Origin of the sequence: Segatella copri (assembly GCF_026015295.1) — a bacterium.
Lineage (GTDB): Bacteria > Bacteroidota > Bacteroidia > Bacteroidales > Bacteroidaceae > Prevotella > Prevotella copri_C.
Genome location: NZ_JAPDUW010000001.1, coordinates 3,052,844 through 3,110,514 on the forward strand (window position 1 = coordinate 3,052,844; position 57,671 = coordinate 3,110,514).

Below are 57,671 nucleotides of genomic sequence, written 5' to 3' on the forward strand. Positions count from 1 at the left end.
TCCGAAAGATTCGTGAGGTTCAGATGCGGACGAGCGATGAGGTCGATGAGCTTGCAGCCAGCGCGAAGTGGAGTAGTGCCGAGCGCCTCCAGTTTTGGATTTATCTCATCCTTCTTGATAGGATAGTTGGCGCAGAATTCAATGATTCTTCCGATGGCTTCTTTTTTCTCTATCCACCAGTCGTAACGGTCGCGCTTGGCAATTCCGAGTTCGTATGCTTTTTCGGTGAGTCGGGCATCGGCATCGTCCTGACGGAGCAGAATGCGGTATTCGGCTCTGGAGGTAAACATACGGTATGGTTCGTCAACTCCCTTTGTGGTGAGATCATCGATGAGTACGCCGATATAACTCTCATCGCGGTTCATCTCGAATGTTTTGTCGCCAACACAATGCAAGGCTGCGTTGATTCCGGCCACGGTTCCCTGTCCTCCTGCTTCCTCATAACCGGTGGTTCCGTTCACCTGTCCGGCAAAGAAGAGACCTTTGATGATTTTCGACTCCAGTGAATGTTTGAGTTGGGTAGGGTCGAAGTAATCGTATTCGATGGCGTATCCCGGTCTGTAAATCTTGGCATCTCTCAAAGCAGGAATCTCGTGAAGTGCATTCAGCTGGATATCCATCGGCATGCTCGAAGAAAAACCGTTCAGATACATCTCGTTCGTATCTTCGCCTTCCGGTTCCAGGAAGAGCGGATGCTGATCCTTGTCGGGGAAGGTGACGAGCTTTGTTTCTATACTCGGACAGTAACGTGGACCGGTACTCTGAATCTGACCATTATATAAAGGTGAGTCAGCGAGACCGCTTTTTAAAGTTTCGTGTACCTTCTTGTTGGTGTAGCAAGTCCAGCAAGGCAATTGTTTCAGAACCCGATGTTCTCCCATGTAAGAGAACTGGTGGAAATCGCTGTCGCCCGGCTGTTCTTCCATATCTTCGAAATGAACACTTCTCTTGTCTATTCTGACCGGAGTTCCGGTTTTCATTCTGGCTGTAGTGATACCCCATCGGGTGATGCTCTCCGTAAAGTTGTGTACGGCAGGTTCGGCGCATCTTCCGCCTTCTACCATCTTTCTTCCTATATGCATCAGTCCGTTGAGGAATGTTCCAGCGGTGATGATGATGCTCTTGGCATAGAATTCGGCTCCCCAGATGGTTTTTACGCCGATGGCTTCTCCGTTAGCTACGAGCAGTTCGTCAGCCTGGTCTTGCCAGATGTCGAGGTTGTCGGTATGGTCGAGGATGGTTCTCCATTCCCAGATAAACTTTCCTCTGTCGCATTGGGCACGGGGGCTCCATACGGCAGGACCCTTTCCGATGTTGAGCATTCGGAACTGGATGGCGGTTTTATCCGTTACGATACCCATCTGTCCGCCCAAAGCATCGATTTCGCGCACAATCTGTCCCTTGGCAATACCTCCGATGGCGGGGTTGCAACTCATCTGACCAATCTTGTTCATATCCATCGTTATCAAACAGGTTTTGGCACCCATGTTTGCAGAGGCTGCAGCAGCCTCGCATCCGGCATGTCCTCCACCGATAACGAGCACGTCATAATTGAATTTCATACTTCGTTTAATCTATATTTTTTCTAATTTTCGGCAAAAGTAAGAAATAAAATCGAAATTTTAGCAAAAATACTTTGATAAATCATTAAAATATAGTAATTTTGCAGCAGACTTGCGAAAATATACCTAGAAATGAGGATTGCAGAATGCCAAAAAATAGGTATTGCAGGGACGAAAAGTGTGGAATATAAATTAGTTTCAAACAGTTAAATAATTAAATTTCAATCATTTATGTGGTTAATCAATTCATCTATTGGTAGAAAGGTAGTGATGTCAGTAACTGGTATCGCTCTTATTCTATTCTTGACATTCCACGGTTGCATGAATGTTGTTGCGCTTTTCTCTGGAGAAGCTTACAACACAATCTGCGAGTTGTTGGGTGCTAACTGGTACGCCGTAGTTGCAACTTTGGGTTTGGCAGCTTTGGCAGTTTGTCACATCGTTTACGCTTTCATCCTGACGGCACAGAACCGTCGTGCTCGCGGTAACCAGCGTTACGAGGTAACAGCAAAGCCAGAGAAAGTAGAGTGGGCTAGCCAGAACATGTTGGTGCTCGGTATCATCATCGTTCTCGGTTTGTTGCTTCACCTCTTTAATTTCTGGTACAACATGATGTTTGCAGAGCTTTTGGGTACAAGCTTCGGCCACAGCCCAGCAGACGGCTTCGCATTCATTCAGGACACCTTCGCTAACCCAGTGTTCGTAGTTCTCTACATCATCTGGTTGGTAGCTCTTTGGTTCCACCTCACTCACGGTTTCTGGAGTGCTATTCAGACTCTCGGTTGGAGCGGTAAGACTTGGTTCTGCCGTTGGAAGATGATCGGTATGATTTATTCTACCATCCTGCTTCTCCTCTTCATCGTAGTTGTATTGGCATTCGCTTTCGGTTGCGCTCCATCTTTGTGCTGCGCATAATTCGTGTAATCATTTAAGTATTAAAAAAGATTATGGCAAAAACATTAAATTCTAGAATACCTGAAGGACCAGTTGCTGAGAAGTGGACCAACTATAAGGCTCACCAGCGTTTGGTTAACCCAAAGAATAAGTTAAAGCTCGACGTTATCGTTGTAGGTACAGGTTTGGCAGGTGCTTCTGCTGCTGCTTCTCTCGGCGAGATGGGCTTCAATATCTTGAACTTCTGCATCCAGGACTCTCCACGTCGTGCTCACTCTATCGCAGCACAGGGTGGTATCAATGCAGCTAAGAATTATCAGAATGATGGTGACTCTGTTTACCGTCTGTTCTACGATACTGTAAAGGGTGGTGACTACCGTGCTCGTGAGGCTAACGTTTACCGTTTGGCTGAGGTGAGCAACGACATCATCGACCAGTGTGTAGCTCAGGGCGTTCCTTTCGCTCGTGAGTACGGTGGTATGCTGGCTAACCGTTCTTTCGGTGGTGCTCAGGTATCTCGTACATTCTATGCTAAGGGTCAGACAGGTCAGCAGCTCCTCCTCGGTGCTTACTCTTCTTTGAGCCGCATGGTTGAGGCAGGTAAGGTTAAGCTCTTCACCCGTTACGAGATGGAGGATATTGTGATCGTTGACGGTCACGCTCGTGGTATCATCGCTAAGAATTTGATTACAGGTAAGTTGGAGCGTTTCTCTGCCAACGCCGTAGTTATCGCTACCGGTGGTTATGGTAACGCTTACTTCCTTTCTACAAACGCTATGGGTTGTAACTGTACAGCAGCTATCCAGTGCTACCGCAAGGGTGCTGACTTCGCTAACCCATCTTACGTTCAGATTCACCCTACATGTATCCCTGTTCACGGTACAAACCAGAGTAAGTTGACTTTGATGTCAGAGTCACTCCGTAACGATGGTCGTATCTGGGTTCCTAAGAAGATTGAGGATGCTAAGGCATTGCAGGCTGGTACAAAGAAGGGTTCTGATATTCCTGAGGAAGACCGCGACTACTACTTGGAGCGCCGTTACCCAGCATTCGGTAACCTGGTTCCTCGTGACGTGGCTTCTCGTGCAGCTAAGGAGCGTTGCGACAAGGGCTTCGGTGTCAACAACACTGGTCTTGCCGTATTCCTCGACTTCTCTGAGTCTATCAACCGTCTCGGTATCGACGTTATCCTGCAGCGTTATGGCAACCTCTTCGATATGTATGAGGAGATTACTGACGTTAACCCAGGTGAGTTGGCTAACGAGATTAACGGCGTGAAGTACTACAACCCAATGATGATCTTCCCTGCTATCCACTATACAATGGGTGGTATCTGGGTTGACTACGAGTTGATGACCACTATCCCTGGTCTCTTCGCTATTGGTGAGTGTAACTTCTCTGACCACGGTGCTAACCGTCTTGGTGCATCTGCTTTGATGCAGGGTTTGGCTGACGGTTACTTCGTATTGCCATACACTATCCAGAACTACTTGGCCGACCAGGCATTGTGGCCAAAGCTCTCTACCGATCTCCCAGAGTTCGCAGAGGCAGAGGCAGGTGTTCAGAAGGAAATCGACCGCCTGATGGGTATCCAGGGCAAGCGCTCTGTAGATTCTATCCACAAGGAGTTGGGTCACATCCTTTGGGAGCACGTAGGTATGGGTCGTACCAAGGAAGGTCTTGAGGAAGGCTTGAAGAAGATGAAGGCTCTCCGCGAGGAATTCAACAAGAACCTCTTCATCCCTGGCAAGAAGGAAGGCTTGAACGTAGAGTTGGATAAGGCTATCCACTTGCGTGACTTCATCTTGATGGGCGAGTTGATCGCTTACGATGCATTGCACCGCAACGAGAGCTGTGGTGGTCACTTCCGTGAGGAGTACCAGACAGAGGAAGGCGAGGCTAAGCGTGATGATGAGCACTTCTTCTACGTAGGTTGCTGGGAGTATCAGGGCAATGATACAACTGCTCCAGTGCTCAACAAGGAACCTCTCGAGTATGAGGCAATTAAGGTACAGACAAGAAATTACAAGAATTAAAAAGCGAACAAGACAATGGCAAGAAATATAAGTTTCACAGTTAAGTATTGGAAGCAGGACGGTCCTACAGCACAGGGTCACTTCGATACACATGAGATGAAGAACATCCCAGATGATACTTCATTCCTCGAGATGCTCGACATCTTGAACGAGGAGCTCATCGAGTCAGGTCAGGAGCCTTTCGTCTTCGACCACGACTGCCGCGAGGGTATCTGCGGTATGTGCTCTCTCTATATTAATGGTACACCTCACGGTAAGACTGAGCGTGGTGCTACAACATGTCAGCTCTACATGCGTCGTTTCAACGATGGTGACGTAATCACCGTTGAGCCTTGGCGTTCTGCTGGTTTCCCTATCATCAAGGACTGTATGGTAGACCGTTCAGCATTCGACAAGATTATCCAGGCAGGTGGTTACACCAGCATCCGTACTGGTCAGGCTCAGGATGCCAACGCTATCCTGATTCCTAAGGAGAATGCAGACGAGGCAATGGATTGCGCTACATGTATCGGTTGCGGTGCTTGTGTTGCTGCATGTAAGAATGGTTCTGCTATGCTCTTCGTCAGCTCAAAGGTTAGCCAGCTGGCACTTCTCCCACAGGGTCGTGTAGAGGCTGCTGCCCGTGCTAAGAAGATGATTGCACGCATGGATGAGCTCGGATTCGGTAACTGTACAAACACTCGTGCTTGCGAGGCTGTTTGTCCTAAGAACGAGTCTATCGCTAACATCGCCCGCTTGAACCGTGAGTTCTTGAAGGCTAAGTTGGCTGACTAATCCATCGTTTCTTTTGAGACACCGGAAAATTCTCTCTGCATCTTTACGGATGCGAGAGAATTTTCCCAACAACTCTTCACTCTTCACCTTTTGGGTGTAAGTAGCTGAAGGATAGGAAGTTGGGTGGGTGAAGAGTGCTTTTTTACTCTTCACCCGCCCTTCACCTTTTTAGGCTGTTGACAGCTAAGCGGCTCTGCGTTTATACCTTTCCCAAAATCGTAAAAGGTGAAGAGTGGTGAAGAGTGGGTGAAGAGTGGGTGAAGAGTGCCGAAAATCTCTTCACCTATGTAATATATTGTGTTTCAGCTCTTTATGTTGGAAAGGTGAAGAGTGAAGAGCTGATTGCGATATTCCTGCCAACCGTGTTTCTCTTGAAATAAGAGAAAGGATGTTTGGCAAACTGTTATACAGGAACAGCCGACTAGCCTCTGTTGCGCTAGTCGGCTGTTTGCCTTCTGCCAGTATGCTGTTTTTCTTCTGCCAGCCTTCTGTTTTTCCTAGTCAGTTGTTCTATCTCCGATAGTTATGTACTGAGCTTTCGCAAGTTTTGCCCCATACGCCCTGTAAGGGCAGAAGCTCCTAGCCCAGGGCATCGCCCTGGGTATAATGGCAATCAGCAAGGCGCCCTGTAAGGGCAAAAGCTTTGTATATTGCCCGGTATTTTAAAGCTTTTGCCCTTTACCTTTCCGCTACGCTCCGGTGACCGTTGGTTCAGGGCGTGGGAGTTTACATGCGAAATTTGAGTAAATTATCAGATATTCTGAGAAATATTTTGTAATCTCATCAGAATATCGTAAATTTGCGGTTATTAAGAATAAGTAATGTAATGACGAATCACTCAACAGAAATAATGAACCAAGCAACGCTCGATTTTATCCGCCAGCATCAGGACGATGATGTTCGCCAGTTGGCTTTCCTCGGCAGCAAGTATCCCGAGGTAGATATGCCTTTCGCTCTCGACCAGATTCGTGGGCGAAAGATGGCTCGTGTGAAACTGCCCCGTTGGGCAAGCATCGATGGCATTATCTATCCCCCTCATATTTCGATGGAGCAATGTTCGTCAGAACAAACGGCACTTTATAAGGCTGAACTCGCTGCCCGACTGCTCGGTTTGTCTCCTTCATCATCCGAAAACGGAGAAGAAAAGGAGAAGGAGAGCGAAAACGCCTCAAATCTTCATCTTTCTGAAATTTGCGAATTTGCGGGCAAAGGGGCAGTTGATTCAGAATTCGCCAAAAATGAAGCCACTTGCAAAAAGCAACAGATATTAACAGAATCAAAAGAGAATGTTAATGAAATAAAAGAAGAACCTCATAAAGGAGATTTTTCTGAAGAAACCGGGTTTGTTGACCTGACCGGCGGCTTCGGAGTAGACTTCTCTTACATCGCTTCCCGATTGGGCGTGAAGTCGATGTATGTGGAGCGTCAGGCTCATCTCTGTGAAGCAGCGAAGGAAAACTTTGGGCGGTTGGGCTTGAAGAATGCCATAGTGAAGAATGGAGACGGAATAGAGGTTCTGCATTCTTTTGCTTCAAAGAAGGATGATGCTGCATCAGATTCTTTAGGCTTCATTTATGACCAACCCCTGTCATTACTTAAGACCAAGCTTGGTCTTAAGCTGATCTTCATAGATCCTGCCCGTAGAGACGATGCGGGCAACAAGGTAGTATCCTTGAAAGATTGCACGCCCGATGTAACCCTTTTGCAGGAAGAAATGCTTTCGAAGGCAGATTACGTCATCATCAAACTCTCTCCGATGCTCGATTGGCACCGTGCGGTAAGCGAATTAAACTGCGTACAAGAGGTTCATATTATCTCCGTGAATAATGAGTGCAAGGAACTCCTTTTAGTGCTCTCTGCTCGAAATATGGGCGAAAAGGTGGGCAGCAATTCCTTCCCTGTCCGGAATGATGGTTCTGTTTTGCCATCAGCAGAAGATTCTGGGCACATAGAAGATGCTGCGGACGCAGGGAATCTCCGCATTTATTGCATCAACGATGCGCAATCCTTCATCTGCGATGAGTTGGATATGGAGTCTTCTTCGGTGAAGATAGCGCTATCCACCCTTGAAGAGATGCAGTATCTTTACGAGCCGAATGCCTCTCTGATGAAAGCCGGCTGTTTCAGCGTCTTATCTGAGCGATATGGAGCCAGGATGCTTTCCAAGAACAGTCATCTTTTCGTGAGCCGTGAGCCTATCGCCGTCTTCCCCGGCAGAAGTTTCCGCATCATCGCCGTATCCTCCTTTAATAAAAAGGAGTTGAAGCGTCATCTGTCAGGAATCACCAAGGCGAACATCGCTACCCGCAACTTCCCCCTCTCCGTGGCAGAATTGCGCAAGCGATTGAAGTTGAAAGATGGTGGTGAAACCTATATTTTCGCCACTACATTGAGCGACGAAAGCCATGTGTTGATGATAACGGAGAAAGCATAGGATAAGGAGATTTCCAAGCTCTTTCTTGATGTTTTAAATAGGTGTATGGGCGCAATAAAGCTTCTTAATGCGCTCAAACATCAGTTTTTATCCTAACTATGAAAAATAATCAACTAAATATACGTGAGTAATCATTTTTTTCATTACCTTTGCAACCGATACCATACTCGCTCACGCCGTGTCGAGGCATTTGGAGCCGCTTTAAGCGACTTTCTTGTGCTAAGATGGGAGAAAAGGTAAGTGGGATAAAGGTGTCACGACATAATATAAAGGCGTTTACTTGACGCTTTGTTCTTGACGAATCGGAACTTCGCAAACTTCGTACACAGTCTTGAGCATTGCAACGGTAGATGCCCTCGGGATGTGATATATTTCGCATCCCTTTACTGGTATGGCTTATTGCTTCTTGCGATGAGTCTTATATCCGTATAGGGAGAAGTGTATACATATCGGCGTGGGCTTCGACGTTGCTCGTTCAACTGTGTGGGCAATGCGAAGGCCTCGATTCGTGGGACGGGTAACAGGTAGAATCCCACGTTTTTTTATTTTGCCGTCTGCTAAAAGTATATTAATCGCCAGTTGGGGATTCTTGGCTAATACAATTGACAATATGAGTATCTGCAAACCTTTGCGAGAGTCTTGTTATAAGCTAGTAATTGCTATACTGATAATGGTATTACTAGCATTGATTTGCTTTTGCCTGATGTATGAAGGGAAAAATAGCTGGTTGTCTGGCTATGGAGATATTCTTAGCGGAGTCGCTGCTGCATTCAGTGGTATCCTGCTATATGCAACATTGGTTTCTCAAAATCGTTCTTTCAAACAAGAACGTTTTGAAATCACATTCTATAACCTTTTGAATCAAAGGACTAAAGCCCTGGAAAGCGTTTGGTTTAAATGCGAGGACTTGGAGGGTGTGCTTTTTAAGCAGAAAGTATATCAAGGTGAACTTGCTTTTGCTATGGCTTGGCGAGATATTGGTTATATGATTAAATCGTTATCTAAATCCAAATTCATCGGTATAATGGATGACCAATATATGTTTGGAAAATTGGAAAGCTACTTAGCTGCTTTTGATGTGACAGAACAGACTGAAGAAGCTGTTGAAAATTGTTATTGCAAACGTGTTAATTATAGATATGGTCTTAGTCTTAAAAACTACGAAGAGATGAAAGTAAATGTTACAGAAAAGGTTAGGTACAAGAGTTGCTATGAACTATTGGTGGTGCATAAAACTTTTGTGGCTGAGCGTTATTTTCGTTTTCTTGATGTGATTCTTTCCTTGCTTGAAGAAGTGAAGGAAGAGAAATATTGTAAAATTCTATTGGCGCAAATGTCAAAAGAAGAACTTCAAATCCTTAATTGTCAAGCGTTAGTAGATGAAGTATTCCATAAACGTTTAGTTGATGCAGGGATAGACAAACTGCTAGAAAATGAATTTGAAATTATAAACAAATAATAATAATTTAAACCTAAGGGTATGAAACAATTTAATTTCTCAAGACTTTTCTTAGTCTTATGGATGTTGCTTTGCAACGTCTTTGTTTTCGCTGATGACTTGATTACAGAGCAAGTTGTGGTTAATGTGGAAGAGCCGGGTACTTTGCCTGATAAGATTTCTGATGCGGATAAAGACCGTATTACTGATTTGAAAATAATAGGTGAATTGAATGGAACCGATGTTCGTTTTGTTCGTGAGATGGCAGGGGCTGATTTTTATAATAAAAAAACAGCAGGAAATTTGTGTCGATTAGACATGACAGAGGCAACCTTTGGCGAAGGAGGAGAGGCGTACTGTCGTTCAGAATATGGTTCTTCTGTATCATTAGGCTCGTGGCCTTCTAGTTTGCAATGTGATTATTTCCTTTCTCATTGTGGCAAGATAGAATATGTAAAATTGGGTGACGGTATAACAAAGATTGGTAATCATGCATTTGAAAAATGCTCTAACTTAACAGATGTAGAATTGTCTTCAAAGGTTGAAGCGATTGGAAGCGAGGCGTTTTATTATTGTTCATCACTGCAAAAGATAGTGATTCCAAAGAGTGTGAAAACAATAGAATTTAGAACCTTTATGGGCTGTGAAAATCTTAAAAAAGTAGAACTTCCTGATGAATTAAATGAAATTTCTAGTCAGGCTTTTAATTATTGCTCGAAATTGGATTATATAAAGTTTCCAACAAAATTGGCAAGTATAAGTGAAGATGCATTTAAAAATTGTAATGCTCTTTCTAATATTGATATACCTAGTTTGGAATCATGGATGAACATTTCTCAAGATACTCACTGGTGTACAGCAGTACATCTTCTTCTTAATGGTGAAGAAATAACAAATTTAGTAATACCTAATTCAGTGAAAGTTATAAAAGATAATGCTTTTTATAATTGTGGGTACATTAAAACAATAACATTCCCCAAAACGGTTGAAATAATTAATAATTGGGCTTTTTACGGTTGTGCATCACTAATATCTGTAGAATTCAACGATGAGATTAATGAACTTGGTTGGGGAGCTTTCTACAATTGTACATCGTTGGAAAATGTGAAATTTCCTGCAAGATTGAAGACTATAGGGAGTTTTGCTTTTGATAATTGTTCTTCTCTAAAAAAGGCAGTTTTACCAAATGAAATAGAGAAATTAGACCAGGGTGCTTTTGCAAACTGTTCTTCTCTTTATTATGTATCAATTCCTGAGAGTGTTAATGCTATAGGCAGAGGAGTGTTTTCTGGTTGTGAAAATTTGAAGGCGTTATCATGTTTTTGGGCAAAGCCAATAGCAATAAGCCTTGCTGTCTTTGAAGAATTTGATTTTAATAATTGTACATTGTATGTTCCAAATGGTTCATATGACGCCTATAGGACAGCTGATGTATGGAAAGATTTTGGTGCTATAAAAACTATTGATAGTGAAGGCCCACAAGAACCAAAAGACCCAGAACCTTGTTCTGCTCCAACCATTGCCTATACTTCTGGCAACCTTTCTTTCGAAAGCTCAACACCAGGCGCAGAATACCACTATACCATCAAGGATGCTGATGTGGCAACCGATAAGTATAATACCGACGGGAAAGTACTGCTGAATGGTAAGTTGGACATTTCGGTCTATGCGACAGCAGATGGCTATAAGGCATCGGATAAGGCGACGGCAACCCTCTATTGGCTCAATGCCGAGGGCGGCGACGATACCAATAACATCAATCTTGTGAAAACAAGAGGGGTAATGGTAACGACGGATAGCGACATTACCATTTCTGGCCTGAATGATGGAGAGGTGGTAACCTTCTATTCTGTAAACGGCGTGAATCTCGGAAACGCCAAGGCGGTGCAAGGTGTCCTTCATTTCGCTAAGCCGAATGAAAGCATCGTCATAGCTAAGATAAGGGGTAATGACTTGAAGATAGCTATCAAGTAATATTTGTGTTTGGAAGTCGCAAATTGCGACTTCCAAACTTCTTCAAGGTCGCAAATTGCGACTTTGAAACCATCCTATTGTATCGTTTGAGGTTCCAATTTGACACCTCAAACAAAAACATTCTAGAAAATCCTTGCTTGTATCCAATAATAGTTGTATCTTTACCAAAATATTCAAGACCAAAGGAAATGGCAAAGGAAAAGGAATTGGAACAGGTGGAAGGATAGCAATTGTCTGTAGAAAATAAAGTGGAGTCTCTGATACGAGTTATCAGAGGACAACAAGTGATGCTTGACCGTGACTTGGCTGAGCTGTATGGAGTAGAAACAAGAAGGTTGAATGAGCTGTAAAACGTAATATAGAACGTTTCCCTGAAGACTTTATGTTTCAATTGACCCCAAATGAATTTGATAACTTGAAGTCGCAATTTGCGACTTCAAGTTGGGGCGGTGTAAGAAAACTGCCTTATGCTTTCACAGAGCAAGGAGTTGCCATGCTTAGTGGAGTTTTGAAGTCATCGACTGCTGTTGAAGCAAACATCCGCATTATGCGAGCATTCGTATCTATGCGCCATTTTATGGTGAACAATGTGGCGTTTTATCTCTTTAATGAAAAAGTTCCAAGTGGGAGAAAGGCCACTTGGAACTTGACGTATTATTTTCTTTTTTCCTTGAAGAACTTCTCGAAGAAGTCCATTTGCTTTTGATTTTGAACAGGACCCAAATGCAGTCCTTCCTTCATAATCATCACCGTTGGTTTACCTTCCTGGTAGGTAGTCCAGAAAGGAAGGCTATTCCCGTTTGGATTGCCTGTCTTGGTAAAGTTGATCCAGTAGCGTGACATGATTTGCTCCATGTGCTGCTCCGTCTCGGTCATCTTTCCTGGGCCAAACTTATAGCCATAGATGAATGGCATCTCTGCCACATGGCTGGCTCCTCCCTTGCGGCTTTTCACGATGGTGTTCTCTGAGTCTTGGTCAAAGTAATACATATACACCTTGCCCTTGCCGGTCTTGCTCTGCAGGTTAGCCCAGGCATACGTTCCCCATGCAAAGGAGCCATCACGGAAAATGTCGGATTGGGCGAAGTAGGTTTCTTCCTCTGTCTTGGCAGGATAGAGACTGAGAACCTGGTCTGCCCAGCTTCCATATATCTCATGGATTCTTTTCTCATAGTCACTTACACTGACAGGGCGGCTAAACATACTTCCTTCGTCGCTGTTGGTTCCTATGATGACATTTACATCATTGTAGTTTCCCTTTTCATAGAGCTTATACTGGTCATCGGTGATGGAGTAGCCGTCAACGTTTGGCCAGAAGGACTCAAAGTCGGTATTCTTCACGATGTCCATAGCAGGAACTTTTCTTAGCTGCTTCAAGTTCTTAGCCTTGAGTCTCTTTTGAAGGAGAAGTCCACCTGCTTCTGCCGCTTTGGTGGTGAGCATGGCAGTGTTACCATTTCTGCTTTCACCCACAGGCCAGAAGGAGCTACCACTTTCGCTGATGGCTCCTCGGAAGAGTCCCTTGGCAAGGGGAGAGGCGCATAGTATACTTACCGAGATACCACCGGCAGATTCTCCTGCAATGGTAATCTTGTCAGGGTCTCCGCCGAAGGCAGCGATATTGTCGTGAATCCATTTTAAGGCCATCACTTGATCAAGGATACCATAGTTACCAGATATGTTCTTGCCTGATTCCTTACTCAGCTCTGGATGTGCCATGAATCCCAAGGCTCCCAAGCGGTATTCTATACTGCAATAGATGATGCCTTCCTTGACAAAGCTTTCCTGAGTTCCACTGTAGGAGCCAGTAAGAAAGGCTCCTCCATGAATCATCACAAATACAGGGAGTTTGTCATTCTTGCTCTTGGCTGGCGTTTCCACACTGAGGTATAGGCAGTCCTCGCTCATGCCCTGCTCACCACCATTTTGGTTAGGGTCGATGGGCTGTGGTGGACGGTCTCTCCATTTGTCTGCTTTGAATACTCCCTTCCAAGGCTTCTTGCTCACTGGGACTTTCCATCTGAGGTTGCCCACTGGTGCTTCTGCGTATGGGATTCCCTTGTATAGGGCGAATCCTTCATGTTCCACACCTTCAATTTCTCCTTGCTCCACCGTTGTTCTTAGCAGTTGGGCGTTAGCTGCCGATAGGCAAAAGAGTGTCAGGGCAGCTGTCAGTAGATGTCTTTTCAATTTCATTTCTGGTTATTCCATTAATTCCGCAACACTATTATTGATTAAACTTTTTAAGCGCCTGAGCAACAAAAAGTTACTCTGGATTTTGCTATGTCAGAATTTTCACTTATCTTAATGTTGCGAAAAGAAAACAAGCAAAACTCTGATATGGCATGGCAAAGATACAAATTAAATCTGAGAAACTCACTCCTTTTGGAGGAATATTTTCGGGTCATGGAGCAATTTGACTCCATATTGTCTTCTGTAATCGACTCCACCCTCATAATTTCACTACTCATTGGATGAACCATCTTTCGCTTCATCCGACACTTCGCACTTCTCGCCAGTGTTGGGGAGAATAGATGATCGAGCTTTTTCTTATTGTGATTCCTTGGAGAGTGTTAGTTTTTCGTCAGTGCTTAAAATTATCAGGTAAAGATATTCCGCCAAAACCACCACTAAATGGGTGATATAGGCTAGTTTGGGAGCTGTAATTAAAAATTAACCCCTAAAAAACTGCAAAAAAAGTAGCAATATTTGGTAATTTGCCAAAATATTGCTACTTTTGCATTTATAATATTGCAAACTAGTTTGAAAATCATGTCATTAATAGAAATTAAAAAGGTCGAAACAAAGAAGGACTTGAAGACGTTCATCGACTTCCATTACGACCTCTACGAAGGCAACGAATATGATGTGCCTAATCTTTTCAGCGACGACATGAATACTCTGAGCAAGGACAAGAACGCAGCGTTCGAGTTCTGCGAGGCGGAGTATTTTCTTGCCTATAAGGACGGCAAGCTGGCAGGTCGCGTCGCTGCCATTATCAATCATAAGGCAAACAATAAATGGGGCAGGAAATCGGTCCGTTTCGGCTGGATTGATTTCATTGACGACCGCGAGGTTTCCAAGGCTCTTCTCGATGCTGTAGAGAAATACGGTAAGGAGAAGGGAATGGAAGATATTGTAGGTCCGCTGGGTTTTACCGATATGGATCCGGAAGGCATGCTTACCTGGGGCTTTGACCAGCTAGGCACCATGCCTACCATTTATAATTATTCATATTATCCGGAGCACATTGAGGCTCTGGAGGGTTTTACCGTAGATAATAAGTATGTAGAGTATAAACTGATGGTGCCAGATACCATCCCGGAGAAATATTCCAAGATAGCGGCGATGATAGAGAAAAGATACAATCTCCATGTCCGCAAACTTACCCGTAAGGATATTTATCAGGGCGGATACGGACAGAAGATTTTCGACCTCATCAATGATACATACAAGCATCTCTATGGTTATTCCGAACTTTCACAGAAGCAGATAGACCAGTACATCAAGATGTATCTGTCTTTGCTCGACCTGAACTTTGTAACAGCCATAGAAGACTGGACTACCGAGGATCATAAGATGATAGGTATCGGTATTACGATGCCTTCCCTTTCCAGAGCTCTGCAGAAGTGTCATAGGGGCAGGCTGCTTCCTTTTGGCTGGTGGCATCTGCTGCGCGCCATCAAGTTCCATAAAACCAAGATTGTCGACCTTCTGCTCATCGGTATCCAGCCGGAATACCGTGCTAAGGGTGCCAATGCGCTGCTCTTTGCCGACCTGATTCCTATCTATCAGAAGTATGGAATCGAGTGGGGAGAAACACAGGTGGAAATGGAAGATAATGCTGCCGTGCAGGGACAATGGGGCGTCTTGGATCCAGTCCTTCACAAGCGCCGCAACTGCTATATTAAGAGTATCAGGTAAATAGTAATTGTTGTGTTGGCAATTATCTGATAAACAGAATATTGCAACATCATTTGCTATGTTATAAGAAAATAAATAAGAATAACTAAGGAGGAAATCATGTCTGAAGATAAAAACTTAGGTAACAGCGAATTGAATGCCGCTGATGAGCTTACCAATGCCCCTCAGGAGCAGCAGCCGGTAGAATATACTGATGATAACATCCGCCACTTGAGCGATATGGAGCATGTGCGTACCCGTCCGGGTATGTACATCGGCCGTCTGGGAGATGGAAATCTGCCGGAAGATGGTATTTATGTGCTCTTGAAGGAGGTGGTAGACAACTCTATCGATGAATTCAAGATGGGCGCAGGTGCCCGTCTGGAAATCGATATCGAGGACAATCTGCGTGTCAGCGTGCGCGACTATGGCCGTGGTATTCCTCAGGGCAAGCTCGTTGAGGCTGTAAGTGTGCTGAATACCGGTGGTAAGTACGACAGCAAGGCGTTCAAGAAGAGCGTCGGTCTGAACGGTGTGGGTGTGAAGGCGGTCAATGCCCTCAGTTCCCACTTCGAAGTAAAGTCGTACCGCGACGGAAAGGTGCGCCATCTGAAGTTTGAGAAAGGTATTCTGAAGAGCGACACGATGGAAGATACTGAGGACGAGAACGGTACCTTTATCTTCTTCGAGCCGGATAATACCCTGTTCAAGAACTATTCCTTCCACGATGATTTCGTGGAAACGATGCTCCGCAACTATACTTATCTGAACACCGGACTCACCATCATGCACAATGGCCGCCGCATCTTGAGCCGCCATGGTCTGCAGGATTTGCTGAGCGATAATATGACCAATGAAGGTCTCTACGACATCGTCCACATGAAGGGCGAGGACATCGAGATTGCCTTCACCCATACCAACCAGTATGGCGAGGAGTATTATTCCTTCGTCAACGGTCAGCACACCACCCAGGGAGGTACGCATCAGAGTGCCTTCAAGGAGCATATAGCCAAAACTATCAAGGAGTTCTACGGCAAGTATGAGTATGCAGACATCCGAAACGGACTGGTGGCTGCCATTGCCATCAACGTAGAAGAACCGGTCTTCGAGAGTCAGACCAAGATTAAGCTCGGAAGTACTACGATGACGCCGAATGGTGGCGAAACCATCAATAAGTATGTGGGCGATTTCCTGAAGAAGGAAGTAGACAACTATCTCCATATCCACAAGGATGTGGCTGAGATTCTGGAGAACAAGATCAAGGAGAGTGAGCGCGAGCGCAAGGCGATGGCGGGCGTTACCAAACTCGCCCGTGAGCGTGCCAAGAAGGCGAATCTCCACAACCGCAAGCTCCGAGACTGCCGCATCCATTTCAGCGACGCCAAGAACGAGCGCAAGGAGGAGAGTTCTATCTTCATCACCGAGGGCGATTCTGCCAGCGGAAGCATCACCAAGAGCCGCGATGTGAATACCCAGGCGGTGTTCTCTCTGCGTGGTAAACCGCTCAACAGTTTCGGTCTTACCAAGAAGGTGGTTTATGAGAACGAGGAGTTCAATCTGCTTCAGGCGGCTCTCGATATAGAGGACGGCTTGGATTCTTTGCGTTACAACAAGGTGATTGTGGCAACCGATGCGGATGTCGACGGAATGCACATCCGCCTGCTCATCATCACCTTCTTCCTTCAGTTCTTCCCAGATCTCATCAAGAAGGGCCATGTCTACGTGCTTCAGACCCCATTGTTCCGAGTGCGCAACAAGCGAACCAAGATCAAGAACAAGCAGGCGGTGGCTGATGCGGATGCGAAACTGGGAAGCAAGGAGAAAAAGAGCGATTTCATCACGCATTACTGTTACAGCGATGAGGAGCGCCAGCAGGCGATTCGCGATTTGGGCCCTGATCCTGAAATCACCCGATTCAAAGGATTGGGAGAGATTTCGCCTGATGAATTCGCCCATTTCATCGGTCCTGACATGCGATTGGAGCAGGTTACGCTGCATAAAACCGATCAGGTGCAGAAACTGCTGGAATATTATATGGGTAAGAACACGATGGAGCGCCAGAACTTCATCATCGAAAATCTGGTGATAGAAGAGGATATTCCGGAGGAAGACTCAGCACCGCTGGATTAAATGAAGTGAAGAGTGAAGAACGAAGTTTAAAAAAATGAAGAAATATCTATTCTTAGCACTGGTAGCATTTCTGGCAGTAACTTCTGCCAGTGCCCAGTTGCGTATCAAGATGGGCAAGAACAGCCCGATAGAGAAGTTGGGAAGGGCTGAAATCGCCATTACCAACCTTTATGTGGATAGTGTGGATGAGAATAAGCTCGTAGAGGACGCCATCCGAGGCATGCTCGAAAAGCTCGACCCTCATTCTTCTTACGCTACAGCCAAGGAAACCAAGGCGATGAACGAGCCGCTGAACGGCAGTTTTGATGGCATTGGCGTGCAGTTTAACATGGTAGATGATACGCTGCTCGTTATCCAGCCGGTTACGAACGGACCTTCTGAGAAGGTGGGAATCATTGCCGGCGACCGCATTGTGGCTGTAAACGATACTGCCATTTCGGGCGTTAAGATGAGCAAGGAGGAAATCATGAAGCGCCTTCGTGGTCCTAAGGGAACAACGGTGAACCTTACCATTGTGCGCCGTGGCATCAAGGATAAACTCATCTTCAAGGTAAAGCGCGATAAAATTCCGGTAACTACGATGGATGCGGCTTATATGATTCGTCCGGGCATCGGATACATCCGATTGGGAAGTTTCGGTCTTACCAGTCATAAAGAGGTTACAATAGCGATGGATTCGCTGAAAAAGAAGGGAATGAAGGACCTTATCTTCGACCTTGAGGATAATGGCGGAGGCTATCTTCAGGCTGCGGCTCAGATTGCCAACGAGTTCCTGCAGAAGGGCGATCTCATCGTTTATACCAGCGGTCGTGCTGCGCCTCGTCAGGAATATAAGGCGCAGGCTAACGGTAGATGGCGCAAGGGCAAGGTGGTGGTGCTCACCAATGAGTTTACCGCTTCTGCCGCCGAGATTGTTTCCGGAGCCATCCAGGATCAAGACCGTGGCGTAGTGGTTGGTCGCAGAACCTTCGGCAAGGGATTGGTGCAGCGTCCGCTGACCTTCGATGATGGCAGCGAGATTCGTCTCACCATCGCCCATTACTATACGCCTAGCGGCAGATGTATCCAGAAGCCATATAAGAAAGGTGACAGGTTGGATTATGCGATGGATCTGGACAAGCGTTACAAGCATGGCGAGTTCACCAATCAGGACAGCATCCATCTTTCAGACAGTCTGAAGTATTATACCTTGCGCAAGCATCGTGTAGTTTATGGTGGTGGTGGAATCATGCCAGATTATTTCGTGCCGCTGGATACAACCAAGTACACCAAGATGCACCGTCAGTTGGCTGCCAAGAGCATCGTCATCAACCACAGTCTGAAGTTCATCGATGCGCATCGTAAGGAGCTGAAGAGCCAGTATAAGGATTTCGATAAGTTCCTCGCCACCTACGAGGTTCCTTCTTCGCTGATAGATGGCATTATCGCCGAGGGCAAGAAGGAGAAGATAGAGCCGAAGGATGAGGCTGAATTAATTCAGACGAAGAAATACCTCGCCCTGCAGCTGAAAGCCCTTGTAGCGCGAGATATCTGGGATATGAGCCAATACTTCCAGGTTTGGAATGAGACAAACGAGATAGTTCAGCGAGCCGTGCAGCTGCTGACTACGGGGAAGTAGTTAAGTGAAGAGTGAAGAACGAAGAGTGAATAATTCAAGTGCTTTGCTCATGTAACTATAGAAAAAACGGCTGTTAACTGTTAACCTGTTAACCCCGTGAGGTAATGATATAAGAAAAGGTCGTGAGGTTCAATCAGAAATCTCACGACCTTTTTTGTATTTATCTTTTTCAGAAGTCATTTACTTCTTCTCATGCAGATGGTCCCATTTCAGATAGATTCCTGCAAGGATGGTGCCGGAAATGCTGTGCCAGGCGCAGCTGATGGCGCAAGGCAATACGGCGAGAGGCTGGGCTGCGAAGAAGTTGCCAGCCAGTACCGTGGCAAGACCGGCGTTCTGCATTCCTACCTCAATACTGATGGTACGCTTCTTGGCAGTATTGAATCCGGCACATTTGCCGGCAAGCCAACCGAGAAGATAACCCAGCGTGTTGTGGCAGAAAACCACGGCGAAAGTCCAGAGGAAGAGCGATAAGCCGCGAGCTACGAGGTCATCATGAACCGTAGAAATCACACCGCCTACGATGATTGCCAGACACGTAACGCTGATGCCCGGCATCAGACTCTGGATGGTAGGGAAGCAGTCTTTCTTGCCGTAAATATAGTTGAGGGCGCAGCCGATGGCTACAGGAATAATCGTTACGATGAGGATGTTGATGAACATTCCCACAGCATCTACATGGATAATCTCGCCTGCCGTAATCTTCATCAGCAGCGGAGTCATCACCGGTGCAAGAATGGTAGAGGCGCAGGTCATTCCTACGGAGAAAGCTACGTCGCCATGACACAGATAACTCATAATGTTGCTCGAAACGCCGCCCGGACAGCAACCTACCAGCAGGATTCCGAGTGCCAGGGCTGGGTCAAGATGCCACACATGAACCAGGGTGTAAGCCACGCCAGGCATGATGATAAACTGGGCACAGGCTCCGATGAAGACATCCAGCGGGCGCTGAGCCAAAATCTTGAAGTCGTTGGTGGTCAAGGTCAGACCCATAGTGAGCATGATGATGCCGAGAATGACGGTTTGAGTAGTTCCGCGCACCCAGTCGAAGGTATGTGGGAAGAAGAATGTGAACACTGCAACACCTATCACGAAGATAGATGTGTAATTGGCCAGCAGCTTGCTGAGCCCTTGAAATAACTTAAGCATAATTCTATTTCTTTTAAAATCCTGATATTTCTCTCTTATTTATTTCTTTCCTCGCTTTCAATATCGAGTGCAAAAGTACGTCTTTTCTATCGGATAAACAAATTATTCTGTAAGAAAATGATAAATTATAACATTTTTATAGGGTAACGCTTGCAAATCTGCACGAATCTTTTGGGATTGTGCAAAATCATGGGCAAAATAATTCGGCTTTTCTTCTTTAATTCCGCAACAAATGTGTAACTTTGCACCCATATTATCGATAATAGTCATAGAATGAACGAAGATTTTGATATAAGACAAGAAATGGTTTCGCCTGCCGAAAAGGAATTCGAGAAGGCGCTGCGCCCGCTGAAGTTTTCTGATTTCAGCGGACAGAATGGCGTGGTAGAAAATCTCGAGGTCTTTGTTGAGGCTGCCAAATATCGTGGCGAACCACTCGACCATACGCTCCTCCACGGTCCGCCGGGATTGGGTAAGACTACGCTGAGCAACATCATCGCCAACGAACTGGGCGTAGGATTCAAGATTACATCGGGTCCTGTGCTTGATAAGCCGGGCGATCTGGCGGGAATCCTTACCTCGCTGGAGCCCAACGATGTGCTCTTTATCGATGAAATCCACCGTCTTTCGCCTGTCGTAGAGGAGTATCTCTATTCGGCGATGGAGGATTACCGCATCGACATCATGATAGATAAGGGTCCTTCGGCTCGCAGCATCCAGATAGACTTGAATCCGTTTACCCTCGTGGGAGCGACAACGAGAAGCGGTCTGCTTACAGCTCCTCTGCGCGCCCGTTTCGGAATCAATCTGCATCTGGAATATTACGACCCGGCTACGCTTCAGAAGATTATCAAGCGAAGTGCGATGCTCCTGAAGGTGCCGATAGAGGATGAGGCGGCAGTGGAAATCTCCCGCCGTTCGCGCGGAACTCCTCGTATCGCCAACTCTCTGCTCAGAAGAGTGCGTGATTTTGCCCAGGTAAAGGGCAACGGAACCATCACTTACGATATTGCCCAGATGGCGCTCAAGGCACTCAACATCGACCAGTATGGCTTGGATGAGATAGACAACAAGATTCTCACCACCATCATCGACAAGTTCCGTGGTGGCCCAGTAGGCGTAAGCACCATTGCCACGGCAATAGGCGAGGATGGCGGCACCGTAGAGGAGGTTTATGAGCCGTTCCTCATCATGGAGGGCTTCATCAAGCGCACGCCGCGAGGAAGAATGGCAACGCCGCTTGCCTACGAGCATCTCGGCAGAAATCCGTATACAAGCAATATTATGCAGGGAGACTTGTTTGAGTGAAGAACGAAGAGTGAAGAAAAACATGAAGATAGGAATATTTACGGGTACATTCGACCCATTTACGATAGGACATCAGAACATTGCCGAGCGTGCCTTGCCGATGTTCGACAAGCTCGTGATTGCAGTGGCGGTGAGCAAGCTGAAGCACGCCAGCGAGGAAATCTCGAAGCGTGTGGAGGATATCAAGGCTGTTTTTCCGAAGGAATGTTCGGAGTTGGTGGATGCGGAGGATGCATCTAAGGGTTATCGCCTGGAGGTGGTTTCTTACGATGATCTCACCATCGATTTGGCGCATCGCCTGGGAGCCAGGTTTCTGGTTCGTGGCGTCCGTTCTGCCAAGGATTTCGAGTACGAAAGAGAGCAGGCTGACATCAATAAGCAGTTGGGCGGCGTAGAAACCATCCTGCTGTTTTCTGACCCAAGATACAGCAGCATCAGCTCAACGCTGGTTAGGGAATTGAGATTCTTCGGAAGAGAAGTAGATGAATTTTTACCAAAAATAAAATAAAAAATAGGAGGAAGAAGCGTATGATAACATACAATGTAGACGGCGTGAAAATGCCAAAGATCAAGAAGCGTGATACGAGTGCCTGGATTCGCAAGGTAGCTGCCTCTCATGGCCGCAAGGTGGGTGAGATTGGCTATATGTTTGTAGATGACGAGAAGATTCTCGAAGTGAACAACGAGTATCTGGGGCATGATTACTATACCGATGTCATCACCTTCGATTACGATGAGGATGATGTGATTAACGGCGACATCGTGATTTCGCTCGATACGGTCCGCACCAATGCCGAGCTGTTTGGCAAGACCTACGATGATGAGCTTCACCGCGTCATCATCCATGGCATCCTGCACCTCTGCGGAATCAACGACAAGGGTCCGGGAGAGCGAGAAATCATGGAGGAGAACGAGAACAAGGCATTAGCCCTGCTCGAAGGTGCTTCAATATTGAAGAAGTAATATCCTCCAGTTTTAAGGGAAAAGTATAAAAAAACAGCTGTTAACTGTTAACCTGTTAACTGCGAATAAAAAAAGGAGATTTCAACCATCATCGTTGGAGTCTCCCTTTACTTATCTTATGGTTTCGGCGGATTTGCCATCCGCCGCAAGCAAGTCTAGATTTCTATCGCCTTGATTCTCTCTCGGCATTCTTTCAATATCTCTTTCAGTTCCTCCACGGTAGTGGCTCTCAGCATGGCGATTCTCGTCTGGCGAAAATCGGGAATGCCTTTGAAGATAGGGGAGGCAGCAAGGTGGCGACGGGTGTGGAGAATGCCTCTGTACTCGTCGATGCGCTCCACGTTGATGCGCAGCTGCTCCTCCAGGAGGTCAATTTTCTCATCCACGGTTAATGGAGTTGCGCCTGTATTATCCAGATAATCACGTATTTCCTTGAAAATCCATGGCCTTCCGAAGGTGGCGCGGCCAATCATCACCGCATCTACGCCGTATCTTTCGAAGGCAAGCTTGGCTTCCTCCGGGGTCGTAATGTCGCCGTTGCCGATGATAGGAATATGGATGCGGGGATTGTTCTTCACCTCTCCGATGAGGCTCCAGTCGGCTTCTCCGGTGTACATCTGGCTACGGGTTCTGCCGTGGATGGTAAGCGCCTGTATTCCGCAATCCTGTAGCTGCTCGGCAAGGTCGGTGATGATGAGGTTCTCGCAATCCCATCCCAATCGGGTTTTCACAGTTACCGGCACGTTTACCGCCTTTACCACTTCTCTTGTAATATCCAGCATCAATGGGATATTTCGGAGCATTCCGGCTCCTGCACCCTTTCCGGCAACCTTCTTTACCGGGCAACCGAAGTTGATATCAATCACATCCGGCTTCGCCTGTTCTACGATTTTTGCAGCTTCCACCATATCCTCTGTGGTTCTGCCGTAAATCTGAATGCCCACAGGGCGCTCTTCATCACTTATCGTAAGTTTGCTGACGGTGCTCTTGATGCTTCGCACCAGGGCTTCCGCCGATACGAACTCAGTATAAACCATGGCGGCTCCGAATCGCTTGCAGAGCATGCGAAAACCAATATCTGTTACGTCTTCCATCGGAGCGAGGAAGAGGGGCTGAGGCCCAAATTCTATATTACCTATTTTCATGAGTTTCGAGTGAAATCTTCTTATTCCTATGATGTATATCTTCTTTTTTGCGGCTGCAAAGTTACTGCTTTTTTCTGAAAATAAAGAAAATACTACTTCAAAAGATGATACATTCCCCCTGCAAAGGTCTTGATGACTCCCTTCATCTCCAATGTGAAGAGGAGGGAAGTGAGGCGAGAAATGTCGATATTCGTCTTTACGGAGATGAGATTCACTTGCAGGTCGTTGGTCTTGGAGAGGACTTCTACGATGAGTTGCTCCTCGGGCGATAACTCGGGAAAGAGGCTGCGCTCGATGCCTTGCTGCTTGGCTCGCATCAGGGTGGCGTCATCCTGCCAGCGCATGTCCTTCACGAAATCCTCGGCACAGGTGATGAGCGTGGCGCCGTTGTTGCGTATCAGGTTGTTGCAGCCTTCGCTGTAGTGGTCGCCTATCCTGCCCGGGAAGGTGAAGACGTCCCTACCGTAGGATTGCGAAATATCGCAGGTGATGAGGCCGCCGCCGTGAGCTGCGCTCTCTATCAGGATGCAGGCATCCGACATTCCCGCTACGATGCGGTTGCGGCGCACGAAGTTTATCTTATCAGCGTTTGTACGGGTAAGGAATTCTGTGAGCAGTCCGCCCTGTTCTATCATTCTTGCCGCCGTTTCCCGGTGCTGACGAGGATAGAGATCATCCAAGCCATGCGCCAGCACACCTATGGTTTCGTAGCCGCTGGCGAGTGCCTGGCGGTGCGCCACGATATCCACTCCGTAGGCAAGTCCGCTTATGATGAGCACGTTGGGCGAAAGCTGCTTCAGGTCGGTGATGAAGCGGCGGATGAGGTCTTCGCCGTAAGGCGTGCAGTGGCGGGTTCCTACGATGTTGATGACGCGCTGCTGGTTGAGGTTGGCGTTGCCTTTATAAAAGAGGATGAGGGGTGCGTCATCGCAATCCTTGAGGCGTTGCGGATAGCGGTCGTCGTTCATCGGAATGGGTTCTATTCCGTAGCGTATGTCGTACTCCAGTTCTTCCTCAGCGCGTTTTCGGGCTTCTTCGCAGTTCTGGATAGCGCTCACGAGTTTATCCGAGGCATCGGGGAGGATGTCTCTTAGGTTGTTCTTGTGCTCCAGGATGAGCGTAGCGGAGCCTACCTTTCTGTATAGCTCCAGCATTCCTGCCAGGCTGAAGTAATTGAGCCTTGTCAGGAGGATGGTGTTCAGTATTTCCTGTTGATCAGCCATAATTTTTATCTTTTATCTCTTCAAGTATTCGTAACCGATGCGACAGCGAAGGCATTCCTTCCTGTCGCAGTATTCCTTCTTCAGCTGTATGAGCGCCTGGCTATCCCCGGCGTTCTCCACCGGCAGGCCGCATTCCTTCCACATCCTTACTATGTGGTTATTCTCGGCCTTCAGCTCCTCCAGGAAGTCGAAGGCGCGGTCGCAGTATTTCTCCTCGCCCCGGTGCCTTCCATAGGCAAAGAGGATGGGAACCACGGTGTTGATGATGAGCAGATTGAGCGAGAAAGGGGAGAGGTGCTTCTCGTTACGGATGCTCGTGCTGCCGAAGGTATAATGGGTTTCCCAATACTCCGTAACGCTGGTTGAGAGCACCTGCTTTGCCTCCTTCACCGTGCTTGCCTCGAGCAGCTGGCTCAGCCCCGCACGGCGGTTATAATAAAGATTGGCTAACTGCGAGATGCGGATGTGAGGGAAGTTCTGCGGACGCAGGCGCAGGAAGCGCCACTGCTTGTAATCCATCGGTTGCAGCGAGAATTTATGCGAGAGATAGAGATATTCGTTCCTCAACCGGGAGAAATACCCGTCGTTCAGCGCGTCTTTCTGATATCTTTCGGGAATGGTGTTCAGTTCCAGCAGTCCGGCTTGCCCCAGGAAGATGGCTTCTATCTGGAAGAGGTCGTCGCGGTGATGGTCTACGGCCCTCAGCGGCAGATGGTAAGCCCACTGCTCGAAGGCGTCGCCGTTGATTCCGAACCCGTAGTTGCGCGCCAGGGTCACGAAGTAGGCGTTTTCCCAATCGCCGTTACATTGCTTCACGCGCGCCTCTATCGCATCGGTTTTCTGCGATAAGCGCTCGGTTTGCAGGGCGCTCATCCAACTGTGCACGGTGAGGCGGGTGAGCGATGGGATAATCTGGTAGCAGGGAGGATACTGGTCGATGCTCAGCAGCTCCTGATAATGTTTCGATACGTTGTCGGGAATGTCGAGCTGCAACTGCACGAGGGGTTCGCCTTTCGAGTTCTTTGCCTCTACATCGATGGTTCCGCAAACGTGCAGGATAACGTTGTCGTAGCGTTCATCCTTATCATGTCCGTGCACATACCAGTCGCTTGCCTTGTCATGAATCTCCACGTTTCCCACCCATAGGGTTCCGTTGAGTTTGATTTTGGCATTGAAGAAATCGGGCCCTGCGTTGCGGTTGTGCAGTCCGGGGTCAATTACTTCCACAGCCTGGTGCCAGGTGGTGGTGAGTGGAGAGAGTGGGAAGAGCTTGTGCTTCCACACATAATGAAGGAGTTGCTCCATGTTGTTTCGGCTTTTATGGTTTATAGGATTGCCTCTTTCGGAACGCAAGTTCTTCGCTCGTGTGCGGAAGGGGTATTGAAAAATCAGCTGTTAACTGTTAACCTGTTAACCCTGAGGAGAGAAGTATTTCTCGAATGCCTTGTCGTAGTCCTCGCTGTTGCCCAGCTTTCCGTTGATGAGGCAGACGAGTTCTACGGTTGCCTTGAGGCAGAGTTTCTCGTCCTTGGCACGGAAGATGTCCTGATGGAAAACATATCTTACGCCCTGCTTCTCCAGCCACAGACGCGAGAAGAATTCATCATCGCATTGCAGCGGAACCTTGTACTGCAGGTTCATTCTCGCCACCACAGCATCCACGCCTTTGTTGTGCATTTCGGCAAAGCTGAGGCCGCATTCCTTCAGAAAGAGATGGCGGGTATGTTCCATGTAGTGCAGATAGTTGGCATTGTTCACGATGCCCTCAATATCGCACTCATAATCCCTTACTTCCATCTTCGTCTCAAAAATATATCTGCTCATAATTTTCTCTTTTTTAGTTACTAAATGAGGCTAAAAGCCTTAAATCACTGCAAAAATAACCAAAATTTTCTATTTATTATTATAATAACAAGGATTTTTCAAGGTTTTTCGAAGAAAAATGTGTATTTTTGCATAAAAAAAGCTGCACTCGGCAATTTGAAAGCAAGCTTTCATTGCGCTCATTTGCATTTTTTTTGCCGAATAGAACAAAAAGTAAGAACAAATAAAAAATAGATAAAGATGAAAATTGCTTTGATCGGCTACGGAAAGATGGGACACATGATCGAGGAGATCGCCCTGCAGCGTGGCCACGAAATCGTTTGTAAGATTGACGTGAATAACCCTCAAGACATCGACAGCCCGGAGTTCTGCTCTGCCGATGTTGCCATTGAGTTTACCAACCCTACTGCCGCCTACGGCAACTATCTGAAGGCTTTCTCTCACAACGTGAAGGTGGTTTCAGGTTCTACAGGTTGGATGAAAGACCATAAGGAAGACGTGGAGAAGCTCTGCGCCGACGGTAAGCAGACCCTCTTCTGGGCGTCTAACTTCAGCATCGGTGTGGCTATCTTCTCTGCCGTAAACCGCTATCTGGCTAAAATCATGAATGGTTTCCCACAGTACTCTGTATGCATGCAGGAAACCCACCACGTGCACAAGCTTGATGCGCCATCAGGTACAGCCATCACCCTTGCCGAGGAAATCATCGACAACATCGACAGAAAGAAGGACTGGAAGCGTGGCGTTACTTATTGGACAGAGGATGGTCATCACGATGAGGGAGATGCAAACATCACCGATGAGGATTTGGTTATCAACTGCGTGCGCGATGGCGAGGTTCCGGGAATCCACGCCGTGATGTATGACAGCGATGCTGATATGATTACCATCGAGCACAGTGCCCACTCACGCAAGGGTTTCGCCCTGGGAGCCGTTCTCGCAGCTGAGTTCACAGCCAACCATTCCGGCTTGCTCACCACATCAGATTTATTTAAGTTCTAAGCAGAAGTTATGATAGACAAGCAGAAACAAAAACTCAATATGAAGGTACAGTGGGCGAAGTTCGCAGTGGTTCTCGCCCTCTATCTTCTCTTTCTGGTTTGGGTAGAAAGCTGGCTGGGACTCATTGTGGTTCCGTTCATCTTCGATGTTTACATCACCAAGAAGATTCACTGGCAGTGGTGGAAGGATGAGGAAGGTCCTATCCGTTTCATCATGAGCTGGGTAGATGCGCTGGTGTTTGCTCTCGTAGCGGTTTATTTCATCAACCTCTTCTTCTTCCAGAACTACGTCATTCCGTCTTCCTCTCTCGAAAAGAGTCTCCTTACGGGCGATTATCTCTTCGTGAGCAAGGTAAGCTACGGACCTCGCATTCCTGAAACTCCGCTCACCATGCCGCTCACCCAGCACACCATGCCGCTGGTCAACGTGAAGAGCTACATAGAGTGGCCTCACTGGGATTACCGCCGCGTGAAGGGTTTGGGCAACGTGAAGCTCAACGACATCGTGGTGTTCAACTATCCTGCAGGCGATACGCTCGTCAATGAGGAGCGCTATCAGGCGAATGATTACTACCAGATGGTTTACAGCATCGGCGACCAGCTGATGCAGCAGAACGGACAGGAAAAGGATGTGCGCGCGATGAACCCATTGCAGCAGCGCCACTATTTTGAGCAGGTTTATGCTACTGGCCGCAACTACATCAGCAGCATGCCGGGCGAATATGGCGACATCATCAGCCGTCCTACCGACCGCCGCGAGAACTATGTAAAGCGCTGCGTGGGCTTGCCTGGTCAGACCCTGCAGATCAAGAACCGCATCGTTTATCTGAACGGAAAGGCAAACAAGGAGCCTGATAACGTGCAGTATACTTATAAGATGAAGCTCAAGGGCGAGTTCCCAATCGACCTTGCCGATGAGCTGGGAATCACCAACGAAGACCTGCTGATGTATAATCAGAGTGGCGTGATTCCGCTCACCAAGAAGGCTTATCTGGCGCTGAAGGCGAACAGAAACCTCGTAGAGAGCATCTCTATCAATACGGATGCAACCTATGGCGACCTCTATCCGCTCAACGCCTATACCGGCTGGACAAGAGATAATTACGGCCCGGTTTGGATTCCGAAGAAGGGCGAGAGCATCGCTCTTACGCTGAAGAATCTGCCTGTATACGAGCGCTGCATCAAGGTTTACGAGGGCAACGACCTGAAGGTAGACAACGCCGGACGCATCTTCATCAACGGCAAGCTGGCGAAGAGCTACACCTTCAAGCTCGACTACTACTGGATGATGGGCGACAACCGCCACAACTCAGCCGACAGCCGCTACTGGGGTTTCGTGCCTGAGGACCACATCGTGGGCAAGCCTATCTTCATCTGGTGGAGCCACAGCCCAGATCATCCGGGCTTCTCGGGCATTCGTTGGAATCGCCTCTTCACTTTTGTAGACAATATTAAGTAAGAAAAAGAAATAAGAATTGAAGACTGCCGTCAAATTCCTAATAGCATTGGTGTTGTCGCTGCTCCTGGCTTGGGCAGTGCGCACCTATGTTTTCACTATCTTCTCGGTGCCTCAGGGTGGGCTTCCGCCCCAGCTGAAGGCAGGCAACCGGGTGATAGTGAACAGGATTGACTGCGAAAATTTCGGGCGTGGCGATGTGGTTGTTTTCACCGATACGGTGGTTTACCAGCCCAAGAACCAGCGCCGCAAGCGCGTCTTCGAGTCTCATTTCATAGGCAGGATAGAGAAGCTTCCGGGCGATACGCTGCGCATCGACACCGTGCAGTTCGTCATCCCAACCGTATGCTGCAAGCGCTGCGGCTGCAAGGATTGCCGCTTCTATCTCTTGAAGACGCCAACCGGCCAGCAGCTCGTTCATAAGCACCAGATGATAGGCAAAGCCCATAAGCTGTTCTAGCTTCCTCGCGCCTTCGGAAGCTTGTCCCCCGTCTGCCCCCGTTCCGAGCGATTCCATCGCTCGTCCCCCTCTTCATCATTAACCCTTCATAACAAAGCAGAAATTGAAAGCCCTTCTTTCTTCCACATATTTCGGCCCCATCCAGTGGTACCAGAAGCTGAACCGCTACGATGAATGCCTGATAGAGCGCCACGAGAGCTTTATCAAGCAAACCTATCGTAACCGTATGATCATCCCTACCACCAACGGCCCTCTTGCGCTCACCATCCCCACCAATCACGACATCTCCCTGTCGATGAAGGACATCCGCATCTCCGACCACGCCAACTGGCGCCACGTCCACTGGAATGCGCTCCTTTCCGCCTATGGCGAGAGCCCTTTCTTCGAGTATTATCAGGACGACATCCGCCCCTTCTACGAGAAGAAATACGAGTTCCTCTTCGATTTCAACATGGAGACAACCGCGAAGATGATAGAGCTCCTCGACATCCGTCCGAAGATAAGCGTCACTGACGAATACGTTTTAAGTGAAGAACGAAAAGTGAAGAGCATAGAAAGTGAAGAACGAAGAGTGAAGAGTGAAGAAACAACGTTCGGCGACCGAAGGGAAAGCCAATTCGATAGCCCTGAGGCGCAAGCCCAATTCAACATTCAACATTCAACACTCAACACTCCAATCAAGGATTTCCGCGATGCAATTCGCCCCAAGAAACCGCTCCCTGACCCCGAATTCGAGTCGAAGCGCTATTACCAGGTTTACGAGCAGAAATACGGCTTTCTGCCCAATATGAGCATCCTTGACCTCCTTTTCAATGAAGGCAACGAGGCGATATTCTTCCTATAAGAGAAGAGTATCGCCTTGTTGTTTTTCCTCCCGTTAACAAAACTTACTCATAGTTTTCTGCCCCGCAACTCATAGTTTTCCGCTCTGAAAGTACATATAAAAAGTGTTTGAGAGAAGAATGAGGAAAGTTTACTGGTTATCAGTTACTTTCCTCATTTTGGTTAAAAGTGGCGAGGACAGACGAAGACGGGAATACGACAAGATGAGACAGAGGAACGTTACCTATCCGTAACCTATACCCCAAATGAGGAATGTTAAGGTTCGGAAGAATGAGGAAGGTTACGAATTGAATTTGAATACTCTGATTTATAGTGAGTTACTGATGAGTAACGTAAGATTTTTGGTTACGAACCAAATTTGCCGTGTTCTGCCGTGAAATGCGTAGCAAGAAAAGACTCTTCATGTATTAATTTTGAACGCAAAAAAGAATGACGTTATGAAGAGTACATTTTCAATTATCTTCTACCTCAAAAGACAGGTAGTAAAGAAAGATGGTACTGTTCCAGTTATGGGACGTATCACAGTGGACGGAACACAGTCGCAGTTCAGTTGCAAGACAACTGCCAATCCAAATTTGTGGGACACCAAGGGCGGACGCATGATAGGTAAGAGTATGCAGGCTTTGGAAGTGAACCGCAAATTGGACAAGATGCGTGTGAGTATCAGTAAGCATTATCAGGAGATTATGGACAGGGACAACTTCGTCACTGCCGACAAGGTGAAGAACGCCTTTCTTGGCTTGGAGTATCGTTGCCATACACTGATGAAAGTCTATTCTCAAAGCCGTGATGAAATGGAAAAGCAATATAAGGCTGGCATGAAATCTTTGAGTACATACACGAAGTATAGAATCGGGTGTGCCTATGTGGGCGAGTTCTTGCAGACGCATTACCATGTGAAGGATATTGCTCTGAAAGAGTTATCGCTGCCTTTTATCACAGACTACGAGACTTTTCTCAGAACAGACAAGCATCTGAAGATAAATTCTGCAATGGTGTTTGTCCGCAATCTCCGTGCAATGGTATTCCGTGCCATAGATAATGAATGGCTCGTAAAAGACCCATTCAGACGATATGAGTACAAGGAAGAAGAGACCACAAGAGAGTTTCTGAGCAAAGAAGAGATTCACCTGTTGATGGAAACACCTATCACAAGAAAGAAGATGAGTATGGTGCGTGACTTGTTCCTGTTCTGCTGTTTTACAGGTCTCGCTTTCATTGATCTGTACAACTTGAAGGAAGAGAACATCAAGGAATTTTTCGATGAAGGTGAATGGATCGTTATCCATCGACAGAAGACTGGAACGGAAGCCAACATCAAGTTGCTTGATTATCCCAAGCAAATTATGGAAAAATACCGTGGATTGAGTGAAGACGGCAGGGTGTTTCCAGTACCCAACTACCAAAGTTGTATGGATTCGCTCAAAAGACTGGGCAAAAAATGTGGTATTACCAAGCCGCTTTCCTGGCACATGAGGAGTCACAGTAAATTCTTTTATTTATTGAATATCAGCGAGTTGAGTATTTTAAAGAATATGACTGCTAACGATTTAGAAACGAGCTATATTCTTTTTCTTTCACAACTTTGCAATATACAAAGAACGCTTTGATTTCGAGTGCAAAGTTAAATCTAATTTCTGAAAAACAACATTTTATGCTGTGATTTTACAAAATATTAAGATTAGTCTTTGCAAAGGTAAAAGAGTAGTTACCAACAGTAATTTTCATGTAACGTCATTTTAAGAGTATGGCAAAAAGAACATATTCATAAACGCATATATGTATCTTGCCATATTGGGAAATCAATTGCTTAGTTCCATTTTTGCAGATTATATTTCTATTTTGTCTAAATTACGGAAGAATATAGCAGATATTCAATGGATTCGGATGGATTATCAAAATAAAACGTTATTTTTGTAGCGTAAAAACGATAAAAACATGAAGTTAAATCGCATAAGAGCAGTCTTAGAGGACAAAGGGATAAGCCAAACATGGCTTGCAAAGAAGTTGGGAAGGAGTTTCAGTACGGTCAATGCTTATGTATGCAACCGCTCTCAACCCAATCTTACCACACTTCTTGAAATTGCGCAGTTGTTGTCTGTGGATATGAAAGAACTTATTACAGACGAAAAAGAACGTAATGATTAAAGTAATTATGGAATAACAATATGAAAATAAATAAATTAATCCATATAGTCTTGGCGATAAATATCGGGTGTTATGCTTTGCCCTAATGGCCTGTTCATCTTCCAAAATGAATTTGGTAGATGAATACTACATATATTCACCCGATGAGTTTCATGAAACATATTATTTGAAATGTAAGTTGTCTGGTGACAGAGACCATGAAATAGATAGTTTACATACAGTATATTGGAATGATTCCGCCATCATTTTGGGACGAGGTGAAGGTAAGGAGAACTGGTGGCTTATCCAAGCGGCAAGTTCTAACTTGAAATGTTGTAATAATGATATTATAAAAGGTCCTTTTTCTAAACAGTATATACAGAAATATATACAGAAAGGAAAGTATAAGAAAAAGATTTTACAATAAAATGGAGTTTTGTACCATATAATAACATGAAGTCATCAGAATTAAGCAAGCTCATGAGAAAGTTGAATCTCCCCGATAAGTTCAAGAAAAAGGGGCGATTAGCATATTATACATTGGCTCATAAAACTGGGGCAATGGTGTTGGTTGGATTCTATTTGGATAATTCCATAGACCCAAATTCATTCTTCGTCAACTATTTCGCTCAATGCCTTTATGTGCCTTTTAGTACCTATAACTTTAGCTTAGGAAACAGAGTTGGCTCATATTGGGACTCCAATAGAATTTCAGAACTTCAAGACTGTTTGAATGAATTTGATGTGTTTGATAAACTGAATTCTTTTGACGATTTCTTGTTGTTCCTTGACAAGCATCCGTACTATGGTTCAAAAAATAATCAAGATGAATATTTTGCTTTAACCTATTATCTATTGGAATACTATCGCAAATCAGTACACTTCTTGGATAAAATAATCTCATTAAATAAAAGGGATGACAGCAATCTTTTCTTGCATCAAATAGAGAATGCTCTATTACTGAAAGGCTACATCGAAACAGGAGAGTATGATAAAGGTGTTAGCCAAATCTTACAATGGCAAGAGCAAACGATTAAAGGAATAGGATTAAAGATAAATGACCAAAGATTATGAAATATATATGCTTCATTTTTTGTGTTCTTTTTGTTGGAGCATGTTCCAACAAAAGCTACAAAGACACTTTGTTCTGTGAACTGGACGAAGAAGTACAAGACACATTGCTATCTATAAGCCAAAAAGTTTTCGAACATGACTACGAGGCACCAGACATGATAGACTTTTCGGGCTACTGCAAATTGAGCGTAAAGTTTTTGAGTTCTTGGGTGATTAGTAAGCAAATTGTAGATACTGTTAACAAGAAAAGTGTGTCATTGCCAACAAATGCCCCAATGCCATATATCGTGCATAACAACACTATTTATTATCCCTATGAATACAACTTGTTGGTATTTGGATTTAAGAATAAGACGAAATTCAGAACTATAAAAATGAAGTAATGAATACTGGACAAAAGATAAAGGAGGGTGATTGGTTTTGTGCCATCGAGGGCTTAGCCATAGCTGATAAAATTTATGATTTCAATTTCGAGGACTTGAATAAGTATTGAAAATGAGCAATGATGCATTAACAACCCCACGAATTATGTACTATCAAATAACATTTACGTTAGATAAAAGAATCAGAGGCAGATACGAAATGCCACATACTGTTAAGATAAAATCAAAGGACTTTCTGGACTATATGTCTGAGAAAAATAGGAATATTTTGATGTATTTTAAGAATGAACATGACATATATATAAATATGCCCGATGAAATAGAGGGACAAATTATCAAAAGGAAAGACTATGTTGATTTCATGGATTTTTCGCCTGCATGCCTAAGTTTGAAGGCTGTTGTCAGCGCAAAAGTTAAAAATGTACTTGAACAAATACACGTTCGTAAATCAGAATACATTCTGAAGCGAATAAAAATTGACGGCATCGCATCTGACTTTTATCTTTTGTTTGTGCCGATTATTAAAGATACAGAATTTGTTTATCCTAAGTGCGAGTTTATTGATATATACAATGAAAAATGTAAAGTATTTCAAAACAGAAAGGAGTTTTACAACGACAATGATATTTACTTCCCAAAGCGAATCACACTAACACCGAAATATAGAAACCAAGATTTGCTATATCCACAAGGTTCTGATGTCTTTTTCTCAAAAAGAGTTCTTGACGCTTTTGCAGATGAAAAAATTGTTTGTTATGACATTATTAAGGGCGGATGTTTCTATTGTACGGTAGAAACAACTGACGAGATATAAAAATTAAGCCCTCATGAGCACATCTGTTGTCATTTGCCACAACTCTGTGCAATTATCCGGTTTTGTCATTTCAAGAGTATGGCAAAAGAACAAATATTCATTGCAAACATATATCTTGCTGTGTTAGAAAACCATTTATTTAAGTTCCACATTTACAGATTCTATTTTCATTTTGTCTAAATTACGATAGAATATCGTAGATTTTCAAGGGATTATAACCGATTATCACTACAAAATGTTATTTTTGTAGCAGGAAATGAGTATAAAACAGCATTTCATTGTACTGTACAACGCAAAGTAAAATATAATGAACGTAATATGAAACTAAGAGATAAAGATACAAAGAAATATTTGCTCACAGTATTTGTGGCTACATTTGTTGCCTATATTATTCCTGCAGTGGTCTTGTACTTGGGACATTTTATGGGCATTATGCTTACGATTTGTATTTCCTTGTTTAACTTGAGTATGGCTTTGCTTGCTTGGCTTTGGGCAAAATCTGTTAGAAAGGAATTTTTGCTGAAAAGACAAATAATATTGAATAGTCTTGTGACGTTGCTTTTGATAGGCATTATTTCCTTAGTTGTAACCAATGGGGCAGCCTTATCTTTGAGCCTCATAGTGTTTGTTTGGTTGGGGATAGTCAATCTCCTGCCAATTTGTATCCAGTATGCCATTTATTCTTTTATTTCAAAAAGAACCAATTCAAAGAAAGAGAGGCCTATATGAAGTATATAGAATTGTTTTGGAATAGGCTATATTATTGCATTTTTAACTGCGATAAGAAAACGCAAACTCTCTGAAATGAACCTCGAAAAGCTCAATGTTATCACTTTGACAGAAAGTGGAGGACTCATGGGTGAAATTGTTGTTATCAAAAAAGGACATAAGCATAAAAAAAATAAACTATGGCAAGAGGACGTTATATTTGCAACACTCTCAAAGCTATCCGCAAGCAGATAGCGGATGCAAATGGGATTGACTATTCACCCGAAGAATGTCATTTCAATGGTGAATGCAAGGGAACTTGTCCGAAATGTGAGCAAGATGTGAGAGATTTGGAGCATGAGTTGCGACGTAGACAGACCGCAGGAAAGGCTATCAAGGTTGCAGGTATTGCAGCAGGACTTGTCGTCATGGCGGCTTGTTCTGATGGGAAACCACAAGGAAACGACAAAGATACACTTACAAGATTGTCGACAACCTTGCATGAAGACTCAATAGACCCAACAATGTACAACGGTGAAATCGACCGCACAAAGCCTATCAAAAACGTGACCGTCAAGAAATTCATGCCGCTGAAAGAGGACAGCAAGCCATCTAAGAAGAACAAGCGAGCCAAGACCGCCGTTGTCCAATCCGCCATCGCCACAGACTCAACCAATAACAGCAAAATATTTGATAATGTTGATGAGGAAGCGTCATTTCCTGGTGGCATAGCGGCGTGTATGAAATATATTGCAGACAATTTTCGCTATCCAAACATACAGGGCGATTGCAGCATACAAGGAAAAATTGTCGTTAGTTTCATTGTCAATGAAGATGGAAATCTAAATGACATCAAAGTGAAGAAAAGCGTCTATTCTGACCTTGACAAAGAAGCCGTCCGGGTGGTGAAAAGTATGCCAAAGTGGATTCCTGCCAAGCAAAACGGCAAGGCGGTGAAATCAAAATACACGCTTCCTGTCTACATCCACGTGCAGTAACTATAAAAAAGGAAAAATCATGGCAACAAGAGGACGCAACATTTGCAACACGCTCAAGGCCATCCGCAAGCAGATCGCGGATGCCAACGGAATCAGTTATTCACCCGAAGAATGCCACTTTAAGGGCGAATGCAAGGGCACTTGCCCGAAATGCGAGCAAGACGTGAGGGACTTAGAACACGAACTGCACCTCCGACAGATGGCAGGGAAAGCCATCAAGGTCGCAGGAGTGGCTTTGGGCATCACCGCCCTCACCGCATCCGCCACATCGTGCGCCACGCAGAAGGGATATTACAAATCGACACCGCCTAAGTCTGAAAAGGTTATCCCTATCCAGTTCCAAAAATACACCACCAACGACATCGCCCTACTCCAAGCGAAAGATTCTCTCAGCAAGAAAGGAATGCTCTTCGTTCAAGGGCATCTCATTAGCGACGAGGACAATGAGCCGCTTATTGGAGCCTCCGTCATCGCTAAACTTTCGGGAAAGTATGCAATAACTGATGTCAATGGAAACTTCACTCTCGAAGTGGAGCAAGACGACACGATAACCGTGCAATACATCGGCTTCATAGACCGAAGCATCAAACTATCTGAAATGAGCCGAGACAAGCTCAATATCATCACTCTAATATTCAACGAAAGTGCCTTAGGGGAAGTCGTGGCTGGAATCGTTCCCGAAGTCAGAATTAGAGGAACGGCTCCCGTCATCAAAAGAGAAGATACTTTCGAAGAGGCTTCATTCCCAGGCGGTTCGACTGCATTGACGCAATACATCAAGACCAACCTTCAATATCCAAAAGAATGTCGGGAAGGCGCGCCAATAGGCAGAGTCATCCTTGGTTTCACCGTCAACAAGGACGGAAGTTTGAGCAACATCAAGGTGGAGAAAAGTCTTGTCCCTATCCTCGACGAGGAAGCCATCCGAGTACTGAAAAGCATGCCGAAATGGACTCCTGCCAAGAAAAACGGAAAGGTGGTGAAATCACATGCCACCGTTCCTTTCACATTTAAAGTAGAATAACATGAAGACCGCCCCACTCATTTGCATCGACCGCCACCGCCTCACGATAGACGGTGAGGGGGTTACCACGCTTGTGGCATTCCACGGTTGTCCGCTTCGTTGCAAATACTGTCTCAATCCCCAATGCCTTGATGCTGACGGCGTATGGCAGGAGGTGGATACAGAACTGCTGATGGCGAACGTGGAGATGGACAACCTCTACTTCTTAGCTACAGGAGGCGGCATCTGTTTTGGCGGAGGAGAACCGCTTCTGTGGAGTTCATTCATAAAGGAGTTTTGTGAACTATGCCCAGAGGGATGGCACTTTACGATGGAGACGAGTCTAAACGTACCTCGCCATCACTTGGAGAAAGTCACCCCATACATTGACTCCTTTATCATCGACATCAAGGACATGAATCCTGCCATCTATCAAGCCTACACTGGTAAGCCCAACCGGCAAGTTATCGACAACCTTGTCTGGCTCAACACTCATGCCAAACATAAAGACAAGATCATCCTTCGTCTCCCCATAATCCCCAAGTTCAACACCGAAGATGACAGGAAACACAGTCGCCAAGTCTTAATAGAATTAGGATATGAGAATTTTGATGAATTTGAATATGTTATTAGAAACAAATAAACAGTTTTAATTATATGTCCCAATGAAATGGATTTGAATGTAAATTCCATCTCATTGGGGTATTGGATAAAAATTATTGGTAATTTTTAATAGTACGTTTTATGCTATTAGACTCTCTGCGAAGTTCATTAGCTACACTGTCTTTGTATGCAGCCATCCGTACCATTTCATTGTATTTGAGAACAGAATCTTCGTAAGCTGCAACACGATTTTTGACATAGTCTATGACATTTTCGTCTCTGTTTACAGAGAAGTGCTTCTCTATATATAAGATGTTTGGGTCATCAGCAGACAGAACCATCTTCAAAGCTCTATACTTCAAGTCTGCCTCCTCCCAATCTTGGTGCTCTCGCCATTGGGTGAGGTTGCCCCAAATGGAGAGAACGAGAGATAGAGCCAAGCCGCCAATGAAAAGAAGAACATACTTTGATGTAGGCTCGAAGCGATGGGTGACAAGTTTCTTCTGAGGTGAATTGTTCATCACTTCAAGTTTGTCTTGCAATGCCTTCGAGGAAACATCATTCTCTTGTCTCATCTGCTTGACAGCATCAACCAAGAGCTTGCTTCGCTGCTCATTTTTGCCGAGTTCAGCCTTGATAAGGTCAACAAAAACAACAATGGCATCTCTTAATTTGGATATTTTACCTCTAACTTCCTCTTCCTTGCCAAACATAGCAATGATTGATTTCTCCAACTTGGTTGTGTCATTACTTGCAGGAACGGTTTCCGCTCCTGCGTACTTTGGTAAAGCAGAAAGTTCATCGACTTTCTGCTCCAATCTCTCAACAGTGCCGTAGATGGCTTCCAATAGTTCTTCTTTCATGTTTCTTTTGTTGTTTGAATGGTTTGTAACTTGCATCAAAGGCTAAAGCCTCTTCTGCGTTTCTTCTTTTTCTTCTTGGATGATTCATCCTCTGGGAATTGCTCAAAGGTCTGTGCATTGGCAGGAGCAAAAAGTCCTATGGAAGAAATACCGTCCCAAGGGTCTTGACTGCTCTCCGATATGGATGGCTCCTGGTTGTTCTTGTGATTGCCTTGCTCGTATTGCTGAGCAGATTTGGCTCTTGCTGATAAAAGGTTCTCCGTTCCCTCAAATCTCGCATTCAGCTTGCCAAAGCTATAGCCTCGGCTAATCTGCGTACCTTTGAAGCTATATCCATCCTTGCTGAAACGGATGCCTTGTACCTTGGTTCGCTCCTTGTCTTTATAGACAAACTCTAAGTGAACACCTCGTTTTGCAAGTTCATTCTTGAACTTTTGCCAATTTTCTACGACTTTCAAGGCATCCTTGACTGCATTGTGAATCTCATATTTGGCACGCTCAGCATTGCGTAATTTGCGAGTGTTAGTCTTGCTCTTGTCTGTTCCGTAAGTCAATCCATACTTGGATTTTAGAGCCTTGGTCACTTGCTCATTACGCCTGTAATCGTGGGCGTCTGATATGAGTTTGCCCTCGTTATTGATGCGATTGTACACGATATGGCAATGTGGATTGTCTGTGTTGTGATGCCTTACGATGATGAATTGGGTATCAGTGATGTCCATCATCTGCATATATTCAAGGGCAATCTTAGCCATGAATTCATCCGTCAAACGTGGCTTGTCCTCGGGCTTGAAGCTCAAAGCTATGTGCCCCACAGGCTTCTTAATCCTTGGATTTAGTTGCCTCTGTAGCTCGAAACTTTGCGTTATCTCGGCATTCGTGCCGAGTAACACACCATCCGAGGCGATGATTTTCGCCTCGTCCTTGCCTGTAACATAGCGGATGCAACCACCAAATGAGCTGCCCTTCTTTAGCTTGCCTATCATGTGGTATCCTCCTTTCTGCCCATACTGCCTGGCTTCGGTTTATAACTTGCTTGGCGATACTCGCCAAGGATTGCTTTCAATCTTCTCAACAAGTCCACCACAAATACATGGGTTTCGTGGAAGCCTCTCTGATGCGACAGCTTGGTAAGTTGGTTGAGGTTGTTTGCCATGCCAATGAGGTTCTTAGCGATGGCTACCGTCTCTGCGTTGTGTCCGCTGACCACCTCACCGTTCAAGGCGGACTCACGGATGTATTCCGCCAACTTGCGGTTGGCTTTTCTCGCCCTCAGTCTCAAAGCCTCGTAGCTTGGCTTCGAGAACTTCACCGTGACAGACTTCGACAGCTTGCGAACCCTGCCTGTGGGCGGTCTTCCACCCTTTCTCCTGTTCTGTTCCTGCATGCTTGTCATTCGATATACTGTTTACAGTTGGTACACTCACTTTCTGCGACCGTCGGGAGCAAAATTCCTCCGCCCTCGTGGTGGAGCGAGGCGTTTTGGGATTCCCAAAACATAACCTCGCTCCCTCTCAGAACACGTTGGTTGGAACTACAGCCTTTCAGCTATCCACGTCCAAGGTCGCAGACCTTAATTCTCACAATTTGCGCCAAGCCTCGAAGTCCTCTTCATAAAGGCTTAGGTGGTGGCGCACGATGTTCTCGATGATGCCCGATACGCTCATGCGTCTCCCTCCGAGGATGCGGACGACACGATCAAGACGGTCTCGTACATCGGAACTGACGAAGACTGGCTTGCGGTCGTCAATCCTTGGAACTTAGAGGAAGGTCTGCTGATACTCCTCCAATGTCGCCTTGCGCTGCTTGCCACTGATGCGCTTCTGCGGATTCGGTGGCGATTGAGCCTCATTCGTTGATGTTTCCTCTCTATAGGGAGTTGTTGCAGCAACTTTCTCTACAATTGCTCTCAACTCTGGGTTCTCTACATCATCATAGAGAGTATTACAACTACTTGGATTGGCTTTGTTGCCATACGTAGATGGTTTAACAAAATCCAAATACTCTTTTTCCATCAGCTCCTTTTGCTCAGGAGCCAAGACTACATCTTTTGTTCTTGCCATAGCTTATGCTGTTTTATTTGTTAGTATAGTGGTCACGGTTTGCACCATTGACCGATTGTCGGGTGCAAAGTAAGTGTACTGAGTGCAGCCATACAACTGATTGGGTGTAACGTGGCAATTTAGTTGTGGCTTGCTTATTTGCATACCGAGATAGTTGTGAGAACTTCAACGTATTTCTCAACTCATCATTGTTCATGTATTCGTTGCAGTCGTGCAAGTTTTTCTTGTTGTTTTTGGCGTTGAAGTCGGCAAACCCCGGCAACATACTGCCACAGAAATTGAAAACGCTTGTTTTTAGATTGCCGTGCCTTATCTTTGCACTCACAAACGTGGAGCACAGCATATGCGTGGAGCTTTGCGACATATAACATAGTATTAACTTAGAAAAAAGAAAAGTATGGGATTCATCGTATTCGAGGAAGAGGCATTCAACTATCTTGATGCCCAGTTGGAGAACTTCGTGAAGCGCATGGACAGAATCCGTGAGCGCAGTGAGGACAAGACCATGAACAAGTGGCTCGACACGCAGGACGTGTGTCAGACGCTCAACATCTGCCCACGGACAGTGCAGACGCTTCGGGACAACGGAACTTTGGCTTATACGCAAATCAGCCACAAGACCTACTACAAGCCGGAGGACGTGATGGCTATCGTAGCAGTAGTGGAGGACAAGAAAAAGGACATGCGCTTTCGCAAGCGCACAGGTTAGGCTGTCAATATACAACAGCCACTTAATCCAATGCAGCAAGTAAACCGAGTAACGTAAGTATCAACAATAAAACGAGACAACTATGAGCAATGAAGTAATGACAAGAAACAGCGAGTGGATGAACCACATCGTGAACCACCTCAACCGAATGGTTGACAATTTTGAACGTGCCGTGATGAACTACCGCCCCATGCTTGGCGGTGAGCGCTTCATGACGGACAAGGAGCTTTGTGCCAGGCTGCAACTGAGCCGAAGAACCCTGCAGGACTACCGAAACAACGGTGTCATCCCGTATATCCAGCTTGGCGGAAAGATACTCTACCGCGAGTCCGACATTCAGAAGATTCTGATGGCTAACTATCGTGAGGCGTACAGAATGAAGGGCTTGTAGGAGAAATACATGTCCTTGATGAGTGGGGTGAAATGAACAAGGCGACAACGTATAACTTACCGAGCGTGGTTGTTATAGGTTGTCGCCTCGTTTTATTGGCTATACCGAGTTGTTCGTGTTTGCCGGGTATCATTTGTGTTACCTGTATAAATCTAATACCATGCTAAAACACACTGCGGTGGTTCGCCCAAGTGGCTGGAGGCGCAAAGCCTCCAAGGAACGTTGCTTTATGGCAGGTCTATGCCATTGCGTTCTCTGTAAAGATACAGACCAGTTTAGTGCGGCTTGTCTGTCTGCCGATGACGGACTGCATGATGAACTCCCGAAAGGCTCTGCTCTCAATGCTGTCAATACGGAAGGCTACCGCAATGACGAGTTCAAGGCTATACACATCATAGCTGATGCGGTCGTTCTTCCTGACATGACGGCGTACACCCTGCTCTTTCAGAATGCCGTCCTTGAATACAGCCTTGACAGCCTTGCGCACATAGTAGCCGAATACATTATACATGTCGGCAATCTCCTGCATGGTCATCCATACAGTATCGGTCGGCATGGATACCGTTCCGCTCTCGCTGATAGTTATAACTCCTCTGTTCATTTCCCGTCCTCCTTATTTTTATTCTGGTCAGTTTCTTTTGTTTCTCTGCGCTGCATCAGCTTGTCCATGTCCTTGGATATCTTGTCATCGGTGATGACGGCATAGACCTGGGTGCTTCGCAGGTTGGAATGCCCCATCATCTTGGCGATGCTTTCCATTGATATGCCCGAAGTAACCATGTTTACTCCGAATGTATGTCTTGCAACGTGTGCGGTAAGGTTCTCATTTATACCCAAAGCCACACCGAGTGAATGAAATTCAAACCACATGGAATCACGTGAAGAAAGAGGGAAAACAGGTTTGCTATCATCCGCTGTATTGTATAGCGACATTATTTGTTCAGCTATCGGGTGCAAGGGAATGAACGCTTCGTTGTTGGTCTTTGCTCTTTTCTCACGGATGTATTTTCTACCGTCTGCCGTCATCCCGATATGGTGTGGATACAGGTTACGTAAATCGACATAAGCCAAACCTGTAAGGCTGGAGAAAACAAACATTCTTCGTGCCAACTCCAAAGCCTTATCCTCCATAGGAGTCTCCATAATGAGCAGCAAGTCATTTCTGGATATATGTCTACGCTTTGGTGAGCCTTTCTTTTCATATCCGACATCTTCCAATGGATTGAATTTCAGCAGACCTCTGTCAACAGCGATATAAACCAAGCGTTGCAGCCAACAAAGATTATGGTTCGTATTGGATGCACTATACCCTTTGCCAATCAAGAACAACTTATAAGATTTGCCAAATTCCTCAGTCAAATCTTCAAATGCAATGTCATTCATTCCTCGTAACCCGATGAACTCTCGCAAGTTTAGCTGCGATGTCTTAGATTGGCGATAAGAAGATGTTGAGTTAATACGGATAGAGCGCAGCCTAAGGCGTTCACGCTCCTCCTCGCCAGTGGCAAGCAATGTCATCGGGATAGTATTTGCATCAACAATAACATTCTTCAGAATCTCGGCGGTAACGATGCCCTTTTCCTTTGTTGCCTGCTCGTAGGCTTCGTCAATTCTTAGTCTGAACGCTTGCAGTTGTCCGTTCACTCTTGCATTCTTGGCTTCACCTTTTTTCGTGTCCCATTCTTCGGGAGCACAGTAAAGACCTGTTGCTATGGCTGACACTTTGCCGTCAATCGTGATACGGCAAAATATAGATGTGGTTCCGTCTGCCTTTACTCTGCCACGGTTGATATAATAAAACTGCTTGTATGTACTTCTCATTGTTATGTTCCTTTCTTATTTTGTGATAATATTACAGGACAAACTTGAAGTCCTTGTTAGCTTCGATGAACTTGTCCATATCCTCAAATAGCTTTTTCGGGGTGACACGTGCATAGATTTGCGTGGTCTGAATGTTGTTGTGACCAAGCATTCTGCTGATAGTCTCTATCGGAACACCTTCTTCGAGCGTAACGAGCGATGCGAAACTGTGCCGTCCAACATGATAGACCAAATCCATACTTATGCCAGATAGTACTCGGAGACTTTTCATGTTACCTCTCAGCACTCGAAATTCCTGTGGCGGTAAAAGAGTAGGTCTTGTCGGGTCTTTGTATTTCTCCAACATGGCAAGCGCCTCTGGCAGTAACTTCACACGTGCAAGCATCTTGTTCTTCTTTCTGTGGTATTTCAGCCAAAGGCTGCCCTCCTCATCACGAAAGAGGTTTTCTTCCGTGATAGAAACAGTATCGGCATAAGCCGTGCCTGTATAGCAGGCGAAAAGAAAAAGGTCACGGGTCAAAGCCAACGATTTTCTTCGCTCTGGTATTTCGAGGTCACGAATTTTCAGGAAGTCCTCACGTGTCAATGCCTTTGGTGGATTCTCTTTCTTTTGAGGTAGCTTGAAGTGCATGAAATGATAACGCTCGGAGTGTCCTGCCTTGAAAGCTATTCGGCAGGTCTTCTTCAAGATGGCGAGATAGTGGCGGACTGTATCAAGTGCAAGACCTCTCTCGTCCAAGCAAAAGTCCATGTACTCACGGATAAACTGCTCGTCAAGCTCACCGAATGCCACATCGTCAGTTCCATAACGCTTCTTGACGAACAATACCAATGTCAGGCGAGTGTACTGGTAGTTTGGCAGCGTGCCTTTCTTGTAGTCGATGCCGATTCTTGACTCAATGTCCGCAATGATGGCGTCAAGCTGCTTCAACAAGGTCATCTGAGTGTCTGCACTGCATTGAAACAGATCCTTTATCGCCTTTGCGTCAAAATCCGTCTTGCGCTCCACAAGTGACTCGTAGGCTGAGTTTATTGCCAGCAACAGCTTGTCAATCTTGGCGTTCACTTCCACAGCCTCCTTGCTCTTGCCGTCAAGTCTGCTCTCACGTGGATTCCATAACTTTGGCGTACATGACAACTTGCAACCGAACTGCGCCATTGTTCGGTTGAGGGTGATGCGTCCCATGATGGGAGCCTTACCGTTCTTGTCCAATCCGCTCTTTTTGAGGTAGAGCAGCACCTTGAATTTTTCAACTTTCATCTGCTTACTTTTTTAGTTTGCAAAAATAATCAATCAGTAAGCATTCTCTGTCATTGAAAGTTGTGCAGAACAGTGCAACAAACACTGGTGACAAACTATTTGTTTTTCACCTCGTTAGCAGTACAGGTTTCGGTAACTGACCGCTAACGGTTTGGTAACTGAAATAACTCAATATCCTGCTCGGCTTTGCTTTGCAGCCAATTGGCAGAATTATGAAATATTGCTCATTCTCAACCACTTGCAGTTCATTTCTCCCATCTTCACTTTCCGTTGCTTTTGCTTAAATTGTGCATGTCTCCCGGCATTCGTTCGCAGTTTTGGCTTTAAACTACGGTATGCCGATAGAGAGTGTAAGCAAGATACTGGGACATACGGACATCGCCACAACACAAATTTACGCAAAGGTGACAAGTACTAAATTGGAGCATGACATATCAGCTTTTGAAAGTCGAATCAAGGGGCATATGCCGACAATGGGGGGAATGGCATGAAAAGGACTGTAATCACCGTGGACGGAAATGGAATGTTATCCATTCCGTCCAACTTGCAAGACTTGTGGATGAGTGAGGGTGAATTGGTTGATATGCTTCATGTCACCGCCATGAAACTCCATGCTGTGATAAGGTCAATATACAAGGATGGTTTATTGACGGTGTCGGAAGTCCAACAGAAACAGGAAACTTCCAATGGCATTTGGCAAACGTTGTATGGCTTTCCGATGATTGTTGCCCTTTGCTTCCGTATAAACTCATACGGGGCAGCTCGGTTTCGTGCCACCATCTTCAAGAGATTGTACGGGGCAAAAGAGAAAAGTAGTGTCATTATCCTACAACTCAATAGAAGAACAACCGCCTTTAGTTGAATGTCCTCTTGCTTGTTTGTTGGCTTGGCGCTGTCGTACTGTCGTGAATAAGTACTGAAGCATAAGCATGACATTCTTACTTGTAGGGGGATGAGTTCTGTTCATAAAAATGACGGACAAAACACCCCTTATTTTTGTTGAATTGTTGAATATGATGAAAGAAGTATTGAACATCAGGCATTTACGGCTCAACATATTCTCAACAAATCTCTCAACAAAAGAAAGATAATGTTGAAAAGAGAAAACCATGAACACCATTCCTTTCTTTCTTTTTTGCCCAGTAATTTGTTGTGTAGAGCTATTTGTTGAGAGTTTGTTGAGGGTATAAGTGGTTGGTTCTCATAAAGATAACACCTATCTTCAACAATTCAACGTTTTACATGCCCTCACTTGGTACGCTGTAAAATGTGCTTGTGGATTAATTGGCAACCGCTCTATTCTCCGAAATGGTTGCAGCAACGTTTCTTGGAGGCTTTGCGCCTCCAGCCACTTGGGCGAACCTCCGCAGTGTTTTAGCATGGCATTAGATTTATGCAGACTATACCGAGGACACACAGCACACTCGGCATAGTTCACAAAGGAAATCAACAACACACAACTGAAACACTTGGCAAGTTTCACACTGAAAATATCACCTTTTCCTTTGCAAACTCCATGTACAAAGTAGCTTGTGTCTGTGACCTTGTTCTTTCAATGTGGCAGCTTTGATGTTTGGCGTAAATTGAGAGAATTAAGGTCTGCAACCTTGGGCATGGAAAGCCGAAAGGCAAATATCTCGTCTTTTGTTCTTAGAGGAGGGAGCGAGGTTATGTTTTGGGAACCCCAAAACGCCTCGCTCCACCATGAGGGCGGAGAAATTTTGCTCCCAACGGTTGCAGAAAGTGAGTGTACCAACTGTAGGCAGTGCATAGAAATATGTAAATAGATTTGTCAGGTGTAGTTTATTCTTCCTTTATTTGCACAAAAGTATGTTTTGAGTGTTATAAAAAATAAAAAAATGCACTATTACGTTGATACTTTTGTATTTTTGCACTCAGTTATCTTGGACAGCAGAATTTGAAACACTGAAAATCCGTAATCTGTCTATATGTAAAATCTTTAAATTTGGATTATTATGACTAAGAAGTTTTGGTTAATAGCACTCATCGTAGCTTGCACTGTTGTATTTGGCAGTTGCGATAAGTCTGAGGAATTGAGTGTTGAGCAATGTAAGTTGGATATGAATCTATTCAACCAAACCTATACTGTTAATGATGAGGGGTGCTGTGTGCTAAAAGGGAGAAAGCCAATAGCAGCAGAAGAAATACAGAGTAAGGTCAAGGGCTATGGTTGGGAGAGTATTGCCACTTATGAGGTACAGGAAAACGGAAAGTTGAGCAAGGAGGAATTTTGGAAAGACAGATTTGGTGGCAGCCCTACACACTTTTGGTTTGAGACATCACAGCAAGCTTTTAGTTATTTTTATAGTGATGCCTTGCCAGCCTTTTGTTTCAGTCGTGTATCATGGACTTATGACATGGACAAAGGCTTCATACTGTTTGGCAGCAACAAGCAGACAACAGACAGCAGATACATGCAGATTCTTAAGCTTGACGAGTCGAATGGCAAGACCTTAATGTACACCATACAAAAATTGGGAGCGACGAGTGATGGCAGCAATGGTTACAAGTCTATATATGGCATGATTGTATATAAACGCATGACCGAAACCGATTTGGAAATGATGAAGAAAAGTTACACGTATGATACGGATATTGACCGTTCTGTTCCCGACAACTGCAAGTTTAAGATTAAGGCATACTATGCAGAAGACGACAAAGACAACACAGACCCTGTGTTTCAGACCTTCTGCCTTGTAACATTTGAGCTTACCGATGAATATGGTTTCAACTCTTCAGATAATGCCTATTACAACTACTACGATTCAATTACTTGGACGAGTGATTGTCGTGATATGCCAGATAGCTTTGGAATCATGGAACGTAAGACAAACTGTTTGAATACTTCCTATTGGTGGAGCACATACTTCTTCACGCCTCATGACAATACTATTGTCTATGCCAATGGCTATAAAGATGGCCGTATTGTCTATCAAGCCCGAAAGAGGCTCTATTTGGTGAATGATGGATTCTTTGGTTACGATTGGGATAACGTAAGGTATAATTCCAAGAACCCCGAACTAACAGAATATTGCTTGCTGGACAAGAGCCGTGAGTTTATCCTAACTCCACCTACTGCCTACAAAGAAGACATTACAAAACCGTATGCAGAGTTACGTATTGTACTGAAAGGAGCAAAAGACAAAAACGACAAGGAATATATGTTAGGCGTGCTTGAACGTGAAAGAGAAGGTCTGTTGAAGATTATGGACCAGTACTATGAAGCACATAGTACTATAAAAGAAACAGAAAAGGCTTCGCTGTGTAAAACGTTTAAGGCACTACCCGAAGATGCTGATATTAAAGCATATTGGCGTACAAAACATTCTCGCATGGTACTGATACTTAAAACTGACGGGGAAGACCCTATAAACAGTGAATACTATGTGCATGCGGAACCAATTAAATGATAAATAAGTTTAATGTGGATAACGCAATTGAATGTAGCTTATATAACAACAATAGTCATAAGGCGAAGTTAATCTTTGTTTTATGACTATTGTTTTTTGCACCAACATAGTGTGGTTTCATTTTTATTTTGTATTTTTGCAACTGTAAAGAGTTGTTAGGCAAAGCAAACATATGCATATTGCAGAAGTTGTGACTATTGCCAAGTCATTACCTCTATTGAGGTTGAACACTTATAAATCGCTCATTTTAAGCTATTCAGCAGATTATAGAAGAATTTTTCGGAAAAATACTACCCAACGGTGTGGAGATTTTTTCGAAAACCGAAGGCTCGACCTTTTATTTCCAAAGCCCGCTGCCATACCTTTGCACCTGCACGATAACGGTTGATGCCAAAAGGAAAGACCATGTGGAGGAAAGAAAATCAGAGCGGCAAATGAAAATAGAAACTTCACGGAAGTTTTTGGACTGTACGATTATCGCATACCCATTTCTGAGAAATGGATACAACTTCGTCTTACAAACGTCTTGAAAAATGGAAATCGCATACAAAAATGGCACATCCATCAGAGAAATTCCGGTGAAAGAAGAGTATGGCTTGTCCATGCTTCTTGCATCGGGTTTTCTCCAAGGCTGTGCAGCCAAGCATGAAAGTGGTCGTTGAGGTTTACATCAATGACTTCTTTCTTGCGGTGGAGTATGCAAACAAAATGGTACGGCAAATCAAGGAATGGTGTTTCTTTTGATCGGTTAGCCTGCAACCGACAAAAAGAAGCACTTTTCCTCATGCCGTACTACTAAGACATGAAAGGGTGGCGTGCCACTGTTTCATGTCGTTTGGATTGTGCGATAAAAATGGGACTGCGAGTTGTGGCTATAAAAGTCAGCCGTTGTCAGCACGGCAAACAAAGAAAAGTCCTTGGCAGTATAGTCTTGAAGTATTTCAAGGCATACCGCCAAGGATTTTTCTTGCCGTGCCATAGTCGGAGGAAGTTAGTCTGAGGTACGAGGACTGTCTTTCTGCGACGACGGCTGACTTTTATACAAAACACACGAAAGAATGAGAATATACAAACGAAATAGACCATTCAAAAAACAGAAACCATTGCCACATAAGTTTGAATGGATTGAAATGGAAATAGCAAAGAATAGAGAAGAATATGGTTTAATGAAAACAGATTTATCCAAGCAAAAAATCGAGGATAAAAAATCTTAAAACATTCTTTATCCCCGATTAAATATCGTACCTTTGCAACCGAAAGAGTTCTTTGGATGGTTATGCAAATCACAGCAGGATGCTACATTCTGTTTATTTCTAATTCGTAACCTCTTCTTTTTATGAGATAAAAACTTATCTCATTCTCAATCACTTATAAAAAATACGTACTTTCTCCGCTTAAAAAGCCCTTTTTCCTGCATCGCGATGCATTCCCCGTTCCGTCGCGACGCAACATTTCTTCCCTCGCGATGCATGATTCATCCCCTTCGTGAGCCATCATTTATGCCCTCTTTCTGCCATCATTTATGCCTCGTATCAGTCATCATTTATGCCTCTTGCCAGCCATCATATAAGCCCGTAAAACGGGCTGTAGCAGGGCATTTGAGCTTTTTCCTGCCAAGGCTCAGCCAGCCATCTTTAGCAGGCATCGGGAGAGAGCGCATTTCAGATGAAAGAGGAGCGTTCTGAGAGGGAAAGGTTAACAGGTTAACAGTTAACACCCCAAAAATGCATACTTCCATCCACATACTTATATAAAAATAAGTATATATATTATTATATAATAAGGTACGCGAGGGGGACCATGCAAAAAACAGCTGTTAACTGTTAACCCTGTTAACCCCCTCGGCTTCTCTGTCCCCCTTTTAGGAAATTTAAACAAGAATGCTTGGTGGTTTCACCGAAAAACCTTACTTTTGTAACCTGACTGCAAACAAACGTAAAAACAATATTAACAACATAAAATGAAGAATCTCACATTCCATATCGTAGGACTCACCCATAATGACGTGAAAGGCCATGAGGTAGAGTATGCTAAAGAAGCAGAGGGAAGAACCATCTGCCTCGTGCCCGATGACGCCAACACCTTCGACATGCTGGCGGTGAAAGCTTATGACAAACAGCAGCTCATAGGCTATGTTTCAGCCCTGGAAGGCGAGGATGTACGCGCCCTTATCATCGCCCGCAAGGAGCGGAACCTGCGGGCGATAGAGGATTTCATCGTATGGAGCGTGAAGTATGATTTGTGGTGCAAGATGCGTTTCTTCGGCAATCAGATGCAGGAGGCGATAGATGCAGACAGCCGCTCTGTGTGTCATACTCCCGGTGTGAGCAATCTTCTTCTCTACGTTCATGACACCTTTGACAAGACAGAGATTCAGAACATCTGTCAGGTTCATGGCACCAAGACGAAGCTTGCCATCCTGCTGTGCAACTGGAAGAAGCGTGGCTTCATCATGAAGAACGAGGACGGCACCTACACCAAGACCGCCCGTTTCATTGCCAAGTATGGGCACTACGGAACGCCAGGAGTGGCTGCGTAGCGGTGACTTGGGGAGTATAGATTAGGCACGGATTACACGGATTATGCGGATTTTAAGTCTCTTATGTCAATCAGAAGCGTATTTATAATCTTGTAGAACATCCGTGTAATCCGTGTAATTCGTGCCTGATTTTGTAATGAGAATGTAAATGTCCTTGACCTTAATCAAGAAAAAAGGGCTTTTTGAAACTTTTCTCCTAAAATGTTTGTGTGCGCACACAAAAAGTTGTACCTTTGCACCAGAAAAAGAAAAAAGGATAAAAGATTATGGTAATGTTCGGGATAATGACAGTAGCAGTAGTAGCATTCGCAGTAGTTGCTTGCGCAGGTATGAACCTCGGAATGAACTGCGGCAAATAAGCTACGAAGCTAAGAGAGCATAGAAATCCTCCTCCGGGAGGTAAGAAATAAAGAGAGTTAAGATTTTGTTAGGTAAAACTACAAGATTGTATATTTAAGATAACAAATTTAAGAAAGGAAAAGATTATGTTAGTATTAGGAATGATTATCGCAGTAGTTGTTGCATGTGTAGCTGAAGTTGGTGCTATTAACAACAAGTTGGCTTAATCGGAGATTAGCCATGCGAAGGGCTCCAAAAGAGCCGAGATTAAAAAATGGCTGGCAGCAATGCACAGCTGAGTAAAAACAGTAGGGAGCCAAAGGGGCTTCCGAAACCAGAGAGGAGAGTAAAAACTCCTTTTCATTTGAAATTCATACTTGTCCCCTGAGAGTTTTCGTGATAAATTCTGATTGGGGATTTCATATATAGATTGTTAAAAATTCGTTTTAGGTTTTATAGATTTTCATTTTAGGTTTTTAGGTTTAAGTTTTTAGGTTAATTGTTAGTTGTTTTAAGGAAAAAGCAGTTTTAATTCATTAAATTACGAAGGCAACAACGAGGGAAGTCGCATGACGACCCAAGTTGTTGCCTTCTTTGTTTCTTATTTATCTGAAAATCAGCGTGGTGAGCCTGTCTTTATCAAACAACTCCTGAGCCACGGCCTGTATCTGTTCGGCAGTAATCTCATCCACCTGCTCGTAGAGTCGGTCTACGTTCTTCTCCCAGCCATAGTGAAGGAAGCTCTTGCCGAAGTCGAGGGCAAAGTTCTCGCGGTTGTCGCAAGCCACGCCTACCTGTCCCTTAATCTGCTTCTTGGCGGCCTTGAGCTGCGCCTCGCTCAGCGGCTTCTGCATGAACTTATCCAGTTCCTTGCGAACCAGTCTGAGGCAGCGCTTCACGTCGTGCTCATCGCAGCCGAAATAAATGCTCCAAATGCCCGTATCGCCATAAGCCGCCATCGTGCTCTCTACGGTGTAAACCAGTCCGTTGTGCTCGCGCAGGGCTAGGTTCAGCTTGGCATTCATTCCCGGTCCGCCCAGCATATTGTTGAGCAGATAGAGCGGCATTCTGCGGCTGTCGTTCACATCGTAGGCGCGGGTTCCAATCATCACATGAGCCTGATGCGTATTCTTCTGCATCACAATCGTCTGCCCCTCGAAGGAGTGTTGAGTGTTGAATGTTGAGTGTTGAATGTTGAATTGGGCTTGCGCCTCTGGACTATTGAATTGGCTTTCCCTTCGGTCGCCGAACGTTGTTTCTTCACTCTTCACTCTTCGTTCTTCACTTAAAAAGCTCTTCTTCAAGAGTCTTACCAGCTTCTTGAAGTCAATGTCTCCGTAAGCGAAGAATATCGCATTATCCGGCCGGTAAAGTTTTCTTGTAAAGCGCAGCGCATCTTCTGTCTTGAACGAGCGAACCTGCTCGGCTGTGCCCAGAATATTGTGGCCCAGCGGCGAACCCTTGAAGATGATATTTTCGAATTCATCATAAATCAGTTCGGCAGGAGAATCGTTGTAACTCTCTATCTCATCGCAGATTACCTCTACCTCCTTGTCGATTTCCGCTTGCGGATAAACCGAATGGAAAACGATGTCGGTGAGCAGATCTACGGCTCTTGTGATGTGCTCCTTGAGGATGGCTGAGTAATAAACCGTGCCTTCCTTGTTGGTGTAGGCGTTCAGGTCGCCTCCCACGCTCTCCAGACAGTTGAGAATGTGCCACGCCTTGCGGCGCTCTGTGCCCTTGAAAGTAACGTGCTCACAGAAGTGGGCAAGTCCTTCTTCGCCCGGCTCCTCGTTTCGGGTGCCGGCGTTAATCTGGTAACCGCAATACACCACCTTGCTGTCTGAAGGCAGGTGGATGATGCGGAGTCCATTATCGAGTGTATAAGTATTGTATTTCATTTCAAGGTGCAAAGTTACACTGAAAATGTAATTTATCCAAAAAAATAGTCATTTATTTTGCATTATCGCCAAAAAGACTTATCTTTGCTCCCAAAAAATAAATATAGACATCAAAAAACAATGCGCAAAGTAATAGGAATAGGAGAAACCGTGCTTGACATCATCTTCAAGGGCGGCAAGCCGATAGAGGCAGTACCGGGTGGCTCATCATTCAATGCAGTCATCTCGTTGGGCCGTGCGGGCGTAAATGCTTCGTTTATCAGCGAGGCGGGCAACGACCGCATAGGAGAGTATGTGATTCAGTTTTTGAGAGATAATGGGGTGAATGCTGACAATGTGAGCATCTTCCCGGAATCGAAGTCGCCGCTCTCGCTGGCTTTCCTCGACGAGAACAACAATGCCGACTACATCTTCTACAAGGATCATCCTCACGACCAGCTGGAGTTTGCCACACCGGAAATCAATCCTGGCGACATCGTGCTCTTCGGTTCGTTCTTCGCTCTGAATCCTGTGGTCCGTCCTCAGGTTGCCGGTTTCCTGGAGTATGCGAAGGAGCACGGCGCCATTCTTTATTACGACATCAACTTCCGTGCTTCTCATCAGAACGAAATCATGAAGATTACACCTAATCTGATAGAGAACCTGGAGATGGCTGATTTCGTACGCGGAAGCCACGAGGACTTTGGAATCCTCTACAAGAAACCGGAGGCGGATAAGGTTTATAATGCCGAAATCAGTTTCTACTGCAAGAAGTTTATCTGCACTCAGGGCGCTGAGCCTGTAGAGGTTCGTGCCGAGAACGGCTTTGCCAAGAGTTATCCTTCGGAGAAGATGAAGCCGGTGAGCACTATCGGAGCCGGCGATAATTTCAACGCAGGCTTCGTTTTCGGACTGATCAAGGATGGAATCACCCGCGAGGACATCGACCGCGGCTTATCTGAGGCGCAATGGGACAGTCTCCTTGTTTCGGCTCAAGAATTCTCCACCGAATGCTGCAAGGACATCTACAATTATGTTTCGAAGGAATTTGGAGAAGAAAAGAAGAAGAAATTATAAAAATATAAAAGATATGACAGAAATTACAAACAAAATTTATTACGTAGGCGTAAACGACCGCAACAAGCATCGTTTTGAGGGCCTCTGGCCTTTGCCTAACGGAGTGAGCTACAACTCTTATATCATTGACGATGAGAAGGTAGCGCTGGTAGATACTGTAGAGGTTGATTTCTTCACCCAGTTCCTCGAGAATATCCACGAGGTGATTGGCGACCGCGAAATCGATTATCTTATCATCAACCACATGGAACCTGACCACAGCGGCTCCATCGCCCTCATCAAGAAATATTACCCTAACATCAAGATTGTGGGCAACAAGAAGACCCTGGGAATGCTCGAAGGCTTCTACGGCGTAACAGATGACGTGGTAGAGGTAAAGAATGGCGAAACCCTTTCATTGGGCAACCACGAGCTGAGTTTTGTTCTCATCCCTATGGTTCACTGGCCAGAGACCATGGTAACGCTCGATGCAAAGAACAAGGTGCTCTTCTCAGGTGATGCGTTCGGTTGCTTCGGTGCGCTGAACGGCGGAATCATCGATACGGAAATCAACTGCGAGACTTTCTGGCTGGAGATGGTTCGCTACTACTCAAACATTGTGGGTAAGTATGGAATCCCTGTTCAGAATGCCTTGAAGAAGTTGGCTGGCGTGGAGCTGGATTACATCTGCTCAACCCATGGTCCGGTTTGGCACGAGCATATTGAGAAGGTTATCGGCATGTATGATAAGATGTCGAAGTACGAGACGGAGCCGGGCCTCGTTATCTGCTACGGCACCATGTACGGCAATACCGAGCGCATGGCTGAAATCATCGCCCGTGCGGCAAGCAAGGCTGGCGTGAAGAACATCGTAATGTACAACATCTCGAAGACTCACCACAGCTACATCCTGCGCGACATCTTCCGCTACAAGGGCCTTATCGTGGGTGCTCCAACCTACAATGCCGGTCTTTATCACGAGATGGAGGTTCTCCTCTCCGAGCTTGCCAATAAGGACGTTAAGAACCACCTCCTCGGTTGGTATGGTTCTCATTGCTGGGCGAGCAAGGCTGTGGCTAAGATTCAGGAGTGGAACGACACCAAGCTCCACTACGAGGCTGTAGGCGAACCTGTAGATATGAAGCAGGCGATTACTCCAGAGGTAAAGGCGCAGTGCGAGGCTCTGGGTAAGGCGATGGCAGAGAAGCTGCTGGCAGAATAAAAGATTTCTTGTTAGAGATTATTATAAAAGAGCGGAATGGCAGCTGGGGTTAACAGAGTTAACAGTTAACAGTTGTTTTTCCGCTCTTTCTTTTGTTTTTTAAGGAACTAATCGAAAACTATTCATTCTAAATGAAAGGTTTTAGGTAAAAGTGTTCATTCAAAATGAAAGATTTCTGAAAAATTATTCATTCAGAATGAAAGATTTTTGTTTTTCTCTTGCTACTTTCAGATATTTTTCTTATTTTTGCCCACGAATCATAAAATAGTAAAGCAATGAAAGAACTGTTGAAACAAATAATATTTGAGCAGCAGGACAACTGCAGGCATCTTATGCAGGATGCCATCCCTCGACACATAGAAGAGGAATGGCTTACCACCTCGGAAATCCTTATCATAACTGGTGTAAGACGATGTGGAAAGTCGGTGTTGCTGCAGCAACTGCGTGATAAGTTGGAGGAGAAAGATTTCTTCTTCAATTTTGACGATGAGCGTCTCGTAAACTTTAAGCTTGAAGATTTTGCAACCTTGCAGGAATGCTTCTTTGAGCTTTTCGGTGAGCAACACACCTATTACTTTGATGAGATTCAAAACATTGCGGGTTGGGAAACCTTTGTCAGACGTCTTTACAATGAAGGCAATAAGGTGGTGGTGACAGGATCCAATGCCCGGATGCTGAGCAAGGAGATGGGCACTCATCTCACAGGGCGTTATATCTCTGTGGAGGTTTATCCTTTCTCTTTTGCCGAATACCTGCAGCTGGAGCATATTGAGCCTTCGCAGAAAGATTTCTATCTGATGGCGAGCCGTTCCAAACTGCTGGGTCATTTCCGTGATTTCTTGGAGAGGGGTGGTTTCCCGAAATATCTTCAGACGGGTTCCGTCAGTTACCTGTCCTCACTTTATGAGAGCATTATCTTCCGGGATGTGATGGCTCGCAATGGTCTTACAAACGACAAGGAAATTAAAGAACTTGCATTTTATCTTGCCAGCAATGCCACCAAGCGTGTTACCTATAACTCGCTGGGAAAGATAGTGGGCATTCGCCATCCCGAAACCATCAAGAACTATCTGGAATATATTCAGCAAACCTACATGATATTCCAGTTATTGAAGTATGCTCCATCGGTAAAGACCCAGATGTTGAGCCCGAAGAAGGTGTATTTTATAGATAATGCCATCATCAGCAGGATGGGTTTCAATGTCACGGATAACAATGGTGTAAAACTGGAGAATGCCGTTTTCATCGAATTGCTGCGAAGGGGTTACGACTTGTTCTACCATGCCGACAAGAAAGAGTGCGACTTTGTGGTGAGAGAAGGTGTAAGGATTACCCAGGCTTACCAGGTTACGGTGAAGATGGATGATGAGAAGACTCGCAAGCGTGAGATAGAGGGCCTGCAAGAGGCGATGGAAATCTATGATTTATCAGAGGGTTACATCATTACGCTAAATGAGAAAGAGGAGCTTACCGTGGATGGGAAGACGGTGCATATAATTCCTGCTTGGGAATGGATGCTGAAGTAAACCGTGTTTTTACTCCCCAAAATTGTGTCTGACACAAAAAAACGTCATAAAATGATGTATTATGAAGTAAAGCTACCTTCTACCGAGAAGTCATTCGGCAGAAGGTAGCTTTACTTTTCTATAGAGGGTTCTATCCCTCGCAGAGCTTAGCCAGCTCTTCCAGGTTATCCGCCACTTCTATCACATCTCGCCAATCGCCACGAATCATGCTTTTCTCTGCCATATCGTCCAAAAGGGCGATGATGGAGTTCCAGAAGCCTTTCATGTTGTAGAGAATCACCATCTTGTGATGGTAGCCGATGGTGTGGGCGGCAGCGATGGTGAAGATTTCATCCAGGGTGCCGACGCCGCCAGGAAGGGCTACAAAGATGTCGCTCTGGGCAAGCATCAGGTCCTTGCGGTCGCTGAGATTATCACACGGAATCTCGATGTCGAGGTCTGGGAAGGTTCTTCCTCCTCGCTCTACAAGCGTAGGAACCACACCGATGGTTCTGCCGCCATTCGCCTTTACTGCCTTGCCGATGCAATCCATCAGACCAGAGTTGCAGCCGCCGAAAACCAGGTCGTGGCCGTTCTCAGCCATCCACTTTCCCATCTCTTCTGTCAACGTGAAGAAGTCGGGGTCGATATTCTTATTTGCTGAACAAAAAACTGCTATTTTCATATTGCTTTATCTTCTATTTGATGATGTTTTATCCGTTATTTATAAATGTTTTAGG

General features: G+C 45.2%; 51 protein-coding genes and 4 pseudogenes (1 of these 55 cut by a window edge). 38 read left to right on the forward strand and 17 right to left on the reverse strand.

Annotation, left to right across the window (positions count from 1 at the left end; translation table 11 throughout):
• On the reverse strand, nucleotides 1-1,562 hold the 5' portion of the coding sequence (gene mnmG / locus ONT18_RS12830) for a tRNA uridine-5-carboxymethylaminomethyl(34) synthesis enzyme MnmG (RefSeq protein ID WP_264905881.1). It extends 310 nt beyond the left edge of the window; only the first 1,562 of its 1,872 coding nucleotides appear in the window; its start codon is at nucleotides 1,560-1,562; its stop codon lies beyond the left edge, outside the window.
• A 231-nt stretch (nucleotides 1,563-1,793) separates the two neighbouring features.
• Between mnmG and ONT18_RS12835 the strand changes: the two genes are divergently transcribed.
• The 7 genes and pseudogenes from ONT18_RS12835 to ONT18_RS12865 all read left to right on the forward strand — a co-directional run.
• Complete coding sequence (locus tag ONT18_RS12835) at nucleotides 1,794-2,477, forward strand: fumarate reductase transmemBrane cytochrome b subunit (RefSeq protein ID WP_022120110.1); 684 nt, start codon at nucleotides 1,794-1,796, stop codon at nucleotides 2,475-2,477.
• Nucleotides 2,478-2,509: 32 nt separating this feature from the next.
• The gene (locus tag ONT18_RS12840; RefSeq protein WP_153073137.1) at nucleotides 2,510-4,492 is read left to right on the forward strand and encodes a fumarate reductase/succinate dehydrogenase flavoprotein subunit; all 1,983 of its coding nucleotides are present in this window, start codon (nucleotides 2,510-2,512) and stop codon (nucleotides 4,490-4,492) included.
• 15 nt (nucleotides 4,493-4,507) lie between these two features.
• Nucleotides 4,508-5,266, forward strand: a complete 759-nt coding sequence (locus tag ONT18_RS12845) for a succinate dehydrogenase/fumarate reductase iron-sulfur subunit (protein ID WP_022120108.1) — start codon at nucleotides 4,508-4,510, stop codon at nucleotides 5,264-5,266.
• Between the two features lie 850 nt (nucleotides 5,267-6,116).
• Nucleotides 6,117-7,700: a class I SAM-dependent methyltransferase gene (locus ONT18_RS12850; protein ID WP_264905882.1), complete on the forward strand. Its 1,584-nt coding sequence runs from the start codon at nucleotides 6,117-6,119 to the stop codon at nucleotides 7,698-7,700.
• 670 nt (nucleotides 7,701-8,370) lie between these two features.
• Entirely contained in the window at nucleotides 8,371-9,159 is a 789-nt protein-coding gene (locus tag ONT18_RS12855; RefSeq protein ID WP_264905883.1) for a hypothetical protein, read from the forward strand.
• Nucleotides 9,160-9,180: 21 nt separating this feature from the next.
• Entirely contained in the window at nucleotides 9,181-11,112 is a 1,932-nt protein-coding gene (locus tag ONT18_RS12860) for a leucine-rich repeat domain-containing protein (RefSeq protein WP_264905884.1), read from the forward strand.
• Nucleotides 11,113-11,342: 230 nt separating this feature from the next.
• Nucleotides 11,343-11,698, forward strand: a pseudogene (locus tag ONT18_RS12865) (ORF6N domain-containing protein); the annotation flags it as partial.
• Nucleotides 11,699-11,766: 68 nt separating this feature from the next.
• On the opposite strand, the gene ONT18_RS12870 reads toward ONT18_RS12865, so the two are convergent.
• Nucleotides 11,767-13,308, reverse strand: coding sequence for a carboxylesterase/lipase family protein (locus tag ONT18_RS12870; RefSeq protein WP_264905885.1), 1,542 nt, complete (start codon nucleotides 13,306-13,308; stop codon nucleotides 11,767-11,769).
• Between the two features lie 149 nt (nucleotides 13,309-13,457).
• Here ONT18_RS12870 and ONT18_RS12875 point away from each other — a divergent pair.
• The 4 genes and pseudogenes from ONT18_RS12875 to ONT18_RS12890 form a co-directional block, all read left to right on the forward strand.
• Nucleotides 13,458-13,622: pseudogene (locus ONT18_RS12875) on the forward strand (IS1380 family transposase); the annotation flags it as partial.
• 262 nt (nucleotides 13,623-13,884) lie between these two features.
• A complete protein-coding gene (locus ONT18_RS12880) occupies nucleotides 13,885-15,036 on the forward strand; it encodes an N-acetyltransferase (RefSeq protein ID WP_118139749.1) in 1,152 nt (383 codons plus the stop codon).
• Between the two features lie 219 nt (nucleotides 15,037-15,255).
• Nucleotides 15,256-17,145, forward strand: a complete 1,890-nt coding sequence (locus tag ONT18_RS12885) for a DNA topoisomerase IV subunit B (protein WP_234699126.1) — start codon at nucleotides 15,256-15,258, stop codon at nucleotides 17,143-17,145.
• A 34-nt stretch (nucleotides 17,146-17,179) separates the two neighbouring features.
• Nucleotides 17,180-18,763, forward strand: coding sequence for a S41 family peptidase (locus ONT18_RS12890; RefSeq protein ID WP_254971338.1), 1,584 nt, complete (start codon nucleotides 17,180-17,182; stop codon nucleotides 18,761-18,763).
• Nucleotides 18,764-18,943: 180 nt separating this feature from the next.
• Here the strand turns inward: ONT18_RS12890 and ONT18_RS12895 are convergent, their stop codons facing one another.
• Together ONT18_RS12895 and ONT18_RS12900 are read right to left on the reverse strand one after the other, a co-directional pair.
• A complete protein-coding gene (locus ONT18_RS12895; protein ID WP_006848929.1) occupies nucleotides 18,944-19,915 on the reverse strand; it encodes a bile acid:sodium symporter family protein in 972 nt (323 codons plus the stop codon).
• A gap of 102 nt (nucleotides 19,916-20,017) precedes the next feature.
• The gene (locus ONT18_RS12900) at nucleotides 20,018-20,185 is read right to left on the reverse strand and encodes a hypothetical protein (RefSeq protein ID WP_264905886.1); all 168 of its coding nucleotides are present in this window, start codon (nucleotides 20,183-20,185) and stop codon (nucleotides 20,018-20,020) included.
• 3 nt (nucleotides 20,186-20,188) lie between these two features.
• On the opposite strand from ONT18_RS12900, the gene ruvB reads away from it, so the two are divergent.
• Genes ruvB through ybeY form a run of 3 tightly spaced genes read left to right on the forward strand, consistent with a single transcriptional unit; the run spans nucleotide 20,189 to nucleotide 22,186 of the window.
• Nucleotides 20,189-21,223 carry a Holliday junction branch migration DNA helicase RuvB gene (gene ruvB, locus ONT18_RS12905; RefSeq protein ID WP_117587145.1) on the forward strand — a complete coding sequence of 345 codons (1,035 nt, stop codon included), beginning with the start codon at nucleotides 20,189-20,191 and terminating at the stop codon, nucleotides 21,221-21,223.
• 22 nt (nucleotides 21,224-21,245) lie between these two features.
• Nucleotides 21,246-21,731 (forward strand): pantetheine-phosphate adenylyltransferase, encoded by a 486-nt coding sequence (gene coaD, locus ONT18_RS12910; RefSeq protein ID WP_006848932.1) that lies wholly within the window; start codon nucleotides 21,246-21,248, stop codon nucleotides 21,729-21,731.
• A 20-nt stretch (nucleotides 21,732-21,751) separates the two neighbouring features.
• Complete coding sequence (ybeY, locus tag ONT18_RS12915; RefSeq protein WP_264905887.1) at nucleotides 21,752-22,186, forward strand: rRNA maturation RNase YbeY; 435 nt, start codon at nucleotides 21,752-21,754, stop codon at nucleotides 22,184-22,186.
• A gap of 155 nt (nucleotides 22,187-22,341) precedes the next feature.
• Here ybeY and dusB read toward each other — a convergent pair whose 3' ends face one another.
• The 4 genes from dusB to ONT18_RS12935 all read right to left on the reverse strand — a co-directional run bounded on the left by dusB (nucleotide 22,342) and on the right by ONT18_RS12935 (nucleotide 26,378).
• A complete protein-coding gene (dusB, locus tag ONT18_RS12920; RefSeq protein ID WP_118065879.1) occupies nucleotides 22,342-23,331 on the reverse strand; it encodes a tRNA dihydrouridine synthase DusB in 990 nt (329 codons plus the stop codon).
• 92 nt (nucleotides 23,332-23,423) lie between these two features.
• Nucleotides 23,424-24,554: a DNA-processing protein DprA gene (dprA, locus tag ONT18_RS12925; RefSeq protein ID WP_264905888.1), complete on the reverse strand. Its 1,131-nt coding sequence runs from the start codon at nucleotides 24,552-24,554 to the stop codon at nucleotides 23,424-23,426.
• A gap of 12 nt (nucleotides 24,555-24,566) precedes the next feature.
• A complete protein-coding gene (locus tag ONT18_RS12930) occupies nucleotides 24,567-25,859 on the reverse strand; it encodes a DUF2851 family protein (protein ID WP_153083088.1) in 1,293 nt (430 codons plus the stop codon).
• A gap of 105 nt (nucleotides 25,860-25,964) precedes the next feature.
• Nucleotides 25,965-26,378, reverse strand: a complete 414-nt coding sequence (locus ONT18_RS12935; protein ID WP_022122009.1) for an acyl-CoA thioesterase — start codon at nucleotides 26,376-26,378, stop codon at nucleotides 25,965-25,967.
• 240 nt (nucleotides 26,379-26,618) lie between these two features.
• Here ONT18_RS12935 and dapB point away from each other — a divergent pair, with 240 nt between their 5' ends.
• The 13 genes from dapB (at nucleotide 26,619) to ONT18_RS13000 (ending at nucleotide 37,888) form a co-directional block, all read left to right on the forward strand.
• A complete protein-coding gene (gene dapB, locus ONT18_RS12940; RefSeq protein ID WP_006848940.1) occupies nucleotides 26,619-27,380 on the forward strand; it encodes a 4-hydroxy-tetrahydrodipicolinate reductase in 762 nt (253 codons plus the stop codon).
• Nucleotides 27,381-27,389: 9 nt separating this feature from the next.
• Nucleotides 27,390-28,838 carry a S26 family signal peptidase gene (locus ONT18_RS12945; protein WP_264905889.1) on the forward strand — a complete coding sequence of 483 codons (1,449 nt, stop codon included), beginning with the start codon at nucleotides 27,390-27,392 and terminating at the stop codon, nucleotides 28,836-28,838.
• 16 nt (nucleotides 28,839-28,854) lie between these two features.
• Nucleotides 28,855-29,295 carry a S26 family signal peptidase gene (locus ONT18_RS12950; RefSeq protein WP_151201770.1) on the forward strand — a complete coding sequence of 147 codons (441 nt, stop codon included), beginning with the start codon at nucleotides 28,855-28,857 and terminating at the stop codon, nucleotides 29,293-29,295.
• A gap of 103 nt (nucleotides 29,296-29,398) precedes the next feature.
• Nucleotides 29,399-30,139: a WbqC family protein gene (locus ONT18_RS12955; protein WP_264905890.1), complete on the forward strand. Its 741-nt coding sequence runs from the start codon at nucleotides 29,399-29,401 to the stop codon at nucleotides 30,137-30,139.
• Between the two features lie 436 nt (nucleotides 30,140-30,575).
• Complete coding sequence (locus ONT18_RS12960; protein WP_367398934.1) at nucleotides 30,576-31,748, forward strand: site-specific integrase; 1,173 nt, start codon at nucleotides 30,576-30,578, stop codon at nucleotides 31,746-31,748.
• Between the two features lie 328 nt (nucleotides 31,749-32,076).
• The gene (locus tag ONT18_RS12965; protein ID WP_118081975.1) at nucleotides 32,077-32,286 is read left to right on the forward strand and encodes a helix-turn-helix domain-containing protein; all 210 of its coding nucleotides are present in this window, start codon (nucleotides 32,077-32,079) and stop codon (nucleotides 32,284-32,286) included.
• Nucleotides 32,287-32,398: 112 nt separating this feature from the next.
• Nucleotides 32,399-32,692 carry a hypothetical protein gene (locus ONT18_RS12970; protein ID WP_264905891.1) on the forward strand — a complete coding sequence of 98 codons (294 nt, stop codon included), beginning with the start codon at nucleotides 32,399-32,401 and terminating at the stop codon, nucleotides 32,690-32,692.
• A gap of 26 nt (nucleotides 32,693-32,718) precedes the next feature.
• The gene (locus ONT18_RS12975; RefSeq protein WP_264905892.1) at nucleotides 32,719-33,339 is read left to right on the forward strand and encodes a hypothetical protein; all 621 of its coding nucleotides are present in this window, start codon (nucleotides 32,719-32,721) and stop codon (nucleotides 33,337-33,339) included.
• Between the two features lie 495 nt (nucleotides 33,340-33,834).
• Complete coding sequence (locus tag ONT18_RS12980; protein ID WP_264905893.1) at nucleotides 33,835-34,536, forward strand: hypothetical protein; 702 nt, start codon at nucleotides 33,835-33,837, stop codon at nucleotides 34,534-34,536.
• Between the two features lie 318 nt (nucleotides 34,537-34,854).
• A complete protein-coding gene (locus ONT18_RS12985) occupies nucleotides 34,855-35,265 on the forward strand; it encodes a hypothetical protein (protein WP_217318748.1) in 411 nt (136 codons plus the stop codon).
• A gap of 179 nt (nucleotides 35,266-35,444) precedes the next feature.
• Nucleotides 35,445-36,242, forward strand: coding sequence for an energy transducer TonB (locus ONT18_RS12990; protein WP_254953972.1), 798 nt, complete (start codon nucleotides 35,445-35,447; stop codon nucleotides 36,240-36,242).
• Between the two features lie 19 nt (nucleotides 36,243-36,261).
• Entirely contained in the window at nucleotides 36,262-37,266 is a 1,005-nt protein-coding gene (locus tag ONT18_RS12995; protein WP_264905897.1) for an energy transducer TonB, read from the forward strand.
• Nucleotide 37,267: 1 nt separating this feature from the next.
• Entirely contained in the window at nucleotides 37,268-37,888 is a 621-nt protein-coding gene (locus tag ONT18_RS13000; RefSeq protein WP_094881917.1) for a radical SAM protein, read from the forward strand.
• Between the two features lie 73 nt (nucleotides 37,889-37,961).
• Here ONT18_RS13000 and ONT18_RS13005 read toward each other — a convergent pair whose 3' ends face one another.
• From ONT18_RS13005 to ONT18_RS13020, 4 genes and pseudogenes are all read right to left on the reverse strand, one after another.
• Entirely contained in the window at nucleotides 37,962-38,711 is a 750-nt protein-coding gene (locus tag ONT18_RS13005; RefSeq protein ID WP_264905901.1) for a hypothetical protein, read from the reverse strand.
• Nucleotides 38,712-38,746: 35 nt separating this feature from the next.
• Nucleotides 38,747-39,697, reverse strand: coding sequence for a relaxase/mobilization nuclease domain-containing protein (locus ONT18_RS13010; protein WP_264905904.1), 951 nt, complete (start codon nucleotides 39,695-39,697; stop codon nucleotides 38,747-38,749).
• Nucleotides 39,694-40,107 carry a plasmid mobilization protein gene (locus ONT18_RS13015; protein WP_218455889.1) on the reverse strand — a complete coding sequence of 138 codons (414 nt, stop codon included), beginning with the start codon at nucleotides 40,105-40,107 and terminating at the stop codon, nucleotides 39,694-39,696. The genes ONT18_RS13010 and ONT18_RS13015 overlap by 4 nt, the downstream gene beginning before the upstream one ends.
• A 184-nt stretch (nucleotides 40,108-40,291) precedes the next feature.
• Nucleotides 40,292-40,774: pseudogene (locus ONT18_RS13020) on the reverse strand (DUF3408 domain-containing protein).
• Between the two features lie 397 nt (nucleotides 40,775-41,171).
• On the opposite strand from ONT18_RS13020, the gene ONT18_RS13025 reads away from it, so the two are divergent.
• Both ONT18_RS13025 and ONT18_RS13030 read left to right on the forward strand, forming a co-directional pair.
• Entirely contained in the window at nucleotides 41,172-41,483 is a 312-nt protein-coding gene (locus ONT18_RS13025; RefSeq protein WP_008656559.1) for a helix-turn-helix domain-containing protein, read from the forward strand.
• An 82-nt stretch (nucleotides 41,484-41,565) separates the two neighbouring features.
• Complete coding sequence (locus ONT18_RS13030) at nucleotides 41,566-41,874, forward strand: helix-turn-helix domain-containing protein (protein WP_008145366.1); 309 nt, start codon at nucleotides 41,566-41,568, stop codon at nucleotides 41,872-41,874.
• Between the two features lie 238 nt (nucleotides 41,875-42,112).
• Here ONT18_RS13030 and ONT18_RS13035 read toward each other — a convergent pair whose 3' ends face one another.
• Genes ONT18_RS13035 through ONT18_RS13045 form a run of 3 tightly spaced genes read right to left on the reverse strand, consistent with a single transcriptional unit; the run spans nucleotide 42,113 to nucleotide 44,956 of the window.
• Entirely contained in the window at nucleotides 42,113-42,475 is a 363-nt protein-coding gene (locus ONT18_RS13035; RefSeq protein ID WP_117720291.1) for a hypothetical protein, read from the reverse strand.
• Nucleotides 42,472-43,695, reverse strand: a complete 1,224-nt coding sequence (locus ONT18_RS13040) for a site-specific integrase (RefSeq protein WP_153133674.1) — start codon at nucleotides 43,693-43,695, stop codon at nucleotides 42,472-42,474. Before ONT18_RS13040 ends, ONT18_RS13035 begins: the two co-directional genes overlap by 4 nt.
• 31 nt (nucleotides 43,696-43,726) lie before the next feature.
• Complete coding sequence (locus tag ONT18_RS13045; RefSeq protein ID WP_218413639.1) at nucleotides 43,727-44,956, reverse strand: site-specific integrase; 1,230 nt, start codon at nucleotides 44,954-44,956, stop codon at nucleotides 43,727-43,729.
• A gap of 290 nt (nucleotides 44,957-45,246) precedes the next feature.
• Between ONT18_RS13045 and ONT18_RS13050 the strand changes: the two are divergent.
• From ONT18_RS13050 to ONT18_RS13075, 6 genes and pseudogenes are all read left to right on the forward strand, one after another.
• Nucleotides 45,247-45,447 (forward strand): annotated as a pseudogene (locus ONT18_RS13050) (tyrosine-type recombinase/integrase); the annotation flags it as partial.
• Nucleotides 45,444-45,818, forward strand: coding sequence for a hypothetical protein (locus ONT18_RS13055; RefSeq protein ID WP_038606222.1), 375 nt, complete (start codon nucleotides 45,444-45,446; stop codon nucleotides 45,816-45,818). The pseudogene ONT18_RS13050 and the gene ONT18_RS13055, both read left to right, overlap by 4 nt.
• A 1,114-nt stretch (nucleotides 45,819-46,932) precedes the next feature.
• The gene (locus ONT18_RS13060) at nucleotides 46,933-48,387 is read left to right on the forward strand and encodes a hypothetical protein (RefSeq protein WP_089545425.1); all 1,455 of its coding nucleotides are present in this window, start codon (nucleotides 46,933-46,935) and stop codon (nucleotides 48,385-48,387) included.
• Nucleotides 48,388-48,920: 533 nt separating this feature from the next.
• Entirely contained in the window at nucleotides 48,921-49,049 is a 129-nt protein-coding gene (locus ONT18_RS13065; protein ID WP_264905915.1) for a hypothetical protein, read from the forward strand.
• A gap of 396 nt (nucleotides 49,050-49,445) precedes the next feature.
• A complete protein-coding gene (locus ONT18_RS13070; protein ID WP_178288105.1) occupies nucleotides 49,446-49,601 on the forward strand; it encodes a hypothetical protein in 156 nt (51 codons plus the stop codon).
• 746 nt (nucleotides 49,602-50,347) lie between these two features.
• Entirely contained in the window at nucleotides 50,348-50,926 is a 579-nt protein-coding gene (locus ONT18_RS13075; protein ID WP_264905922.1) for a hypothetical protein, read from the forward strand.
• Between the two features lie 944 nt (nucleotides 50,927-51,870).
• Here ONT18_RS13075 and ONT18_RS13080 read toward each other — a convergent pair.
• A complete protein-coding gene (locus ONT18_RS13080) occupies nucleotides 51,871-53,169 on the reverse strand; it encodes a M16 family metallopeptidase (protein ID WP_264905927.1) in 1,299 nt (432 codons plus the stop codon).
• Between the two features lie 120 nt (nucleotides 53,170-53,289).
• On the opposite strand from ONT18_RS13080, the gene ONT18_RS13085 reads away from it, so the two are divergent.
• The 3 genes from ONT18_RS13085 to ONT18_RS13095 all read left to right on the forward strand — a co-directional run bounded on the left by ONT18_RS13085 (nucleotide 53,290) and on the right by ONT18_RS13095 (nucleotide 56,952).
• Nucleotides 53,290-54,225: a PfkB family carbohydrate kinase gene (locus ONT18_RS13085; protein ID WP_264905930.1), complete on the forward strand. Its 936-nt coding sequence runs from the start codon at nucleotides 53,290-53,292 to the stop codon at nucleotides 54,223-54,225.
• 13 nt (nucleotides 54,226-54,238) lie between these two features.
• A complete protein-coding gene (locus ONT18_RS13090) occupies nucleotides 54,239-55,426 on the forward strand; it encodes an FprA family A-type flavoprotein (RefSeq protein ID WP_117694954.1) in 1,188 nt (395 codons plus the stop codon).
• Between the two features lie 275 nt (nucleotides 55,427-55,701).
• Entirely contained in the window at nucleotides 55,702-56,952 is a 1,251-nt protein-coding gene (locus tag ONT18_RS13095) for an ATP-binding protein (RefSeq protein ID WP_264905933.1), read from the forward strand.
• Between the two features lie 130 nt (nucleotides 56,953-57,082).
• Here ONT18_RS13095 and ONT18_RS13100 read toward each other — a convergent pair whose 3' ends face one another.
• A complete protein-coding gene (locus ONT18_RS13100; RefSeq protein WP_264905936.1) occupies nucleotides 57,083-57,616 on the reverse strand; it encodes a TIGR00730 family Rossman fold protein in 534 nt (177 codons plus the stop codon).
• Nucleotides 57,617-57,671: the final 55 nt, after the last annotated feature.

What these genes read in the sequence shown, in the direction of transcription:
- ONT18_RS13000 (WP_094881917.1), top strand. Translation starts at nt 37,268, where the DNA reads ATGAAGACCGCCCCACTCATTTGCATCGACCGCCACCGCCTCACGATA.
- ONT18_RS13025 (WP_008656559.1), top strand. Translation starts at nt 41,172, where the DNA reads ATGGGATTCATCGTATTCGAGGAAGAGGCATTCAACTATCTTGATGCC.
- ONT18_RS12995 (WP_264905897.1), top strand. Translation starts at nt 36,262, where the DNA reads ATGGCAACAAGAGGACGCAACATTTGCAACACGCTCAAGGCCATCCGC.
- ONT18_RS12840 (WP_153073137.1), top strand. Translation starts at nt 2,510, where the DNA reads ATGGCAAAAACATTAAATTCTAGAATACCTGAAGGACCAGTTGCTGAG.
- ONT18_RS13100 (WP_264905936.1), bottom strand. Translation starts at nt 57,616, where the DNA reads ATGAAAATAGCAGTTTTTTGTTCAGCAAATAAGAATATCGACCCCGAC.
- ONT18_RS13005 (WP_264905901.1), bottom strand. Translation starts at nt 38,711, where the DNA reads ATGAAAGAAGAACTATTGGAAGCCATCTACGGCACTGTTGAGAGATTG.
- ruvB (WP_117587145.1), top strand. Translation starts at nt 20,189, where the DNA reads ATGAACGAAGATTTTGATATAAGACAAGAAATGGTTTCGCCTGCCGAA.
- ONT18_RS13090 (WP_117694954.1), top strand. Translation starts at nt 54,239, where the DNA reads ATGACAGAAATTACAAACAAAATTTATTACGTAGGCGTAAACGACCGC.
- dapB (WP_006848940.1), top strand. Translation starts at nt 26,619, where the DNA reads ATGAAAATTGCTTTGATCGGCTACGGAAAGATGGGACACATGATCGAG.
- ONT18_RS13095 (WP_264905933.1), top strand. Translation starts at nt 55,702, where the DNA reads ATGAAAGAACTGTTGAAACAAATAATATTTGAGCAGCAGGACAACTGC.
- ONT18_RS13045 (WP_218413639.1), bottom strand. Translation starts at nt 44,956, where the DNA reads ATGAAAGTTGAAAAATTCAAGGTGCTGCTCTACCTCAAAAAGAGCGGA.
- ONT18_RS13085 (WP_264905930.1), top strand. Translation starts at nt 53,290, where the DNA reads ATGCGCAAAGTAATAGGAATAGGAGAAACCGTGCTTGACATCATCTTC.
- ONT18_RS12930 (WP_153083088.1), bottom strand. Translation starts at nt 25,859, where the DNA reads ATGGAGCAACTCCTTCATTATGTGTGGAAGCACAAGCTCTTCCCACTC.
- ONT18_RS12990 (WP_254953972.1), top strand. Translation starts at nt 35,445, where the DNA reads ATGGCAAGAGGACGTTATATTTGCAACACTCTCAAAGCTATCCGCAAG.
- ONT18_RS13015 (WP_218455889.1), bottom strand. Translation starts at nt 40,107, where the DNA reads ATGACAAGCATGCAGGAACAGAACAGGAGAAAGGGTGGAAGACCGCCC.
- ONT18_RS12860 (WP_264905884.1), top strand. Translation starts at nt 9,181, where the DNA reads ATGAAACAATTTAATTTCTCAAGACTTTTCTTAGTCTTATGGATGTTG.
- ONT18_RS12980 (WP_264905893.1), top strand. Translation starts at nt 33,835, where the DNA reads ATGAGCAATGATGCATTAACAACCCCACGAATTATGTACTATCAAATA.
- ONT18_RS12895 (WP_006848929.1), bottom strand. Translation starts at nt 19,915, where the DNA reads ATGCTTAAGTTATTTCAAGGGCTCAGCAAGCTGCTGGCCAATTACACA.
- coaD (WP_006848932.1), top strand. Translation starts at nt 21,246, where the DNA reads ATGAAGATAGGAATATTTACGGGTACATTCGACCCATTTACGATAGGA.
- ONT18_RS13010 (WP_264905904.1), bottom strand. Translation starts at nt 39,697, where the DNA reads ATGATAGGCAAGCTAAAGAAGGGCAGCTCATTTGGTGGTTGCATCCGC.
- ONT18_RS12885 (WP_234699126.1), top strand. Translation starts at nt 15,256, where the DNA reads ATGGAGCATGTGCGTACCCGTCCGGGTATGTACATCGGCCGTCTGGGA.
- ONT18_RS13065 (WP_264905915.1), top strand. Translation starts at nt 48,921, where the DNA reads ATGGAAATCGCATACAAAAATGGCACATCCATCAGAGAAATTCCGGTG.
- ONT18_RS12855 (WP_264905883.1), top strand. Translation starts at nt 8,371, where the DNA reads ATGGTATTACTAGCATTGATTTGCTTTTGCCTGATGTATGAAGGGAAA.
- dusB (WP_118065879.1), bottom strand. Translation starts at nt 23,331, where the DNA reads ATGAAAATAGGTAATATAGAATTTGGGCCTCAGCCCCTCTTCCTCGCT.
- ybeY (WP_264905887.1), top strand. Translation starts at nt 21,752, where the DNA reads ATGATAACATACAATGTAGACGGCGTGAAAATGCCAAAGATCAAGAAG.
- ONT18_RS12845 (WP_022120108.1), top strand. Translation starts at nt 4,508, where the DNA reads ATGGCAAGAAATATAAGTTTCACAGTTAAGTATTGGAAGCAGGACGGT.
- ONT18_RS12965 (WP_118081975.1), top strand. Translation starts at nt 32,077, where the DNA reads ATGAAGTTAAATCGCATAAGAGCAGTCTTAGAGGACAAAGGGATAAGC.
- ONT18_RS12960 (WP_367398934.1), top strand. Translation starts at nt 30,576, where the DNA reads ATGAAGAGTACATTTTCAATTATCTTCTACCTCAAAAGACAGGTAGTA.
- ONT18_RS12880 (WP_118139749.1), top strand. Translation starts at nt 13,885, where the DNA reads ATGTCATTAATAGAAATTAAAAAGGTCGAAACAAAGAAGGACTTGAAG.
- ONT18_RS12850 (WP_264905882.1), top strand. Translation starts at nt 6,117, where the DNA reads ATGAACCAAGCAACGCTCGATTTTATCCGCCAGCATCAGGACGATGAT.
- ONT18_RS12870 (WP_264905885.1), bottom strand. Translation starts at nt 13,308, where the DNA reads ATGAAATTGAAAAGACATCTACTGACAGCTGCCCTGACACTCTTTTGC.
- ONT18_RS13060 (WP_089545425.1), top strand. Translation starts at nt 46,933, where the DNA reads ATGACTAAGAAGTTTTGGTTAATAGCACTCATCGTAGCTTGCACTGTT.
- ONT18_RS13030 (WP_008145366.1), top strand. Translation starts at nt 41,566, where the DNA reads ATGAGCAATGAAGTAATGACAAGAAACAGCGAGTGGATGAACCACATC.
- ONT18_RS13040 (WP_153133674.1), bottom strand. Translation starts at nt 43,695, where the DNA reads ATGAGAAGTACATACAAGCAGTTTTATTATATCAACCGTGGCAGAGTA.
- ONT18_RS12890 (WP_254971338.1), top strand. Translation starts at nt 17,180, where the DNA reads ATGAAGAAATATCTATTCTTAGCACTGGTAGCATTTCTGGCAGTAACT.
- ONT18_RS13035 (WP_117720291.1), bottom strand. Translation starts at nt 42,475, where the DNA reads ATGAACAGAGGAGTTATAACTATCAGCGAGAGCGGAACGGTATCCATG.
- ONT18_RS12975 (WP_264905892.1), top strand. Translation starts at nt 32,719, where the DNA reads ATGAAGTCATCAGAATTAAGCAAGCTCATGAGAAAGTTGAATCTCCCC.
- ONT18_RS12935 (WP_022122009.1), bottom strand. Translation starts at nt 26,378, where the DNA reads ATGAGCAGATATATTTTTGAGACGAAGATGGAAGTAAGGGATTATGAG.
- ONT18_RS13080 (WP_264905927.1), bottom strand. Translation starts at nt 53,169, where the DNA reads ATGAAATACAATACTTATACACTCGATAATGGACTCCGCATCATCCAC.
- ONT18_RS12985 (WP_217318748.1), top strand. Translation starts at nt 34,855, where the DNA reads ATGAAACTAAGAGATAAAGATACAAAGAAATATTTGCTCACAGTATTT.
- ONT18_RS12835 (WP_022120110.1), top strand. Translation starts at nt 1,794, where the DNA reads ATGTGGTTAATCAATTCATCTATTGGTAGAAAGGTAGTGATGTCAGTA.
- ONT18_RS12900 (WP_264905886.1), bottom strand. Translation starts at nt 20,185, where the DNA reads ATGACTATTATCGATAATATGGGTGCAAAGTTACACATTTGTTGCGGA.
- ONT18_RS12945 (WP_264905889.1), top strand. Translation starts at nt 27,390, where the DNA reads ATGATAGACAAGCAGAAACAAAAACTCAATATGAAGGTACAGTGGGCG.
- ONT18_RS13075 (WP_264905922.1), top strand. Translation starts at nt 50,348, where the DNA reads ATGAAGAATCTCACATTCCATATCGTAGGACTCACCCATAATGACGTG.
- ONT18_RS13070 (WP_178288105.1), top strand. Translation starts at nt 49,446, where the DNA reads ATGAGAATATACAAACGAAATAGACCATTCAAAAAACAGAAACCATTG.
- dprA (WP_264905888.1), bottom strand. Translation starts at nt 24,554, where the DNA reads ATGGCTGATCAACAGGAAATACTGAACACCATCCTCCTGACAAGGCTC.
- ONT18_RS13055 (WP_038606222.1), top strand. Translation starts at nt 45,444, where the DNA reads ATGAAAAGGACTGTAATCACCGTGGACGGAAATGGAATGTTATCCATT.